The 57671-nt window shown below is 32.8% G+C and carries 48 protein-coding genes (1 of these 48 running past the window's edge); 23 read left to right on the top strand and 25 right to left on the bottom strand.

Features of this window, described 5'->3' with window-relative positions; genetic code table 11:
- Window positions 1-47, top strand: partial view of a PPK2 family polyphosphate kinase gene (locus AAGV33_RS12245; RefSeq protein ID WP_373392312.1) — the final stretch only. The gene continues 832 nt to the left of window position 1, outside the view; the window shows 47 of its 879 coding nt (coding positions 833-879); its start codon lies off the left edge, out of view; its stop codon occupies window positions 45-47.
- 80 nt (window positions 48-127) lie between these two features.
- Here AAGV33_RS12245 and AAGV33_RS12240 read toward each other — a convergent pair whose 3' ends face one another.
- Window positions 128-670: a hypothetical protein gene (locus AAGV33_RS12240; RefSeq protein WP_373392311.1), complete on the bottom strand. Its 543-nt coding sequence runs from the start codon at window positions 668-670 to the stop codon at window positions 128-130.
- Between the two features lie 360 nt (window positions 671-1030).
- On the opposite strand from AAGV33_RS12240, the gene AAGV33_RS12235 reads away from it, so the two are divergent.
- From AAGV33_RS12235 to AAGV33_RS12220, 4 genes are all read left to right on the top strand, one after another.
- Window positions 1031-2467, top strand: a complete 1437-nt coding sequence (locus tag AAGV33_RS12235) for a PhoX family protein (protein WP_373392310.1) — start codon at window positions 1031-1033, stop codon at window positions 2465-2467.
- A gap of 96 nt (window positions 2468-2563) precedes the next feature.
- The gene (locus AAGV33_RS12230; protein WP_373392309.1) at window positions 2564-4324 is read left to right on the top strand and encodes a cytochrome-c peroxidase; all 1761 of its coding nucleotides are present in this window, start codon (window positions 2564-2566) and stop codon (window positions 4322-4324) included.
- A gap of 117 nt (window positions 4325-4441) precedes the next feature.
- Complete coding sequence (locus AAGV33_RS12225) at window positions 4442-5818, top strand: MATE family efflux transporter (protein ID WP_373392308.1); 1377 nt, start codon at window positions 4442-4444, stop codon at window positions 5816-5818.
- Window positions 5819-5888: 70 nt separating this feature from the next.
- Entirely contained in the window at window positions 5889-6119 is a 231-nt protein-coding gene (locus AAGV33_RS12220; RefSeq protein ID WP_373392307.1) for a hypothetical protein, read from the top strand.
- Here the strand turns inward: AAGV33_RS12220 and meaB are convergent.
- On the bottom strand, window positions 6116-7195 hold the full coding sequence (meaB, locus tag AAGV33_RS12215; RefSeq protein WP_373392306.1) for a methylmalonyl Co-A mutase-associated GTPase MeaB: 1080 nt from the start codon (window positions 7193-7195) through the stop codon (window positions 6116-6118). The genes AAGV33_RS12220 and meaB overlap by 4 nt on opposite strands.
- 238 nt (window positions 7196-7433) lie before the next feature.
- Between meaB and AAGV33_RS12210 the strand changes: the two genes are divergently transcribed.
- The 3 genes from AAGV33_RS12210 (at window position 7434) to AAGV33_RS12200 (ending at window position 9617) form a co-directional block, all read left to right on the top strand.
- Complete coding sequence (locus AAGV33_RS12210; protein ID WP_373392305.1) at window positions 7434-8345, top strand: AEC family transporter; 912 nt, start codon at window positions 7434-7436, stop codon at window positions 8343-8345.
- 122 nt (window positions 8346-8467) lie between these two features.
- Window positions 8468-8833, top strand: coding sequence for a DUF1304 domain-containing protein (locus AAGV33_RS12205; RefSeq protein ID WP_373392336.1), 366 nt, complete (start codon window positions 8468-8470; stop codon window positions 8831-8833).
- A gap of 145 nt (window positions 8834-8978) precedes the next feature.
- Window positions 8979-9617 (top strand): peroxiredoxin, encoded by a 639-nt coding sequence (locus AAGV33_RS12200; RefSeq protein ID WP_373392304.1) that lies wholly within the window; start codon window positions 8979-8981, stop codon window positions 9615-9617.
- A gap of 73 nt (window positions 9618-9690) precedes the next feature.
- Here AAGV33_RS12200 and AAGV33_RS12195 read toward each other — a convergent pair whose 3' ends face one another.
- The 7 genes from AAGV33_RS12195 to AAGV33_RS12165 all read right to left on the bottom strand — a co-directional run bounded on the left by AAGV33_RS12195 (window position 9691) and on the right by AAGV33_RS12165 (window position 16924).
- Complete coding sequence (locus AAGV33_RS12195; protein ID WP_373392303.1) at window positions 9691-10134, bottom strand: response regulator; 444 nt, start codon at window positions 10132-10134, stop codon at window positions 9691-9693.
- Window positions 10135-10213: 79 nt separating this feature from the next.
- On the bottom strand, window positions 10214-10798 hold the full coding sequence (locus AAGV33_RS12190) for a helix-turn-helix domain-containing protein (protein ID WP_373392302.1): 585 nt from the start codon (window positions 10796-10798) through the stop codon (window positions 10214-10216).
- A 165-nt stretch (window positions 10799-10963) separates the two neighbouring features.
- Window positions 10964-11545, bottom strand: coding sequence for a GDP-mannose pyrophosphatase NudK (nudK, locus tag AAGV33_RS12185; RefSeq protein ID WP_373392301.1), 582 nt, complete (start codon window positions 11543-11545; stop codon window positions 10964-10966).
- 117 nt (window positions 11546-11662) lie between these two features.
- Window positions 11663-12934 (bottom strand): adenylosuccinate synthase, encoded by a 1272-nt coding sequence (locus tag AAGV33_RS12180; RefSeq protein WP_373392300.1) that lies wholly within the window; start codon window positions 12932-12934, stop codon window positions 11663-11665.
- 71 nt (window positions 12935-13005) lie between these two features.
- Complete coding sequence (locus tag AAGV33_RS12175; RefSeq protein ID WP_373392299.1) at window positions 13006-13491, bottom strand: Fur family transcriptional regulator; 486 nt, start codon at window positions 13489-13491, stop codon at window positions 13006-13008.
- Between the two features lie 277 nt (window positions 13492-13768).
- On the bottom strand, window positions 13769-15988 hold the full coding sequence (locus tag AAGV33_RS12170; RefSeq protein ID WP_373392298.1) for a RelA/SpoT family protein: 2220 nt from the start codon (window positions 15986-15988) through the stop codon (window positions 13769-13771).
- A 150-nt stretch (window positions 15989-16138) separates the two neighbouring features.
- The gene (locus AAGV33_RS12165; protein WP_373392297.1) at window positions 16139-16924 is read right to left on the bottom strand and encodes a TrmH family RNA methyltransferase; all 786 of its coding nucleotides are present in this window, start codon (window positions 16922-16924) and stop codon (window positions 16139-16141) included.
- Between the two features lie 169 nt (window positions 16925-17093).
- On the opposite strand from AAGV33_RS12165, the gene AAGV33_RS12160 reads away from it, so the two are divergent.
- Window positions 17094-17699, top strand: coding sequence for a trimeric intracellular cation channel family protein (locus tag AAGV33_RS12160; protein ID WP_373392296.1), 606 nt, complete (start codon window positions 17094-17096; stop codon window positions 17697-17699).
- Window positions 17700-17706: 7 nt separating this feature from the next.
- Here the strand turns inward: AAGV33_RS12160 and AAGV33_RS12155 are convergent, their stop codons facing one another.
- Window positions 17707-18390, bottom strand: coding sequence for a cell division ATP-binding protein FtsE (locus AAGV33_RS12155; RefSeq protein WP_373392295.1), 684 nt, complete (start codon window positions 18388-18390; stop codon window positions 17707-17709).
- Window positions 18391-18556: 166 nt separating this feature from the next.
- Between AAGV33_RS12155 and AAGV33_RS12150 the strand changes: the two genes are divergently transcribed.
- Entirely contained in the window at window positions 18557-21568 is a 3012-nt protein-coding gene (locus tag AAGV33_RS12150; RefSeq protein ID WP_373392294.1) for a tetratricopeptide repeat protein, read from the top strand.
- Window positions 21569-21668: 100 nt separating this feature from the next.
- A complete protein-coding gene (locus AAGV33_RS12145) occupies window positions 21669-23429 on the top strand; it encodes a TonB-dependent receptor (RefSeq protein WP_373392293.1) in 1761 nt (586 codons plus the stop codon).
- Window positions 23430-23606: 177 nt separating this feature from the next.
- On the opposite strand, the gene AAGV33_RS12140 is transcribed toward AAGV33_RS12145, so the two are convergent.
- Window positions 23607-24152 carry a DUF2911 domain-containing protein gene (locus tag AAGV33_RS12140; protein ID WP_373392292.1) on the bottom strand — a complete coding sequence of 182 codons (546 nt, stop codon included), beginning with the start codon at window positions 24150-24152 and terminating at the stop codon, window positions 23607-23609.
- Between the two features lie 187 nt (window positions 24153-24339).
- Between AAGV33_RS12140 and AAGV33_RS12135 the strand changes: the two genes are divergently transcribed.
- The 10 genes from AAGV33_RS12135 (at window position 24340) to AAGV33_RS12090 (ending at window position 38979) form a co-directional block, all read left to right on the top strand.
- Window positions 24340-24789, top strand: coding sequence for a hypothetical protein (locus AAGV33_RS12135; RefSeq protein ID WP_373392291.1), 450 nt, complete (start codon window positions 24340-24342; stop codon window positions 24787-24789).
- A gap of 181 nt (window positions 24790-24970) precedes the next feature.
- Window positions 24971-25240 (top strand): Asp-tRNA(Asn)/Glu-tRNA(Gln) amidotransferase subunit GatC, encoded by a 270-nt coding sequence (locus AAGV33_RS12130; protein WP_373392290.1) that lies wholly within the window; start codon window positions 24971-24973, stop codon window positions 25238-25240.
- A 1-nt stretch (window position 25241) separates the two neighbouring features.
- Complete coding sequence (locus AAGV33_RS12125; RefSeq protein WP_373392289.1) at window positions 25242-26639, top strand: amidase; 1398 nt, start codon at window positions 25242-25244, stop codon at window positions 26637-26639.
- Window positions 26639-29968 (top strand): bifunctional amidotransferase subunit GatB/aspartate--tRNA ligase AspS, encoded by a 3330-nt coding sequence (gene gatB/aspS / locus AAGV33_RS12120; protein ID WP_373392288.1) that lies wholly within the window; start codon window positions 26639-26641, stop codon window positions 29966-29968. The genes AAGV33_RS12125 and gatB/aspS overlap by 1 nt, the downstream gene beginning before the upstream one ends.
- A gap of 206 nt (window positions 29969-30174) precedes the next feature.
- Window positions 30175-30471 (top strand): type II toxin-antitoxin system HigB family toxin, encoded by a 297-nt coding sequence (locus tag AAGV33_RS12115; protein ID WP_373392287.1) that lies wholly within the window; start codon window positions 30175-30177, stop codon window positions 30469-30471.
- Window positions 30472-30482: 11 nt separating this feature from the next.
- Window positions 30483-30851, top strand: coding sequence for a helix-turn-helix domain-containing protein (locus AAGV33_RS12110; protein ID WP_373392286.1), 369 nt, complete (start codon window positions 30483-30485; stop codon window positions 30849-30851).
- 302 nt (window positions 30852-31153) lie between these two features.
- Window positions 31154-33097: a DNA topoisomerase (ATP-hydrolyzing) subunit B gene (gene gyrB / locus AAGV33_RS12105; RefSeq protein WP_373392285.1), complete on the top strand. Its 1944-nt coding sequence runs from the start codon at window positions 31154-31156 to the stop codon at window positions 33095-33097.
- 88 nt (window positions 33098-33185) lie between these two features.
- Window positions 33186-34121, top strand: coding sequence for a malate dehydrogenase (mdh, locus tag AAGV33_RS12100; RefSeq protein WP_373392284.1), 936 nt, complete (start codon window positions 33186-33188; stop codon window positions 34119-34121).
- Window positions 34122-34344: 223 nt separating this feature from the next.
- On the top strand, window positions 34345-37317 hold the full coding sequence (secDF, locus tag AAGV33_RS12095) for a protein translocase subunit SecDF (protein ID WP_373392283.1): 2973 nt from the start codon (window positions 34345-34347) through the stop codon (window positions 37315-37317).
- 183 nt (window positions 37318-37500) lie between these two features.
- A complete protein-coding gene (locus tag AAGV33_RS12090; RefSeq protein ID WP_373392282.1) occupies window positions 37501-38979 on the top strand; it encodes a T9SS type B sorting domain-containing protein in 1479 nt (492 codons plus the stop codon).
- A gap of 41 nt (window positions 38980-39020) precedes the next feature.
- Here the strand turns inward: AAGV33_RS12090 and AAGV33_RS12085 are convergent, their stop codons facing one another.
- The 10 genes from AAGV33_RS12085 to AAGV33_RS12040 all read right to left on the bottom strand — a co-directional run bounded on the left by AAGV33_RS12085 (window position 39021) and on the right by AAGV33_RS12040 (window position 52609).
- Window positions 39021-40115: a sensor histidine kinase gene (locus AAGV33_RS12085; protein WP_373392281.1), complete on the bottom strand. Its 1095-nt coding sequence runs from the start codon at window positions 40113-40115 to the stop codon at window positions 39021-39023.
- Entirely contained in the window at window positions 40102-40665 is a 564-nt protein-coding gene (locus AAGV33_RS12080; RefSeq protein WP_373392280.1) for a chemotaxis protein CheB, read from the bottom strand. Before AAGV33_RS12080 ends, AAGV33_RS12085 begins: the two co-directional genes overlap by 14 nt.
- On the bottom strand, window positions 40662-41474 hold the full coding sequence (locus AAGV33_RS12075; protein WP_373392279.1) for a CheR family methyltransferase: 813 nt from the start codon (window positions 41472-41474) through the stop codon (window positions 40662-40664). Before AAGV33_RS12075 ends, AAGV33_RS12080 begins: the two co-directional genes overlap by 4 nt.
- Window positions 41471-45544 (bottom strand): response regulator, encoded by a 4074-nt coding sequence (locus AAGV33_RS12070; protein WP_373392278.1) that lies wholly within the window; start codon window positions 45542-45544, stop codon window positions 41471-41473. Before AAGV33_RS12070 ends, AAGV33_RS12075 begins: the two co-directional genes overlap by 4 nt.
- Window positions 45545-45756: 212 nt before the next feature.
- Window positions 45757-46467 carry a DUF4369 domain-containing protein gene (locus tag AAGV33_RS12065; protein WP_373392277.1) on the bottom strand — a complete coding sequence of 237 codons (711 nt, stop codon included), beginning with the start codon at window positions 46465-46467 and terminating at the stop codon, window positions 45757-45759.
- A gap of 42 nt (window positions 46468-46509) precedes the next feature.
- Complete coding sequence (locus AAGV33_RS12060; RefSeq protein ID WP_373392276.1) at window positions 46510-48363, bottom strand: M61 family metallopeptidase; 1854 nt, start codon at window positions 48361-48363, stop codon at window positions 46510-46512.
- A gap of 91 nt (window positions 48364-48454) precedes the next feature.
- A complete protein-coding gene (locus AAGV33_RS12055) occupies window positions 48455-48733 on the bottom strand; it encodes a DUF2805 domain-containing protein (RefSeq protein ID WP_373392275.1) in 279 nt (92 codons plus the stop codon).
- Between the two features lie 217 nt (window positions 48734-48950).
- Window positions 48951-49841: an EamA family transporter gene (locus AAGV33_RS12050; RefSeq protein WP_373392274.1), complete on the bottom strand. Its 891-nt coding sequence runs from the start codon at window positions 49839-49841 to the stop codon at window positions 48951-48953.
- A 172-nt stretch (window positions 49842-50013) separates the two neighbouring features.
- Window positions 50014-51180 carry a DUF1501 domain-containing protein gene (locus AAGV33_RS12045; protein ID WP_373392273.1) on the bottom strand — a complete coding sequence of 389 codons (1167 nt, stop codon included), beginning with the start codon at window positions 51178-51180 and terminating at the stop codon, window positions 50014-50016.
- Window positions 51181-51205: 25 nt separating this feature from the next.
- Window positions 51206-52609 carry a DUF1800 domain-containing protein gene (locus AAGV33_RS12040; RefSeq protein ID WP_373392272.1) on the bottom strand — a complete coding sequence of 468 codons (1404 nt, stop codon included), beginning with the start codon at window positions 52607-52609 and terminating at the stop codon, window positions 51206-51208.
- A 199-nt stretch (window positions 52610-52808) separates the two neighbouring features.
- Here AAGV33_RS12040 and AAGV33_RS12035 point away from each other — a divergent pair, with 199 nt between their 5' ends.
- Window positions 52809-53258 carry a hypothetical protein gene (locus AAGV33_RS12035; protein ID WP_373392271.1) on the top strand — a complete coding sequence of 150 codons (450 nt, stop codon included), beginning with the start codon at window positions 52809-52811 and terminating at the stop codon, window positions 53256-53258.
- Window positions 53259-53487: 229 nt separating this feature from the next.
- Window positions 53488-54765, top strand: coding sequence for an esterase-like activity of phytase family protein (locus tag AAGV33_RS12030; protein WP_373392270.1), 1278 nt, complete (start codon window positions 53488-53490; stop codon window positions 54763-54765).
- A gap of 76 nt (window positions 54766-54841) precedes the next feature.
- Here AAGV33_RS12030 and AAGV33_RS12025 read toward each other — a convergent pair whose 3' ends face one another.
- Genes AAGV33_RS12025 through AAGV33_RS12010 form a run of 4 tightly spaced genes read right to left on the bottom strand, consistent with a single transcriptional unit; the run spans window position 54842 to window position 57194 of the window.
- On the bottom strand, window positions 54842-55552 hold the full coding sequence (locus AAGV33_RS12025) for a DUF3784 domain-containing protein (RefSeq protein WP_373392269.1): 711 nt from the start codon (window positions 55550-55552) through the stop codon (window positions 54842-54844).
- Window positions 55553-55591: 39 nt separating this feature from the next.
- Window positions 55592-56149 (bottom strand): DUF4256 domain-containing protein, encoded by a 558-nt coding sequence (locus AAGV33_RS12020; protein WP_373392268.1) that lies wholly within the window; start codon window positions 56147-56149, stop codon window positions 55592-55594.
- Window positions 56150-56179: 30 nt separating this feature from the next.
- A complete protein-coding gene (locus AAGV33_RS12015) occupies window positions 56180-56596 on the bottom strand; it encodes a hypothetical protein (protein WP_373392267.1) in 417 nt (138 codons plus the stop codon).
- 28 nt (window positions 56597-56624) lie between these two features.
- Window positions 56625-57194: a YdeI/OmpD-associated family protein gene (locus AAGV33_RS12010; protein WP_373392266.1), complete on the bottom strand. Its 570-nt coding sequence runs from the start codon at window positions 57192-57194 to the stop codon at window positions 56625-56627.
- Between the last annotated feature and the right edge of the window lie 477 nt (window positions 57195-57671).

The raw sequence follows: 57671 nt of genomic DNA, 5'->3' as shown, positions 1-57671 counted from the left end.
TCAAAATGAATTTTGCAATGTACAAAGAGCAATTGACAAAAGAATAAAAAAATAGCTGACTACTTTTTAAAGCGGTCAGCTATTTTTTTAAATAAAATTTATTAAATTTTAAATAGGCATTTTGGCTTTACAATTTAAAACCATAAGCCAGTCTAAGTGCTACCTGACCAAAACCTTTTCCTGCACTTCCATCACTATTTACAGTTGGGAAATCAGAATAGTGTTCATAACGGGCTGAAATATCAATGTATTTCGTTGCATATCCAATTCCTGGAGCTAATAACAAAGAAGTATCGTTGTAATTATTAGTTACAGCAAATGCAGCACCAGCTTCTCCAGTTAAATAAAATTGGTCATTCCACACAAAAGCTTTTACACCTGCTTTTACTGGAATGAAACCTAAATCGTCACCATCATTTTCGCTTACAAAAATGTTATTGAAACCTGTAGTTAAGGTTATCGAATATCTTTTTGTTAAATCATATTGCAAACGAGCATCAGCACCTAAGGCTAATTTGTATGGATCTTCGGTGGCATAACCAGCGTTTAAACCAAATCCAAGTCGGAAACCTTGATCGTATTTTGCAGTTTCCTGAGCTTTTGCTCCATTAAAAGTAAATAATGCCAGTGCAAATAGAAAGGCAGCGGTAATTTTCTTTGTAGTTTTCATAATTTGAGGGTTTTAAATAATTAAATTTTTATTATCGTTTGTTCAATCACATTCATAAAAGGTTGTACTAGTGCTAAAAAACGTTAATTGTTTTTAAATGTTGTGGTAATTATTGCTTTTTTATATTAAAACAGTATGAATCATTGACTGTCAATGCACTGCAAAGTCTTGTTTTTTATAAAGTAATGTAGAAACTAATGTGTGTTAATCTAAAAGCAATGTTTTGATAAAATAGGAGTCTCGTTTTTTGGTTTTTAATTTAAAAAGTAGAATTATTCTTTAAGTTTTGGTAATATTTACTTCATGCTATTTTAAAATTACCAAGCTTTCTTTGCTTTGAAAAAATAAAAAAGAAACCAAATGAAAAAAATTATTTTAGGGCTGCTTTTAAGTACAGCTTTTTTCTCGTGTGATAACGATAAAAACGGATCGGATGTGGTTTTAGCAGATCAATCTGTTACACCAGTATTATTAAAGAAAAAAGAAGGTTTTGAAAAATTAGAGTTATTTTCTTTAATAACCTCTGATGATGTGTTGCCTCAGACTCCAAATTTCGTTTTCGGAGGTTCGGCTGATGGAAGCGGATTATTGAAAAATACTGATGGGACTTTTACTTTTTTAGTAAATCACGAAGACAATTTTGCGGTTTCAAGAATTACATTAGACAAAACCTTTAAACCAGTTGCTGGAGAATATTTGTTGAATTCAAATGGTGGAGTTTGGAGATTGTGTAGTGCAACAATGGCAACTCCAGAAATTCACGGTTTTGGGCCCTTGTATTTAACTTCTGGAGAGTCAGGAGAGGAGTCTCGTACACATGGTTTAAATCCTTACGGAGATGTAGAATCAAACAATGTTTCAAAAGAATTACCAGGTTTAGGACGTATGAGCGCTGAGAATGCTTTACCATTAAAAGCTTCGGCTTTTCCTGGGAAAACAGTTATTATCCTTGGTGATGACGATTCTGGAACTAATGGAGGACAAGTGTTTATATATGTTTCTAATACAGTTGGGGATCTTGCAAATGGTTCTTTGTATATGATGAAAAGAAACAACGACAATCAAAGAGAAACTGATATGGTTGTGGGTAAAAACTATCCAGTTTCATTTGTAAAAGTGGAAAACCATACTACTTTAACTGGTGCTCAAATCAATGCTTCAGTGAACACTTTAAAAGGACTTAAATTTGGTAGAGTAGAGGATTTGGATTATAGAAAAGGAGAAAAAGCAGCTGATAGAGAAATCTATTTTAATGTAACTGGACAAAATAGATCAGGTGCTAATGCTGATGCTTCCAGAACAAAATATGGTAGAGTGTATCAATTAGATTTAGACGAAAATAATCCATTGTCAGGAAATTTAAAAGTGATTTTAGATGGAGATGACCGTAACGGAATTGCTAAAACTTTCCAGAATCCAGATAACATTTGTGTAACTAAGAACTATGTATATATTCAAGAAGATTCCAATGGTTATGGAGACGAAACACATGATGCATACATTTATCAATACGATATTGTTAATAAAACAATGAAAGTAGTATTGGAATTAGACCATCGTCGTACTGAAACAGATGCTGCTAAATACAATGTAGGAGGAAGTTCAAGATTTGGAAGCTGGGAATATGGTGCATTAATTGATGTTTCTGAAGAATTAGGAATTGATGACACTTTCTTGTTGTGCATTCAACCTCACACTTGGAATGGTGATAAATACAAAGGAGTTGATGGAGGAACAGGTCGTCCAGATGAAAAACAAGCAAGTCAAATTGTATTAATCAAAGGATTAGCGAGATAATAAATTTTTTTAAAATAATTCTAAAAGTCCACGATTTCACATTTTGAAATCGTGGCTTTTGTTTTCCAATTCTGGTCAAAAACATAATTTAAACTCATGAAAAAAATATTCTTTTTTTTACTACTATTGTTGGTGGTTTCCTGTCAAGAAGTTCCAAAAAAAGCACAAGTGAAACAATTTTTTCAAGCCGATATAACCACTTTAATACAATCGGTAGACGATTTAGAGACTTTAATTCAATCGGATGCTGATTATAAAAAACTTCAAGAGCAATTTTTAGCAGCGCATCTGAATTATAAAAAAATAGAAGTTTTTAGCGAATATTATTTTCCGGAAGTTGCTAAGGCGATTAACGGTCCCGCTATTTCAGAATTTGAAGAAAACGATCAAATGACTTTGCCACCACAAGGTTTTCAGGTAATTGAAGAGTTTTTGTTTCCAGTTTATCATGCGAAAACAAAAGCCGAATTATTGAAAGAAATAGGAATTCTTTCGGCTAATTTAAAACGGTTGAATCGAATAGCTGAGACAAATGAATTCACGGATGCTCATGTTTTTGATGCCTTGCGATTGGAAGTTTTTAGAATCATTACTTTAGGAATAACTGGTTTTGATTCGCCAGTTGCTCAAAAATCCATTCCAGAAGCGGTAGGGGCATTAGAAGGTGTGAAAAAATATTATAAACTTTATACCACAAACGATACGGATGCGGCTTTGAAAATCATCGATCAAGCCATTGTTTATTTAAAAGCAAATCCTGATTTTAATACTTTTGATCGTGCTGCTTTTATTGTAAATTATGCCAATCCGTTGAGTAGAAAATTATATCAAAATCAAAAAGATTTGAAAATTCCGTTTTTTGATGAAATGCGTGGATTGAAAACTAATGCGCCAACTTTATTCGATAAAGAAGTTTTTGACGAAGAAGCTTTTTCAGCTTTTCCAGATTACAAAACGACTGAAGAAAAAGCAGCTTTAGGAAAATTACTTTTTAATGATCCAGTTTTATCAGGAGATAACAGTCGCTCTTGTGCGTCTTGCCACCATTCTGATAAAGCTTTTACGGATGGTTTAGAAAAAGCAGTTTCCTTTGATGGAAAGTCTTTTGTAAAAAGAAATACGCCAACATTGACTAATATTGCTTTTCAACGTGTGTTTTTCGCTGATTCGAGAGTAAATTATTTAGAAGATCAGGCGGTAGCAGTGATTACAAATGCTGATGAGATGCACGGTTCATTAGAAGATGCAGCTGAGAAAATAAAAAAAGACAAAAAATATATTCAAAAGTTTGAAAAAGCCTTTCCAAAAAAAGGAATTACTGCTTTTGAAATCAAAAATGCTTTGGCTTCTTATATTCGAACATTAAGCAAATTTGATTCTAAATTTGATGATTATATGCGTAATGAAGTTGCTTTTACTACCGATGAAAAAGCAGGATTTAATCTTTTTGCTGGTAAAGCCAAATGTGCAACTTGCCATTTTATTCCGTTGACTAATGGAACTGTACCGCCTAATTTTATGAAATCAGAAAGTGAAGTTTTGGGAGTTCCGGATGCTAATGGAAAATTAGATGCTGATTTAGGAAAATACAATTTGACCCAAGCCATGATTCATCAATTTTCGTTTAAAACACCAACTATTAGAAATGCAGTTTTAACAGCACCTTATATGCACAATGGTGTTTTTAAAACTCTGGAGGAAGTAGTCGATTTCTATAACGAAGGAGGAGGAAATGGATTAGGATTTTCATTAGAAAATCAAACTTTACCAGAAGATAAATTAAACTTGACTGATTTAGAGAAAAAACAATTGGTTGATTTTATGAAAACCCTGACCGATAAAAAATATTTGAAATAAGTAGTTTTTTACCTCACCCTAACCCTCTCCAAAGGAGAGGGAACTGAAAATATTATCGGATACAAACCTTGATATCGATTTGCTTCTACTTACCTTTGTCGCCTTAAAAAAAATAAAGTGACTTTAGCTACTTATACCAAAGAGTTCTCCTATAATTTACGATTGGCCTATCCTATTATTTTAGGAATGCTAGGGCATACTATTGTAGGAATTGTAGACAATGTGATGGTGGGGAAATTAGGCCCTACTGAATTAGCAGCAGTTTCTTTGGCTAACAGTTTTGTATTTGTTGCCATGTCATTAGGAATTGGTTTTTCGACTGCTATAACACCTTTGGCGGCAGAAGCTGATGGCGGACAAAACATTGAAAAGGGCAGAAGCGTTTTTCATCATGGTTTGTATTTGTGTACTTTTTTAGGCTTTTTCCTGTTTGTATTGGTCTTTTTTGCGAAACAGCTTATTGCATTTATGGGACAACCCGAAAATGTGGTCGAATTGTCTAAACCCTATCTGGATATTGTGGCATTTTCATTAGTGCCATTGATTATTTTTCAGGGTTACAAGCAATTTGCTGATGGGATGAGCGAAACTAAATATTCCATGTGGGCTACTATTTTAGGAAATGTGGTTAATGTGGTTTTGAATTATATTTTCATTTACGGAATTTGGATTTTTCCTGAACTGGGAATTGTTGGTGCCGCCATTGGAACCATCGTTTCTCGTTTTATAATGTTAGCTTACATGCATTATAAGATGAAAAAAAATGCTAAGTTTCATCCTTTTTTTGATGGATTTTCACTAAAAAAAATACAACGAGAAATTAATCTAAAAATCATTCGATTAGGTGCTCCTTCTTCGATGCAAATGTTTTTTGAAGTGGCATTGTTTACTGGAGCGGTTTGGCTTTCAGGTCGATTAGGGATTGCCAATCAGGCGGCTAACCAAATTGCATTGAGTCTGGCTTCGTTTACCTTTATGTTCGCCATGGGATTAAGCGTAGCAGCCACCATTAGAGTGGGAAATCAAAAAGGTCTAGGCGATTATAAAAAAATGAAAATTGTTGCTTTTTCTATCTTTTTGTTAGCCGTTTTATTAGAAGTTTTCTTTGCCTTGTTCTTTGTGATGTTTCATAAACAAATGCCAGCCTTGTTTGTAGATATGAACAACACAGCCGATTTAGTAGCCAATACCGAAGTAATTACCATTGCAGCTCAATTGCTATTAGTTGCGGCGGTTTTCCAAATTTCTGATGGAATTCAGGTGGTAGTTTTAGGAGCATTACGTGGTTTGCAAGATGCTAAAATCCCCATGTATATTACTTTTGTAGCCTATTGGGTTGTGGGATTTCCAGTGTCTATCTATCTGGGTTTTTACACCAATTTAAAAGCCGTTGGAATTTGGATTGGACTTTTGGCAGGACTAACAACAGCAGCTTTATTTTTGTATATTCGCTTCATTAGATTAACAAAACAGTTGATTTTAGAAAAACATTAAAAATAAGATAGTTGTACTTTTTTCGAATAAAAATCAGGCAACTAAAAAAATAATTAAATTAATTTATAGAATGGAATTACCTAAATTTTTACTTGGCGACAACACCGATTTTCCTGATGATATTTTTATCATTCACTTAGATTATCCAAGATTTATCATTAATCTAAAAGATGATGAGGTGGAATTTATGGAAGAAGCCGAAGATCTTGATGAAGCCGAATTAAATGCCGAAATGGAAGGTTTAATTGAAGAAGCCAATGCTTTTTATGATAGAGAAATGAAACGTTACGAAGACGATTAAGTTTTTGATTTAAAATAAGTTTCCAATAATAATTGAGCGGCTGCAAACGGTGAATATTCATTGTTTTGTACCGCTTTTTTAGTTTTTTCTAATATATCTTGAATTTCAGTATTCGAATAAAAATGGTGCTTTAATTGGTCGTTTATGGTTTCTAATAACCAAAATTCATTTTGTTCCGCTCTTTTGGAGTCGAATGAGCCATTGTTTTTTGTTTGTTCTATGTATTTTGAAATCATTTGCTCTATTTCAATAATTCCTTCATTTGTTTTTGCACTACAAGTTGTAGCAATTGGAATCCATGCTGATTTTTTTGAAGGAAAAAGATGCAATGCACGACCCAATTCAGTTTTTGCTAATGCTGTTTTTTGAATATTATCTCCGTCTGATTTGTTAATTACAATTGCATCTGCCATTTCCATAATCCCTCTTTTAATGCCTTGTAATTCATCACCAGCTCCAGTAATTTGTAATAACAAAAAGAAATCAACCATGCTGTGAACGGCAGTTTCACTTTGTCCCACGCCCACAGTTTCGATGATAATAGTATCAAATCCAGCTGCTTCACAAAGCGTTATAGTTTCTCTTGTTTTGCGAGCCACGCCGCCCAGTGTTTCTCCTGATGCCGAAGGACGCACATAAACATGGGGGGCTTTCACTAATTCTTCCATCCGTGTTTTGTCTCCCAGAATACTTCCATGTGAAATAGAACTGCTAGGGTCAATGGTTAACACAGCTATTTTTTTGCCTTGGTTGCTTAGATGTTTTCCTAAAGCTTCAATAAACGTACTTTTTCCTACTCCGGGAACTCCTGTAATTCCTATTCGAATGGATTGATTGGCATGTGGCAAGCAGGCATTGATAATTTCATTGGCTTTCAAAAAATGATTGGGATTACTACTTTCAATTAAAGTAATGGCTCTACTCAACGCATTAATTTCTCCAGCTAGAATACCCGAAATAAGTTCCTCGGTGCTGGGTTGCGCCATTCGGGCTTGCTGGATTTTTTTCAAGACGGTTTTATTGAAAATTTCAGGACTGTCTTGGTTTTCGGCTGAGTTGGGCTTATCTTTTTTCAAAATACAGAATGCTTTTTGTAAAAATAATACATTCGGAGCAAACTTAGTGCTTGTTTTTTACCGTAAAGATTCGCAAAGTTACACTAAGTTTTTTTAAGTTAATCAGTGAAAATATTTTTAATCTGTGGCTAAAATTTAACCACAAATATTCTCAACGTTTTTTAACTACTGTATTTGTCTTGTGATATTATTGATATGTTTATGATACTAGTAAATTAGTAAATATCTTTGCAGTATTATGATCAATATTATTCTAATTTTTGTCTATTTGCTTGTAGGTGTTGCACTGCAACGCATTAAATGGTTTCCTTCTGATAGCTATAAGCTAATAAATAAGTTTGTTGTTTACTTCTGTCTTCCGGCCTTGGCATTGTATTATATACCAAAAGTTCGTTGGGATAATGAATTACTGTATCTAATTGGTGTTACTTGGATTGGATTTGCCATAGCATTCTTTTTATTTCGTTTTTTAGGGAAAAAATACGGTTGGTCTAAAAAATTAGTAGGTTGTTTGATTATAACTGCGGGTCTGGGAAATACATCGTTTTTAGGTTATCCTATCGTTAATGCGTTGTACGGCTCCGAAGGATTAAAAATGGCCATCTTGGTCGATCAGCCGGGAACATTTGTGGTACTTTCTACTATTGCGGTAGTTGTAGCAACATTATATTCTAAAGAAGCAACAAGCGGTGCTAAAATTGCCCAAAAAGTCTTGTTGTTTCCTCCTTTTATTTGTTTTTTAGTGGCATGTATGGCTAATATATTGGATTTGGATTTTCATGATTACTTGCAATTGGCATTTCAAAAATTAGGGAGCTTGCTAACTCCATTAGCGATGATTTCTGTGGGTTTACAATTGCATTTTGATAGCCGAAGCAAGCATTGGAAATTTCTTTGGATTGGATTAGCTTATAAATTACTTATAACTCCCGCAATTATTTTTTTATTTTATGTAATCATCTTGAAGCAAAATTCCTTAATGATTCAAGTTGCTATTATCGAAGCCGCCATGGCACCTATGATTATGGCGAGTATTTTAGCTACTTCTCACGGTTTAAAACCCAGATTGAGTAGCATGATGATTGGTTTTGGGATTCCTATTTCTTTTATCACTCTGGCTTTTTGGTATTTTGTTTTGCAGTATATTTAAAGAAAATCTTTTTAAAATTTGTAAATAATAATAAATATATTTGGTAAACATTATACTTGTTTACAAATATATATACAGTATTAGTGTGCGATTTTAATATAAATACTAATCACTAAATGATCATGGTAATAGTAAGTAAAATTTTAATTGCTTTAGTGGCAATAGAACATTTGTATATTTTATATATTGAAATGTTTGCTTGGGAAACAAAAGGAAAAGCAACCTTCAAAACATTATCAGCAGATTTATTTAAACCCACCAAAGGCTTAGCAGCTAATCAAGGGTTGTACAATGGTTTTTTAGCAGCTGGTTTGTTGTGGTCTTTGTGTATTGAAAATAAAGAATGGTCTAATAATATTGCGGTTTTCTTTTTAATTTGCGTAATTGTTGCGGGGCTTTTTGGAGCTATGACGGCAAGCAGAAGTATATTTTTTAAACAGGCATTGCCTGCAATAATAGCACTACTATTTCTGATTTTAAGTAGATGAAAGCTTTTTAATCAAACTTTGTTATAAAATTATAACTATCTATTTAGAAATAAACGATTCTCTCTTTAACAAATTTTTATTCTTATTAAAAATGCCTGTCGATCTTTTTTGATTAACTTTATTCGGAATTAAAAATAGATATACAATGGCAACTATACGTTTAGGAGACATCGCTCCAGATTTTAAAGCAGAAACAACACAAGGAACAGTACAATTTCACGAATGGTTAGGCGATTCATGGGGTGTTTTATTTTCACATCCTTCTGATTTCACTCCAGTTTGTACTACAGAATTAGGAACTGTAGCCAATTATTTTCCTGAATTCCAAAAAAGAAATACTAAGGTTATTGCACTGAGTGTAGATGGATTAGAATCGCATTTAAAATGGATTAAAGACATCGAGGAAACGCAAGATGTAACTTTACAATATCCAATTATTGCTGATGAGAACAAAGAAGTAGCTGATTTGTATGATATGATTCATCCAAATGCGAATGATACTTTTACGGTTCGTTCCGTATTTATTATTGGGGCTGACAAAAAAGTAAAATTAATTTTAACTTATCCAGCTTCAACAGGAAGAAATTTTGACGAATTGTTACGTGTAATTGATAGTTTACAGTTAACGGCTAATTATAGCGTGGCTACACCAGCAAACTGGAAAGATGGTGATGATGTGGTAATTTCGCCAGCAATAAAAGATGAAGATATTCCAGCGAAGTTCCCAAAAGGATTCAATCGCATTAAATATTACTTAAGAATGACTCCGCAGCCTAATAAATAAGGTGTGTTGTTATCATAAAAAAGGGAATTCAATATCTTGAATTCCCTTTTTTATGATATTTGCTTACTCTTGTTTACTTTATCAAGAGAAAGTTATTTATATCAACCTTGTGATTGTTCCAGTTGATATTTACTACATTTTGAATCATTTTCATTAAATCACTAAAAGTATGAGGTTTAATGGCGTAATAATTAGCTCCAAGATTGAGACTTAAATCAATATCCGACTTGTTAGAACTTGTAGAATATATAATTACTGGAAATTGATTGATAGTAGGTTCGCTACGTATCTCTTGTAAAAATTGAAACCCAGATTTTTTAGGCATGTTCAAATCTAAAAAGACAACCCCGTTTTGAGGTTTACTTTCTTTAATGTTATTGAGAAGGTTTTCTCCGTTTTTATGAATATGAAGTTTTACTAATTCGTTAGAACTATCAGTAACACTTTCTACAGCATCATTAAAAAACATAAGATCATCATCATCATCATCAGCATAAAAGATACTTATTTTACTCATATTGTTTGAAATTTAGTATGTAAATGTATCTTTAAAAATCCAATAAAAATTCACTTTTTTAACCTTAAATTTGTAAATTTTATTGCTTTTTTTCCTCTAAATCTTCATTAAGCTCCTGGATTGCTTTTCTTCTTTTCTCTTTTAAGTTTTTAAAATGAGTAGGACTAAAGCCTGTTACTTTTTTAAATTGTGTTGAAAAAGCAGAAAGACTACTGAAATGGAGTTTAGTAGCAATTTCGGAAAAATTATATTCTTCAAATAAAATCATCTCCTTTGCTTTCTCCATTTTGAGCAAGTTGGTATAATTAATTATAGTGCTCGAAGTTACTTCAGAAAAAGCATTCGATAAGTAATTGTAATCTAAGTCTATTTTTGATGTCAAATAGTCTGATATGTTCATTTTCTCAGCTTTATCGGCATTGACATATTCTTGACAATAATTTTTAATCTTTTCAATTAAAATGGCTCCTTTGCTCTCAATAAGTTCAAGTCCAACTTTTTTGATAATAGAATTTAGTTTTTCTTTTTTATTAAGGTCTATTTCTTCTTTTATAACAGCCTCTCCAAGTTCTATTTTTACGGGGTTTAAGTCTAGCTCTTCCAAAGCTTCTTTAACTACTACTTTGCAGCTTTCGCATGCCATGTTTTTAATATAAATCTTCATTTAGATAATTTTTAAACAAACTGCTTTTTCAAATTTTTCGCTGTAAATGTATAACTTTTTCAGAATAAAAAAATGAGCTATTTTGTCTAAAATTTTGAAAATAAGCTATTTTGATTCGTTGTAGTTTTAATCTAATGATTTGCAGATGTATATAAAATTATCCGTTTAAAATCCTAAATTAATTTTAGCATATTGTAACAACATAATAGTTTTAGCATCTTTTAGTTCGCCTGTTTCAATCATGGTGTAAGCTTGGTCAAATGACATTTCAATCACTTCAATATTTTCCTGTTCGTGTTCTAATCCGCCACCTTCGCTCACTTTCATAGAAGCATCATATTCGCCCACAAATAGATAGAGTATTTCGGTAATTGCTCCCGGCGACATATAGGTCTCCATAATTTTTTTAACCTTAGAAACTCTATAACCCGTTTCTTCTTCTGTTTCCCTGATGATGCATTGTTCAGGTTCGTCCTGATCTAATAATCCAGCACAAACTTCTACCATCATTCCGCTTTTGTTCCCATTTAGGTAGGTTGGAATACGAAACTGACGTGTTAAAATAACGGTTTTATTAGTCTTATTATAAAGTAAAATTGCAGCACCATTTCCACGATCATAAACCTCTCTTTGTTGTGTAATTACGCTATTGTCAGGTTTTTGATAATCGAAAGTTACTTTGTTTAAAATGTACCAGTTATCTGAAAGTAATTCTGTTTTTTGGATTGTTATTTTTGGGTTGTTCATTTGTTATTTATTTTACCTGAAATTCGAAAATTAAAGATGTAGAAGCAAAAAATAATTTGCGGTTTTTTGTATTTAGAGATATAAAAAAACGCCCTGAAAGATCAGAGCGTTAAATTATTATTTAAGAATTGTTTGCTTTCTGTCTGGACCAACAGAAACAATTTTGATAGGCACTTCCAATTCTTTTTCAATGAATTCGATGTACTCTTTTAATTCAACTGGTAATTCCTCATAAGTAGTCATTCCTGTTAAATCTTGTTTCCATCCTTTGAACTCTTTGTAAATTGGAGCAACATTTTCTTCTTCTACATTGTATGGGAAGTGAGCAATATTTTTTCCTTTATAGTTGTATTCCGTACATATTTTCAAGGTATCAAAACCAGAGAGTACGTCACCTTTCATCATCATTAATTGTGTTACTCCGTTTACCTGAACAGCATATTTCAAGGCTACCAAGTCTAACCATCCACAACGTCTTGCTCTTCCTGTAACCGAACCAAATTCGTTACCTACTTTAGCCATAGCAGCACCTACTTCGTCAAAAAGCTCAGTAGGGAAAGGACCACTACCTACACGAGTAGTATAAGCTTTGAAAATACCGTATACTTCTTTGATTCTGTTAGGAGCAATTCCTAAACCTGTACAAGCTCCGGCAGCTGTAGTATTAGAAGAAGTTACAAAAGGATAAGTTCCAAAATCAACATCTAATAATGAACCTTGAGCTCCTTCGCATAAAATAGATTTACCTGCTTTTTGTGCTTGGTACATGTATTCTTCACTATCGATAAAATCTAATTTTTTAATTTCTTCGATAGATTCAAAAAATTCAGTTTCTAATTCTTCTAGGTTGTATTGTAATTCCACTCCGTAGAATGCAATCATAGCTTCATGTTTGTCAGCAAGAGCGCGGTATCTTTCTTTAAAATCTTCTAATTCAATATCTCCTACACGTAAACCGTTTCTACCTGTTTTATCCATGTAAGTTGGTCCAATACCTTTAAGTGTAGAACCAATTTTAGCTTTCCCTTTAGAAGCTTCAGAAGCAGCGTCTAATAAACGGTGCGTAGGTAAAATTAAGTGTGCTTTTCTAGAAATAATTAATTTCTTTTTGATATCAATGTTGAATTTTGCCAATCCTTCAATTTCTTTTTGAAATACAACAGGATCAATTACAACACCGTTTCCAATAACATTTACCGCTGATTTATGGAAAATTCCAGAAGGAATGGTTCTAAGTACATGTTTTATTCCGTCAAATTCTAAAGTATGTCCTGCATTTGGACCTCCCTGAAAACGCGCAATAATATCATAATTTGAGGTAAGAACGTCAACAATTTTTCCTTTTCCTTCATCTCCCCATTGTAATCCTAGTAATAAATCTACGGTCATTTTAATTTATTTATTTTCGTTAATTCGTTTTGGAGGTAAATTAGTACCGCCTTTTTTAAAACTAAATGTTTTTATTGATTTTCTTCTTCTTGTTCGCTAGTTTTTGGACTTTTTTTAGTTCCATAGAAATACAACGAATGATTAGTAATATCTAAATTAAAAATCTCTTCGATTGTTTTTTTAATGGTTTGTATTCTTGGGTCACAAAACTCAATCACTTCGCCAGTATCAGTCATAATAATATGATCGTGCTGCTTGTCGAAATAGGATTTTTCATAGTGTGCTTGGTTTTGCCCAAATTGGTGCTTGCGAACCAAACCGCAGTCTAATAATAATTCTATCGTATTGTATAATGTAGCTCTACTAACACGGTAGTTCTTATTTTTCATTTTGATATACAGGTTTTCTATATCAAAATGTTCTTCACTTTCATAGATTTCCTGAAGAATAGAGTAACGTTCAGGCGTTTTTCTATGTCCGTTATTTTCAAGATACATTGTAAAAACATTTTTTACAATTTCTTGGTTTTTGTTGTTATTTGTGGAAATGAGTGTCATATTTGGCAAAGATAAATTTTTATTTTAATAGTTTTCAAGTTTAAGTACTTATAAGAGAATTATTTTGTTTTTTTTAACCAAAAATACATTTAAGCCTAAAAAAAGAATTAAAAATTAATTGAATTAGCGAAATTCTTAGAGCCTGTTTAAAACTCATCAAAATTAATTTCCCCAAACCCTAAAGGGTGTAATTTTGATGAATTTTCAAGAAATTTTTCACCCTTTAGGGATGGGGAAAAGAAAATTTCTTTTTTTTCTTATAAATTTAAACAGGCTCTTAGTTTTTGTAAACTCGGGTTACTCTGTCAATTCCGTCAATTTTTTTGATGTTATCAATCAGTTTTTTCAAAATAGTTATGTTTTGTACTACTACTGTTAGCTGTCCTTTAAAAAGTCCTGCATCACCACTCAAAGAAATGCTTTGAATGTTTACGTTCATATTGTTCGAAATTACTTTTGTTAATTCATTAGTAAGACCAATGGTATCCATTCCAGTAATATTCAAAATAGCTTTAAATTCTTGTTGCGAAGAATCAATCCATTTGGCTGGCATAATTCTATAAGCATAATTAGACTGTAGCGAAATAGCATTTGGACAGTCTTTTTTATGCACTTTTATTCCTTCATTAATAGTTACAAATCCAAAAACCTGGTCGCCTGGAATTGGGTTGCAGCAAGCAGAAAGTTTATAATCTAATTTGTCTTGTTCTTTTCCAAAAACAAGCATGTCATAATTGTTGTTTAATACCTGCTTGTGAATATCAGTATCAGCAGTATTACCTGAACGCTTGATTTTGTTTTTGAAAAAATTAATTAAAGTGTTGCTTTTTTGTGCAGCAAAATCTTTTAATTGTTGGTTGTCAATAGTTCCAAGTCCCACTCTGTAAAATAAATCCAAACTGGTTTTAAGATGGAAAAAGTTAACTAATTCATTAGTCACCGCTTCGTTTAGGGTAACCTTAAGGTGTTTTAATTTACGGGTTAGTACTTCTTTTCCATCCTCAGCAATTTTCTTCGTGTTTTCGTTAAGAACGTTTCTAATTTTATTTTTTGCTCTGGATGTGGTTACATAATCCAACCAGTTTGCCGTAGGTTTTTGATTGGGAGATGTAATAATATCGACCTGATCTCCACTTTTTAATTCATAGTTTAAAGGAACTAATTTTCCATTGACTCTGGTTCCGCGGGTTTTTATTCCAATTTCGGAATGAATACTAAACGCGAAATCAAGAGAAGTAGCGCCTTTAGGTAATGATTTGATGTCTCCTTTAGGTGTAAAAACGTAGATTTCTTTGGAGTACAAATTCATTTTGAAATCTTCTACAAAGTCGATAGCGTTGGTTTCCTGATTTTCTAAGGCTTCTCTCAGTAAGTTAAGCCAAACGTCCAGACCACCTTCTTCGGTAGCACCATTTTTGTATTTGTAATGGGCAGCATATCCTTTTTCGGCAATTTCATCCATACGTTCACTTCGTACCTGAATTTCCACCCAGCGACCTTTTGGTCCCATTACCGTAATGTGGAGTGCTTCATATCCTGTAGATTTAGGAGACGAAATCCAATCTCTTAAACGGCTTGGACTCGGTCTGTAATGATCTGTAACGATAGAATATATTTTCCAGGCAACAAATTTCTCATCGTGAGGAGCTGATTTGTAGATAATTCGAAGGGCAAATTTGTCGTAAACTTCATCAAAAGTTACGTTTTGTGTTTTCATCTTTCGATGAATAGAATAAATGGATTTTGGACGTCCCTTTATAATATAGTCAATTCCTTCAGCATTTAATGACGATTTTAAAACATCTGAAATGTCTTTAATGTAAGCGTCTTGCTGTTCTTTGGTTTCTTTTATTTTGCTGACAATATCATTGTAAATGGCAGGTTCAGTATATTTTAAACCTAAATCTTCCAGTTTGGTTTTAATATTATATAATCCTAATCGATGTGCCAGTGGGGCATAAATATACAAGGTTTCAGAAGCGATTTTGACTTGTTTATGATCCACCATCGATTCCATGGTTTGCATATTGTGCAATCTGTCGGCAATTTTTATCAAAATTACACGTACATCATCATACAAAGTCAATAACATCTTTCGGAAGTTTTCGGCTTGCATAGACACATTCATGTCTTTTTGTACAATAGATATTTTGGTTAAACCTTCTACAAGTTGGGCTACTTTTGGATTAAACATACGTTCAATATCTTTAACTGTAGTCGGAGTGTCTTCTACCACATCATGTAGTAAGGCTGCGGCAATAGAAGTCGCACCAAGACCAATCTCGGAAGCAACAATTTTAGCTACTGCAATAGGATGAAAAATATAAGCCTCGCCTGATTTTCGTCTTTGATCTTTATGTGCTTCTACGGCAACATCAAAGGCTTTTCGGATTAGTTTTTTGTCTTCTGTTGTTAAAGTTTGGTAACTAATGCGAAGCAATTCTTTGTATTCCTGAGCAATTGCTTTATTCTCTTTTTCAATATCTATTTCTGTCATACTTACAGGGTTCATTTTCTAAAAATAGCGATAAGTTAGCATATATGCAAGAGTTTGAATTTTTGATTTTAAATTTAGTTTTTGAGTCACTAATCTTTAGATTTTAGTTGTAAATCTGCAATCTAAATTCTGTATTCTAAGATATAAAATCTAAAAACCTCTTTGTCTTTTAGCTTCGAATATTAATATAGCTGCGGCAACTGAAACATTCATGCTGTCGATTTCACCTTGCATTGGGATAATGATATTTTGTGTAGCGGCATCGCGCCATTCCTGAGTCAATCCTGTAGCTTCGGTTCCAACAATTAGTGCCGTTGGTTGTGTAAAATCCTGTGTATGGTAACTTGTTGAGTTTTGCAAAGTCGCACAGTAAAAATTGATGTTTTTCTCTTTTAAAAAAGAAATAATTTCAGCGGTAGTGGCAGTTGCAATTTGGTTAGTAAACAAACAACCTACGCTGGAACGAACAATATTTGGGTTGTACAAATCGCTTTTTGGGTTAGCGATAATTACAGCATCCAGATTAGCAGCATCGGCAGTTCGTAAAAGAGCGCCAATATTTCCTGGTTTTTCAGGAGCTTCGGCAACTAAAATTAATGGCGTTGCTGAAAGTTTTAAATCAGAAAGTTGTAATGATTTTGATTTGGCTACAGCCAATACGCCTTCGGTGGTTTCGCGATAGCTTAATTTTTGAAATACATCTTTATTGATTTCGATTAATTCCGCATTCGGAGCTAGTTTTTTAGCCTCAATTTCGTTACAAATTTCAGGGTAAAAAAGTATAGTTTCAATTTCGTATTTTCCTTTTACGGCTAATGAAATTTCGCGCACTCCTTCAATTAAAAAAGTACCTGTTTGTTTCCTGTTTTTGGCTTTTTCTTGTAATAACACTAAAGATTTTATGAATGGATTTTGAATGGATGTAATTTGTTTCAAGAGCTACGAAATTTAGGATTAAATACAGGGCAAAGATACACAGACAATAATTGTTTTGTAAAATTGCTATTAAAATTTTCTCTAATTGAGTAGAATAATATGGTTTTGATTATTTAAATGTTTTGTTTTGCTTTAATTTGCTTGAAATCCCTAATTAAATAATAAAAGTATGTTTAGTGTATTAGAAATTGTGGGTACAATGGCTTTTTCTATGTCGGGAGTTTTGACTGCTATGGAGAAAAAGTTAGATCCTTTTGGCGTTTTTATTATTGCCTTTGTAACCGCGGTGGGAGGAGGGACTTTGCGGGATGTTTTGATTGGAAAGACTCCAGTGGGTTGGATGATGGATTTAGAATATGTTTATATGATCATCATTGGTTTTGTCTTGGCAGTTGTTTTTCGAAAGAAATTCGATAAATTAAGAACTTCTTTGTTTCTTTTTGATACCATTGGTCTTGGTGTTTACACCTTGACAGGATTGCGAAAAGGGATTGAAATTGGTTTACATCCTATTATTTGTATCGCTTTGGGGACGATAACGGCTTGTTTTGGTGGTGTTATTCGTGATATTTTGTGTAACGAAATTCCTGTAATCTTCCGTAAAGAAATTTATGCCACCATTTGTATTCTTGGTGGAATATTGTTTTTTATGCTCAAATCCTTTCAGCTTAATGACGAGATAATTTACATCACAACAGTATCAATTGTAATTAGTATCCGATTGATGGCGGTAAAGTACAAATGGCATTTACCTGCTTTGGAGAGCGATAAATAGTTGTGGATTAAACGGTTCTTTGTACTACTTCAAAAATTTTAGCATCCTCACATTTTAAAGTTTTCGAAGGGAATTTCATCAACAAAGCATAGTCATGTGTTGCCATGATGATGGTTTTTCCGTTAGCATTAATTTTTTTCAAAACATCCAAAACTTCTACACTTGTTTGTGGGTCTAGGTTTCCTGTAGGTTCATCAGCAAGAATAAGTTCAGGGTCGTTCAATAATGCTCTTGCAATAGCTACACGCTGTTGTTCTCCACCAGAAATTTGGTGCGGCATTTTTTGAGCGTAGTTTTTCATTCCTACTTTGTCTAAAACTTCTTCTATTTTTCGTTCCATTTCATTTTGGTCAGACCAACCTGTAGCTCTAAGAACAAAAAGCATGTTGTCTTGAATGGAACGATCTGGGAGTAGTTTGAAATCCTGAAAAACAATTCCAATTTTTCGTCTTAAAAACGGAATGTCATTTTCTTTAAGTGTGTCTAAATCAAAATCTACAATATGTCCTGTACCTTCGGTCAATGGCAAATCGGCATAAAGCGTTTTCATAAAACTACTTTTTCCAGAACCTGTTTTTCCAATAAGGTATAGAAACTCTCCTCGGTTGACTTCCAGATTCACATTCGATAAGATTACTTTATCTTCCTGATAGATGGTTGCGTTTTTTAATGACAGTACAGCTTGAGACATAATTAGCGTTTGTTTATGGTGTAAAAGTAATTATCAATTATGAAATAGCAATGTCAATTCAAGGTTTTTTGTGCTTTGTTAAAATATTTGTTCATAATAAAACGAAACAGTGTCACGTTATAAAGTCTATAATATGATATATTTGAATATTAAAAAAATAAATAAAATGCGCAAACTTTCTTGGCTCTTCTTTTTGTTGGTTTTTGTTAAAACCAATACGCTTACAGCACAGAAATCAACAATATATACTAGTAATTTAAAAGATTATAATAGAGCAGTTTCATTGTTCAAGGACAATCAATATGCGTCGGCTCAATTTATTTTCGAAAAAGTAAAAGCAGCAACGAAAGATGAGGAAATCAAATCGGATTGTGCTTATTATGAGGCTAGTTGCGCTGTTCGATTAGGTCACGCTAACGCCGATGTGTTGATGGAATCGTTCTTAGAACAATACCCAACAAGTTCTAAAAGCAATCAGGCTTATGTTGAAGTAGCCCATCATTATTTCAATCAGAAAAATTATTCGGAAGCGTTGAACTGGTTTGAAAAAGTAGATGAAAGCCAATTAAGTGCAGCTGATAAAGACCGATTTAATTTCCAAAAAGGCTATAGTTTTTTTAGTTCCAAAAACAAAAAAGAAGCAACGACTTATTTTAATAAAGTATTAAAATCAGAAGTTTATGGGCCTCAAGCCAAATATTATTTAGGTTTTATGGCTTATGAAGGCGATAATTATCAGGAAGCCAATAAATATTTTGATGCTGTTTCTGGTGATGAAAAATACGCAGAGAAATTGTCGTACTACCAAGCTGACATGAATTTTAAATCAGGAAATTTTGAAAAAGCAATCGAGCTAGGGCAAAAAGCGATGGCAAAATCTACTCCTGCTGAAAAATCAGAATTGAATAAAATTATTGGCGAAAGCTATTTTAATTTAAAGCAATACAACGAAGCCATTCCGTATTTAGTAGCTTACAAAGGCAAAGCCGGAAGATGGAATAATACGGATTATTACCAATTGGGTTATGCGTATTACAAACAAAATAATTTTGAAAATGCCATTGCTCAATTCAATAAAATTGTGGGAGGAAAAGACGGGGTTGCTCAAAATGCGTATTATCATTTAGGTGAAAGCTACCTTAAATTAGATAAAAAACCGCAGGCATTGAATGCGTTTAAAAATGCTTCCGAAATGTCATTTGATCCAGCAATTCAAGAAGATGCTTATTTGAATTATGCGAAATTAAGTTATGAATTAGGGAATTCTTATCAAAGTGTACCTTCGGTTTTGTTAGGGTTTATCAATAAATATCCAAATAGTTCCAGCCGTTCGGTTGTTGAAAAATTATTGATTGATTCTTATATTTCTTCTAAAAATTACAAAGAAGCTTTAGTTTTATTGGAAAAAAATAAAAGTCCGGAAAACAAATCAGCTTACCAAAAAGTGACTTTTTACAGTGGTTTAGAATCGTACACTAATAGAAAGTATCAGGAAGCTTTAGCAATGTTTCAAAAATCTTTAGAGAATACAGTTGATGCTGAATTTACAGCAAGAGCCACTTTCTGGAAAGGAGAAACAGAATATGTTTTGAATGATTACAATAAATCATTGTTGAGTTTCAAACAGTTTGTTGGAATGTCGGCTGCGGCTGCAACACCTGAATATAAAAACAGCAATTACAATATTGCTTATGCTTATTTTAAGCTGAAAGAATATGACGCAGCAGGTGATGCTTTCCAGAAATTTATAGACAAAGTAAAAGAGGATAAAACGAGAGTGACTGATGCTTATTTGCGTTTAGCTGATTGTCGTTTTGTAACTTCTAAATATTGGCCAGCAATGGAAGCTTACAATAAGGTAATCGAATTGAAGAGTGTAGATGCAGATTATGCTTATTATCAAAAAGCACTTTGTTATGGTTTTGTTTCCAGAAATGATAAGAAAATTGAAGAATTGAATGCTTTTGTGCAAGCTTATCCTAAATCAAATCATCGTGATGATGCTTTGTTCGAATTAGCTAATACTTATGTAGCTACTGATAAACAAGATTCAGCCTTAAAAACTTATGATCGATTGATAAACGAATATAAAAACAGTGCGTTTACTGCAAGAGCTATTTTGCGTCAGGGATTGGTTTATTATAATTCAGACAGAAGTTCAGATGCTTTAGTAAAATTCAAAAAAGTAGCTGCCGAATACCCTAAAACTCCTGAAGCATTAGAGGCAGTTGCTACGGCAAGATTGATTTATGTTGATAGCGGAAAAGTCAGTGAATATGCTAGCTGGGTTAGAACATTAGATTTTGTTGCAGTTACGGATGCTGATTTGGATAACGACACTTACGAATCGGCAATGAAACAATTTGAACAAAATAATAATTCTCAGGCTATTTCTGGTTTTAGAGCTTATATTTCCAGTTTTCCAAACGGAATTCACTCTTTGAAAGCTAATTTTAATTTGGCGCAAGCCTATTATGCCGAAGGTCAAAAAGACAAAGCCTTGCCTAATTATGAATATGTAGTCAATCAACCTAGAAATGAATTTACGGAACAATCTTTAACAAGATTAGGACAAATTTTATTAGATAATGGTTCAAAAGACAAAGCGATTCCAGTTTTACTTCGTTTAGAAAATGAAGCCGATTTGTTTCAGAATAAAGTTTTTGCACAATCAAATTTGATGAAATGTTATTATGAAAATAAAGATTATTCGAATGCAGTAGTTTATGCTGATAAGGTGTTGAATAATCCAAAAATAGACGATAATGTAAAAAGTGATGCTCAAATTATCATCGGGCGTTCGGCTATGCAAACAGGAGATGAGGCTAAAGCCAAAGCAGCTTACGTAAAAGTATTGTTGATTGCAAAAGGAGAATTGGCAGCAGAAGCTTTGTATTATGATGCTTATTTTAAAAATAAGGAAGCCAAGTTTGAAGCGTCGAATATTGTGGTTCAAAAGTTAGCTAAAAATTATGCAGCATACCGTTTGTATGGCGCCAAAGGATTGGTTTTAATGGCTAAAAACTTTTACGGATTAAAAGATAGTTTTCAGGCGACCTACATTTTAGAAAGTGTTATTCAAAATTTCTCTGATTTTCCAGATGTAGTTTCAGAAGCTCAAACGGAATTGAGTGCTATTAAATCAGAAGAAGCAAAAACCAATTCATCAATTAAGTAAAGAACAAAGAAGCAAGGGTAGAAAAGTAAAAACAAAGAATCAAGACATTATCTTTTTTCTAACTTCTTTTCTCGATTTTCTCCAAACAAAAATATATAACATGAAGTTTCATTTTTCAAAAAAAATAATCGTATTCCTTTTTCTAATGGTTTTCCAATTTTCTTTTGCTCAAAAGAAAGAAAGTAACATCGGATCAGAAGAGGTAAATATTGTAAAACCGTATACGCCAACCATTTCTGATGCTTCAAAAATTCAGGAATCTCCAGTTCTTGATGACGACGGAAATGCTAAAAAAGAAACTATCAATTATTCTATTTTCTCTTTTCCTGTAGCTTCTACTTTTGCTCCTGCTAAAGGAAAAGCAGAGGGTGTTGATAAGGAAGCGCAAGAGAAATTCTATAATAACTACGCTACTTTAGGATATGGAAATTATGGAAATTTAAATGCTGAATTATTTGTCAATAAGGAATTAGGAAGCAATGATTATGTAGGTGGAATGTTTAGGCATTTTTCTTCTAGTGGAGGAGTGAATGATGTACCGTTGGATAGTTGGTTTTACGACACGGCTTTAGATGCTACTTATGGAGCACATTATGATACAATGTCGTGGAATATTGATTTAGGTTACCAAAATCAAGTTTATAATTGGTTTGGTTTGCCAACTGATTTTGGAAGTACATTAAGTGCGTCAGATAGAAATTCATTGATTGCAGGTATTGATGCTAAACATGCTTACAATGGAATTTCATTAGGAGGAAAAATGCGTTTTAATGAAGGTGCTTTTAAAGAAGCGGCAATGAAATTTAGTCATTTTTCTGATAGTTATGGTTCTTCTGAAAATAGATTTTACGTTAAACCATCTTTGCAATTTGATGTTGCAAATCAATTTGTAAAAACAGATTTTACTGTGGATTATGTAGGCGGTAGTTTTGATAAAAATTATACAAATACTAATACCGAAGCTGTAAAATACGGTTTTACTAATTTGGGAATTTCGCCAAGTTTCGTTATCCAGGAAAATGGTTGGAATGTAAAATTGGGAGCTTCATTGTTTTACAGTATCGATAGAGAAGGAAGTGATAATCAGTTTTTAATTTATCCAAATATCAATGTTTCTTATCCAGTGGTAGACGATTTAATGATTTTTTACGCTGGAGCCGAAGGAACTTTAGAGCAAAACTCGTATATGGATTTTGTAAAAGACAATCCGTTTTTGTCTCCTACACTCACTATTATGCCTACGGACAGACAGTATGATGTTTTTGCGGGATTGAAGGGGAAATTAGCTTCTAGTGTAAGTTATAATCTTCGTGGTTCTTATAACAATGAGAGAAACAAAGCTTTATTTAGAAGTAATGATTACACGGAAAATACGGCAAATGAAAATTACGCTTTTGGAAACTCATTTCAAGTGGTTTATGATGATGTACGAACCTTTAGTTTTTCAGGAGATTTGAAAGCTGATTTTTCTGAAAATGTAAGTTTTGCTATTGGTGGAACTTTTAATAGTTACAATAACAGTAATGAACAAGAAGCCTGGAATTTACCTGCTGTAGAAGTTAATTCGTCTATTGATTTTAATATTACACCAAAATGGTTTGCTGGAGCAAAAGTGTTTTATGTGGGAGAGCGTAAAGATTCACAGTTAAATAGCGATTTAGCTCCTGTGGCAAATTTTGCTCCAATAAAATTAGGAAGCTATTTTGATTTGAATTCACATCTAGGTTACAAATACAATTCACAGCTAACAGGATTTATTAAGCTGAATAATATGACTGGAAAATCCTATCAAAAATGGATGAATTATCCGGTTCAGGGTTTTCAGGTGTTAGTAGGAGCTAATTTTAAATTTGATTTTTAAGTTTTTTAGTTAACCACAAAGAGCACTAAGATTTCCGCTAAGTCCACAAAGTTTTAATCCTTTGTTTTTACTTTCGAAATCTTAGTGCTCTTTTTTTTGTTAAAGGTTTTTACAGATTGTTTTAAAAAAACTTTGTGTTCTCTGTGAAAACTTTGTGTCCTTTGTGGTAAAAAAATATTATTCTGTAAAAGGAATCGCAATACGAGTTTTATCCCATCCAATGTTTAGCACCATACCTTTATCAGCTGGTGTAAAAACCATTGAAAGCGCTTCAAGAGATTCTTCGCCTTGTGTAACAGGAACGTTTAATCTGGCAACATCGTTTTCAGCTTTATAATTGTAAGCGCCCCAAACGTTGATGCTTCTGTTGATAATAACGGTATAATTGTCTTTTTCAGGAATGGTGTATAGTGAATAAGTTCCAGCTTGGATTTTAGTTTTACCTAATTTTACACTTCTGTAAAAAGTAATTTCAGTAGCTTCATTAGCGCCAGTTCTCCATACTTTTCCAGCAGGAGCTAGTTCGCTTAAAGGACGTCCTTTAAGTTGCGGACGGCTGTAAACCACTTTTGCTGCTTTAACCGGAATTTTATAGTCGGCAGGAAAAAAGGCTTGGTCTAATGGACTTTTGTCTAAACCAGAAAATTTTTGAGCTTTTGCGTCGGTAGCTAATAACAACAGAAAACCAAAAGCAATTGCGGAAATGAATTTTAATTTTTTCATAATAATTTTTAAAAGAATAAGATTAGTAATGATTCTTTTACGAAGTTAAAGAAAAATAGTTGTTTATGACTTAAGAATTTCAAATACCCATAAAATAGTGCGAGATTGAGAGAATAAAGTAGATTTACTTTTTTACACTTCAAAAAAACAACATCTTTGTAATCTAAGAAACGAGTACTTCAATAAAATGACTTTTAAACAAAAAATACATCAGTATTATTCCCGATTAGTAGAAGATCGGATCGATGCTTTCCGGGATATGATTTCGGCTCTAACCGAAGATTCTAAAAATGATGCGAAAGGTTCAGCTGGCGATAAACACGAAACGGCTTTGTCGATGATGCATTTAGAACAGGAAAAATTCAATACGAAACTTAGAGAAGTTTTAGAGCAAAAAGCAGTTTTAGACAAAATTGATGCTTCGGTCATTGCAAAAACTATCGTTTTAGGAAGTTTGGTAAAAGCCAATGGAATTTATTTGTATCTGTCTTTGGCTTTGCCAAAAATAACTATCGATGGCGTAAATGTAATTGCTTTATCGCCGCAATCGCCGTTGGGAAGTAAGTTAATGGGGAATTCGGTTGGTTTTACTTTCGAAATTAATGGAACGAAATATTTGATTGAGAGTGTTGAATAAATGCTGTTTCTGTAAAACTAATATTTTAAAAATAATACTTTATCTAAAAACCAAAGTCTGTCTTTTTGAGATGGACTTTGGTTTTTATACAATCGAAATCATTTAAAAAAATGGGATTCCCTAAAAAAAACTTTCGTAAATTCGCGACCTTAAAAGTTTGACTTTAAAACGAATTAAAATTATGAGTAAAATAATGACAGTCGACATCTTGTCGAGTATTAAAGGAGCACAGCCTTCAGAGAGCGTGAACAAATTATTTGATGTAATTAAGAATGCACATCCATCAAATAATAGTACTGCAAATACTGTCAATCATAATTGTGTGTCTGTAAGTGATTTAAGAGAAGATGTTGTGGTAGAGAGTTCGGCTATGGAAAAACAACTCATTTTAGAGAATTTCCCGAACAAAAAAAATGGTTTTTTAGTTGTTGCTAAAGTTATAGAAGGATAAAATGGATTCTAAAATAAAAGAAATACACCAACAATTGGTGTCAAAACAAATTACTTGTACGGCTTTAGTGCAAGAGAAATTAGACTTGCTGAAACAAAATACATATAACTCTGTAAATGCTATATTGGATACTTTGGCTTTGGAATTAGCGGCTAAAGTCGATGCTAAAATTGCAAACGGAGAAACAATCGGTTTGCTGGAAGGTATTCCTTTTGGAATTAAAGATGTATATATGTTGCAGGGAACTTACACAACTGCAAGTTCTGATTTGTTGAAAAATTATAAATCACCTTATACAGCTACTGCTATTCAAAAATTATTGGATGCAGGAGCTATTCCGTTGGTAAAAGAAAATTGTGACAGTTTTGGTCACGGATCTTCTAGTGAAAATACCATTTTTGGCGCTGTAAAAAACGCTATCGATCCTGCATTAGTTGCTGGAGGTTCCAGTGGTGGATCTGCGGTTAATGTTGCTAAAGATTACACTGTTTTTTCTATTGGTGGAGATACTGGAGGTTCGATTCGTCAGCCTGCTGGATATAATCATATTTATGGTTTCAAACCCACTTACGGAAGAATTTCAAGATTTGGATTAATGGCTTATGCATCTTCTACAGATTGTGTTGGCCCATTAGCAAAATCAATTGAAGATATCCGAATTGTACTGAATGTAATGAGTGGTAAAGATCCAAAAGATCAAACTTCAATTCCTTCATCAGAAATTAGTGAAGAGGAAATAAGAACTTCATCAGTAAAAACAATTGGTTATTTTAAAAATTTTATCGAAAGCGATGCTATTGATGCACAGGTAAAAGGGGACTTTTTAGCAAGTATCGAAAAAATAAAAGCCAAAGGAATTGAAGTAAAAGAATTGGATTTCTTTGAATCAGATGTTTTAGTTTCAACTTACTATACATTGGCAATGGCTGAAACAGCTTCGAATTTATCTCGTTTGGACGGAACCAATTATGGAAACCGTATTGAAGCGGAGAATCTAATTGAGACTTATGCTGTGACACGTTCTGAAAATTTTTCAGAAGAAACAAAACGCAGGATTGTAGGTGGAAACCAAGTGTTGTCTCAAGGTTTTTCAGATGAAATCTATTTAAAAGGATTGGCTGTAAGAGATCAGATTTCGGAGAATTTTAGTAAAGATTTTGAAGAAGTAGATGTTATTTTATCACCAGTTACACCAAGTACGCCACCTAAAATTGGAGACAGTTTAAAAGATCCGCATGCGATGTATTTATCAGATGCTTATACGGTTGGTTTTAGTTTAGGACAATTACCAACTTTAACTGTGCCACAAGGAACAAGTACTGGATTGCAAATTACTGCAGCAAAAAATAATGATGAGTTAGTAATGCAATTTGCTAATTTCTTAAAAGATACAATATAATGGAATTGGAACAATTAACGGCGGCTTTAAAAGCCCACGATTTAGAATTGGTAATTGGACTGGAAACTCACGTTCGATTGAATACCAAAACCAAGTTGTTTTGTTCTTGTCCAAATCAAGAAATAGAAACACCTAATGAGAATATATGTTCTGTTTGTACAGGACAAATGGGCGTTTTGCCTGCTTTGAACAGAGAAGCAATCACTAAAGCGATTTATTTTGGTAAAGCGGTGAATTCTACATTTAGTAACGAAGTGATTTCCTGGGATAGAAAGCATTACGAATATCCTGATAATCCAAAAAACATTCAGATAACGCAATTTCATAATCCAATAATTCCTGACGGACAGGTTTCTTGTTACCGAAATGACGGTTCTCAATTTACCGTGAATTTAACTCAGGTTCATATTGAAGAAGATGCGGCAAAATTGGTTCACGAAAAGAAAATTTCGTTAGTCGATTTTAACAAAGCAGGTGTTCCTTTGATTGAAATTGTTACAGAACCTTGTGTTCGTAATATTGAAGATGCTTCTACTTATGCGCAATACATTCAGCGTATTGTTCAAAATTTAGGAATCTCTGAAGCGAATTTGGAAAAAGGAGAATTCAAATCGGATGTTTCGGTTTCTTTACGCAAAATAAATTCAGAGGTTTTAAATCCAAGAACGGAAATCAAAAACTTGAACTCGTTTAAGTTTATGATCGAAGCTTTGAAAGAGGAAGTAGAGAAGCAATTCAATTATTTTATCGAAAATAAAGCGTTTAGACCTGATCAAACGACTGTGTTGTGGGATGCTGATTTAAAGCAAACCAAAACTATGCGTAAAAAAGAATTTGAAGCGGACTACCGTTTCATTTCGGAGCCAGATTTACCTTTTGTAAATATCAAAGCGGAGATTGAAGCCATTACAGTAGATACAAGTGCTTTGCCTTATGCGGTGGAATCTATTTTAATTAATGGAGGCGTTTTGCCACAGGATGCTAAATTTTTTACGGCAGATGCGTTGCGTTCTAGAACATTCGTTACTTTAAATAACGAAATTAAAGATCCTTCGTTTGTTGCTAAAACTTTGGCGAATAATATTAAGGCTGAAGATTATGATAAGATTCATAATATTGAGCATTTAATAACCATTTTTGTGTTGTTTAAAGCAGAGAAAATTACAGCTGTTTTAGTTCAAAATGCGATTGCAGGTTATTTAAAAGATCAAAATTTTGATTACAATAAATATTTTGCTGATAACACTATTTCGGAAGATAAAATCCAGGAAGTTATTGTTAAAGTAATCTCAGAAAATGAAGCAGTTGCCAATGATATTAAAGCGGGTGACCAAGGAAAAGCGGGTATTTTAGTTGGTAAAGTTTTAGGTGTTATTGGAAAAGGAGCGAACGGAAAAGTAATTCGTCACATTATATTAGACAAATTAGGTGCTGACGCTGTTTTAGAAAACGCAACATCACAAGAAAAAACTGCTGCAGCAACAGTTGCAGAAAATAAAGAAAGTCAGGATGAAGCACTTCCTGAAATTCCGATTATTATAAAAGACATTTATAGAACGCATAAAATTTCACAATTATCAGAAGCAAATGTCAACGAAGAAGTGATGTTATCCGGCTGGGTTGCCAGTGTTCGTGACCACGGAGAATTGATGTTTATTGATTTGCGTGATTCGAGTTATGAGATTTTCCAAATCCGTATTAGTAGAGAATCATTTCCTAATATCGATGAGTTAGTGAAATTGAAACCAGAATCGGTAATTTCGGTAAAAGGTATTGTTGTTGGGCGTAATGAAGATGATTACAATGCAGGTTTACGTACAGGTAAAATAGAATTAGAAACTTCAGTTTTAGAAATTTTAAATTTATCGAAAACATTGCCTTTCGAAATTAAAAGAGCGGCTAAAACTAATGAAGCAATTCGTTTTCAATACAAGTTTTTGGATCACAGAAATGAAGAAGTAAGACGAGCTATTGTAAACCGTCATAAAGTAATTAAGTTAATTCGTGACATCTTAGATGAAGAAGAATTCTTAGAAATTGAAACACCAATTTTAAGTGCAGGAACGGATGAGGGAGCACGTGAATTTATTGTTCCTACACGTAAACAAGCGGGTTTATTTTACACCCTGCCACAAGCGCCACAACAGTTTAAGCAAATGTTGATGGTGAGTGGTTATGAGAAATATTTCCAGGTAGCGCGTTGTTTTAGAGATGAGGATTCTCGTGGGGATCGTCAGCCAGAATTTACGCAGTTGGATATGGAAATGGCGTATGCCAGTATGCAGCAAATTATAGATTTGAATACCAAAATATTTAATGAAGTAGTTAAGAAAGTATACGGTAACAAATGGATTTTACGTCCGTTTGAAGTGATTACTTATAAAGATGCAATGGATTTCTACGGTTGTGACCGACCTGATTTACGTTACGGATTGAAAATGCAAGACATTACCGAAATTGTAAAAGAGACTACTTTTCAGGTGTTTTCTAAACCAATTGAAGAAGGTGGAATTGTAAAATGTATCAAGGTTTCGGCTCAGGAGCAAGGAAACAAACGTATGTCTAAAGGGCAAATCGAAACCTTAACAGCTGTTGCGCAACAACACGGCTTAGGTGGCTTGGCTTATATTATTGTAAATGAAGAAGATTTGCAATCGCCTATTATTAAGTTTTTAGGTGAAGAAATTGCAGCAGGAATTATAAAAGCGACTGATGCGCAGGTTGGAGATATTGTATTCTTCTCAGCTGCAGATTACGCTACGGCAAATAAGGCTTTGGATGCGGTTCGTCAGGAATTGGGCCGAATGCTGAACTTGATTAATCCAAAAGAATTACGTCCAGCTTGGGTGGTTGATTTTCCAATGTTTGAAAAAACAGATGAAGGAAGATGGACATTTACACATAATCCGTTCTCGATGCCAGCTATTTATGATTTGAAAAAACACATGGATGGTAATGAGGAAGAAATAGGTTCTATCATCGCGCAACAGTACGACATCATTCTGAATGGATACGAAATTGGTGGAGGTTCAGTTCGTGCGCATAAATCTGAAATCTTAGAAGCAACTTATAGAAATATGGGTTACAATAAAGAAGAAATGATTAAGAGTGTAGGAACGATGTATAAAGCTTTCCAATATGGTGCGCCACCACACGGAGGAATTGCTTGGGGAATTGACCGTTTAATGATGATTTTAGAGAAAAAAGCATCGATTAGAGAAGTAATGGCTTTCCCAAAAACAGGAACCAGTGAAGATTTATTATTTGGAGCACCATCTCTTTTATCGGACAAAAAGGTTGAAGAGATGAATGTTCGAATAATTAAGTAGCAATATCAAAAATCAATAGCAATTACAATTGCAAATTGAAGAATAAATAATTTCAAGTTTCCAAAACAGCATGTTAAATGTTTGTTTTGGAAATTTGTGTTTTATAGCTTTTTTTAAATTGCTATTGCAATTGAACTTTATGATTCAAAATAATTGGTTCGTTTATTGTGAACTTTTTTTATCTTTGTGCTATATTTGTAATAAATATGAAAAGAATCATTGCTAAAAAGACTTTGAAAGATTTTTGGGAAAAACACGCCGATGCTGAACAGTATTTGAAAACTTGGTATGAAACGGCAAAGAACTCTGATTGGAGTTCTCCAAATGACATCAAACAGACTTTTGTTAATGCAAGTGTTTTGAAGGATAGTCGGATTGTTTTTAATATAAAAGGGAATTCGTATCGACTGATTGTGAAATTCAATTATGAAAGACAATGGGCATTTATTCGCTTTATTGGAACTCATGCTGAATATGATAAAATAAATGCTGACACAATTTAAAATTTAGAATTATGCAAATAGCACCTATTAAAAATAAAAATGATTACGAAAAAGCACTTGAACGACTTGAAGTAATATTTGATGCTGCTCCCAATTCTATTGAGGGAGATGAAGCGGATATTTTGTCAATGTTAATTGATAATTATGAAAATCAACATTTCCCTATCAATGCTCCAGACCCAATTGAGGCGATAAAAATCAGAATGGAAGAAATGAATATCAAGCAGAAAGATTTGGTTGGAATTATTGGTGGGAAAAGTAGTGTTTCTGAAATTTTAAACAAGAAAAAACGATTAACTGTCGATATGATTAGAGAATTGGAAAGAGTTTTGAATATTTCCGCATCTGTATTAGTTAATAATTACCAATTGAGTAAGTAAGAAATTTAATTTCAATAACAGTATTTAATTGCAATTGGCATTGCCATTGCAAGTTGAAAAATAATAAATTTCCAAAACAGCATTTTAAATGTTTGTTTTGGAAATTTGTTTTTATGGCTTTTTTTTCATCGCTATTGATTTTTGAAATTGTCATTGAGATTGATTTTTGTAATTACAAATATTATCGAAATTGACATTTTTTGTTGATAACTTAAGTGCTTAAAAGGTTATTTTTAACGGTATATAGTTTCGGTTTTTATATATTTGCTTGTTAGTCAAAAAATACATTTAGAATTAAATATATGAGCGAAGAAATCAATAAAGGAAATTATTCAGCAGATAGTATTCAGGCATTAGAAGGAATGGAGCACGTAAGAATGCGTCCTTCCATGTACATTGGAGATGTTGGAGTTCGTGGACTTCATCATTTAGTTTATGAGGTTGTTGATAACTCCATTGATGAGGCCATGGGAGGTCATTGTGATACTATTGGTGTTGCAATCAATGAAGATGGTTCTATTACAGTAGAAGATAATGGTCGTGGTATTCCTGTTGGGATTCACAAAAAAGAAGGCGTTTCGGCATTAGAGGTTGTAATGACTAAAATTGGTGCTGGAGGTAAATTCGATAAAGATTCTTATAAGGTTTCTGGAGGTTTGCACGGTGTAGGTGTTTCTTGTGTGAATGCTTTGTCAAATCACTTAACTGCGACAGTTCACAGTAGTGATGGAAAAGTATATCAACAAGAGTATGAAAAAGGAAAAGCACTTTATCCTGTAAAACAAATTGGAGATACTACTAAGAGAGGGACTATTGTAACTTTTTATCCAGATCCAACGATTTTTACACAGACTACAGAGTATTCATATGATACGCTTTCGGCTCGTATGCGTGAGTTGTCTTTCTTAAACAAAGGAATTACAATAACTTTTACAGATAAAAGAGAAATAGATAAAGACGGAAATTTTCTTTCGGAAGTTTTTCATTCTACTGAAGGTTTAAAAGAATACATTCGTTATTTAGATGGAAATCGTGAGCCAATTATTAGGCACGTAATTTCGATGGATCACGAAAAAGGAGAAATTCCAGTTGAGGTAGCTTTGATTTACAATACCAGTTATTCTGAGAATATTTTTTCTTATGTAAATAATATCAATACTCACGAAGGAGGAACGCATTTACAAGGTTTTAGAACTGGTTTGACTCGTTCTCTTAAGAAATATGCGGATGCTTCGGGAATGTTGGATAAATTAAAATTCGATATTTCCGGAGATGATTTCCGTGAAGGTTTAACAGCGATTATTTCCGTAAAAGTTGCTGAACCACAGTTTGAAGGACAAACTAAAACCAAGCTTGGAAACAGAGAGGTAGTTTCTCCTGTAAGTCAGGCGGTAAGTGAAATGGTAGAGAATTATTTGGAAGAAAATCCAAATGATGCTAAAATCATTGTTCAAAAAGTAATCCTTGCAGCTCAGGCACGTCATGCAGCTAAAAAAGCGCGTGAAATGGTGCAGCGTAAAACCGTAATGGGTGGCGGTGGATTGCCAGGAAAATTGTCTGATTGTTCGGAACAAGATCCAGCAAAATGTGAGGTTTATCTTGTCGAGGGAGATTCGGCTGGTGGAACGGCAAAGCAAGGTCGTGATAGAAACTTTCAAGCTATTTTGCCATTGCGTGGTAAGATTTTGAACGTGGAAAAAGCAATGCACCACAAGGTTTTTGAAAACGAAGAGATTCGAAATATATTTACGGCACTTGGTGTAACTATTGGAACAGAGGAAGATAGTAAAGCATTGAATATTTCGAAATTGCGTTACCATAAAGTAATTATTATGTGTGATGCCGATGTCGATGGTAGTCACATTTCTACTTTGATTTTGACATTCTTCTTCCGTTTTATGAAAGAATTAATCGAAGAAGGACACGTTTATATCGCTGCTCCGCCTTTGTATTTGGTTAAAAAAGGGAACAAGAAAGAATATGCCTGGAATGACGTGCAACGTGATCAGGCAAATGAAAGAATGGGTGGAAGTGCCGGAATTCAACGTTATAAAGGTCTTGGAGAGATGAATGCAGAGCAATTGTGGGAAACTACAATGGATCCTAGTTTTAGAACTTTACGTCAGGTAACGATTGATAGTTTGGCAGAAGCTGATAGAGTTTTTTCTATGTTAATGGGTGACGAAGTACCTCCAAGAAGAGAATTTATCGAGAAAAATGCAGTTTATGCTAATATTGATGCATAAAAAATAGTTTATTCGGTGGTTAATTTGAGCAATAAATTGTAGATTAGCAGGAGTTAACCAATTTTATAACCCGAATAAACATTAAAATATGAAAGTTACTATTGTAGGAGCAGGAAATGTTGGAGCAACCTGTGCAGACGTTATTTCTTATAGAGGAATAGCTAGTGAAGTAGTTTTGTTAGATATTAAAGAAGGTTTTGCCGAAGGTAAAGCATTAGATATTATGCAATGTGCTACTAATACTGGTTTTAATACTAAAGTGTCTGGAGTTACCAATGATTATTCAAAAACAGCCAACAGTCAAGTGGTGGTTGTGACTTCTGGAATTCCTAGAAAACCAGGAATGACACGTGAAGAGTTGATTGGGATTAATGCAGGAATCGTTAAATCGGTTGTAGAAAATGTTTTGAAATATTCTCCTGAAGCAATCATTTTGATGGTTTCAAACCCAATGGATACAATGACTTATTTAGCATTGAAATCATTGGGTATTCCAAAGAATAAATTAATAGGTATGGGAGGAGCTTTAGATAGTTCTCGTTTTAGAACCTATTTGTCATTGGCTTTGGATAAACCTGCAAATGATATTTCAGCAATGGTAATTGGTGGTCATGGTGATACCACGATGATTCCGTTAACACGTTTGGCTTCTTATAATGGTATTCCTGTTAGTCAGTTTTTATCTGAGGATGTTTTACAAAAAGTAGCTGCTGATACTATGGTTGGTGGAGCTACACTAACTGGTCTTTTAGGGACTTCTGCCTGGTATGCACCTGGAGCTTCAGTGGCTTATATTGTAGATAGTATTTTAAACGATCAAAAGAAAATGATTGCTTGTTCGGTTTATCTGGAAGGAGAATACGGTCAGAATGATATTTGTATTGGTGTACCTTGTATCATAGGTAAAGACGGAGTAGAAGAGATTTTAGAAATAGAGTTAGACGACAAAGAAAAAGCTTTGTTTGCTAAGAGTGCTGAGGCAGTTAGAGTCATGAATGATGCCTTAAAGACTATTTTAGGGTAACTTTTTTCACATATAAATTGGAGACTGCAATTTTTGCAGTCTTTTTTTTGAGATTAATTAATAAATAAATTGGTTAATCTTAACCAGAATTATATATTTGCTCGGTTTAAAAAATATTTGGCTTGATCTGTTTTTCTATTTTTTAGATTAATGATGGCTAATTTCTTGTTTATAAGGATTTAACATAAAATAATAAATTTAAAATAATTAATTTTTAGTAATAATGCAGAATAAAGGACTTATTAAATTTTTTGCAATTCTATTTGCATTGGTAAGTATTTACCAACTTTCTTTCACTTTTGTGGCAAACAACGTCAAAAGTGATGCTAAAGTTTTTGCAGGAGATAATCCTGATAAAGAGTTAAAATATTTAGACTCTATTAGTAAAGAAAAGATCTTGGATCTTGGATTTACTGATTTTACTTATGATGAAGTAAAAAACAAACAAATCAATAAAGGTCTTGACTTAGAAGGGGGAATTAACGTAATTCTTCAAATTTCTATTAAAGACGTTTTAAAAGGTTTGTCAAACAACTCTAAAAACCCAGTTTTTAATAAGTCTTTAGCTGATGCTTCTGCAAACTTAGAAGGGAATAAAACCTATCTTAATAAGTTTTTTGATGCTTTTGAGGCGAATTCAAAAGGAACTGTAAAATTAGCTTCTCCAGATATTTTTGCAAACAGATCTTTGCAAGGTGAAGGTGGTGTTAATTTCCAAATGTCAGATGCTGATGTTCAAAAAGTAATCAAAAGAAAAGTTGATGAGTCTATTGAAAGTGCTTACAAAGTAATTAGAGAACGTATCGACAAATTTGGTGTTACTCAGCCTAACATTCAAAAATTAGGAGAAACTGGAAGAATTCTTGTAGAACTTCCTGGCGCTAAAGATGTAGATAGAATTAAGAAATTATTAGGAGGTAAAGCGCAACTTGAATTTTGGGAAACATACAAAATTGAAGAAGTAGGTAACTATTTAATGGCTGCTAACGAAGCATTAAAGAAAACAGAAGTTAATAAAACAGAAGCTAAGCCAGTTGTAAAGGATTCATTGAGTGCTTTATTGACAGATACTAAAGATTCTGCTGCTACTGCAAAAGGAAATAATCCTTTGTTAGATAAAATGGTTGGTCAAGGAGGTGGACCTGTTTTAGGTCTTTTCTCTCCAAAAGATACAGCTACAATCAATGGTTATTTCAAAAGACAAGATATCAAGATTTTATTACCAGCTGAATTGCGTTATGTTAAATTTGTTTGGGGTAAACCATCAAAAATAACTGATGACAAGCAAAAGGAAATTGAAGTAGTTGAATTATATGCTTTAAGAGGAAATAGAGATAATACTCCTGATATGTTAGGAAGTGTTGTTACTGATGCAAAAGATACTTTTGACCAATTAGGAAAGCCTTCTGTTTCTATGCAAATGAGTGGTCAAGGAGCAAAAGTATGGGAAGAATTAACAGGAAGAGCTTATACTCAAAAAACAAATATTGCTATTGTTTTAGATAATGTAGTTTATTCAGCTCCAGGTGTTTCTAGTGGTCCTATTTCTGGTGGAAGATCAGAAATTTCAGGTGCATTTGATATAACTGAAACTAAAGATTTAGCAAACGTATTGAATGCAGGTAAATTACCAGCTTCTGCTGATATTGTTCAATCGACTGTTGTTGGACCATCATTGGGTCAGGCTTCAATTGATGCAGGGATGACTTCTTCTATCGTTGGATTCTTTTTAGTGTGTTTATGGATGATATTCTATTATGGTAAAGCAGGTTGGTATGCTAACTTAGCCTTATTATTAAACTTACTTTTCTTATTCGGAATTATGGCAAGTTTTGGTTTTGTATTAACATTGCCAGGTATTGCAGGTATCGTATTAACATTAGGTACAGCGGTAGATGCAAATATTATTATTTTCGAAAGAGCAAAAGAAGAATTGCGTGACGGTAAATCACTTTCAGAAGCTGTGACTTCATCTTATGGATGGCACGGTGCAATGCGTTCTATTATTGACGCTAACGTAACTCACGTTTTAACTGGAGCAATTTTGTTTATTTTTGGAACAGGACCAATTAAAGGTTTTGCTTTAACTTTACTTATTGGTATTGCTACTTCATTGTTTACATCAATTTTTATAGCTAGAATTTTTATTGATAAAAATATTTTAGGAAAAGCTGATTTGTCTTTCTGTACAAACATTACTAAAAATTGGTTTACTAATTTTAACTACGATTTTATTAAAATAAAGAAATTCACTTATATGTTTTCTACAATTGTAGTTATTGTGAGTTTTACTTCAATCTTCTTCGTTAACGGATTAGATGAGGGTGTGGATTTTGTTGGAGGAAGAACATTCCAGGTAAAATTTGAAAAACCAGTTGATGCTACTGTAATTTCTGAAGAATTATCGGTAGCTTTTGAAACTCCTGTTGAGGCAAAAGTTTTAGGAGATGACGATCAGTTGAAAATTACAACTAAATACAAAATTAAAGAAGACGGTATCGCTGTAGATAAAGAAGTAAACGAGAAATTGTACAACGCTTTGTCTAAATATTATCCAAATACTTCTTATGATAAATTTATCAATACTTTTGATGGTAAAAAAGTGGGAGTATTGCAATCTTCTAAAGTAGGAGCTTCAATCTCAGAAGATATTAAAACGAACTCTTATTGGGCAGTTTTGGGAGCGCTGGCAGCTATTTTCTTATACTTGATTGTTTCTTTCCGTAAATGGCAATATTCATTAGGAGCTGTTGCTGCAGTAGCGCATGACGTTATCTTTGTATTAGGAATTTACTCTTTATGTTATAAATTCATGCCTTTCCACATGGAAATGGATCAACACTTTATTGCTGCAATTCTTACCGTTATTGGTTATTCTATGAATGATACTGTAATTGTATTTGACAGGATTAGAGAGTTTATTTTAGGAAAACGTAAAGGAAGTTTTGAACAAATTGTAAATGCTTCTATTAATACTACTTTATCAAGAACTTTAAATACTTCATTCACGATGGTTATCGTGTTATTGACGATGTTCCTTTTTGGAGGAGAATCAATTAGAGGATTTATCTTTGCCATGCTTGTAGGTATTGTAGTTGGAACTTATTCTTCATTGTTTATTGCTACACCAGTATTGGTTGACACAATTTCTAGAGAAGAAAAAACAGCTATTGAAAAATCACACGAAGAAGCATAATTTAGCTTTTATCTATATTACTAAGACCCAACTTTTGTTGGGTCTTTTTTTTAGAATTAATTCGTTAATTTTTAGAAATTGCTTTATATTTCGCAATAGATTTCAAATAAACTTGGTTTTTTTAATACATTTACTTCATAATAAGATTTCCTCCGAATCTCAATCTATTTTAATATTAAAGCAATGAAAAGAAGTTTACTTTTATTTGTCTTTGTTTGTTTTCTTGATGTATTAGTTGGTTCTAGTATTTATGCTCAGACTCCTCAACCCACTCCAAATCCTCAATACCGATATTATTGTCTGAATGAAACAGCCCTTCCTTTATCAGCAACACCATCTGGAGGAGGAACTTTGAGATGGTATACTACAGCTACTGGAGGAGGATTTACAACCACTGCACCAGTACCGCCAACTAATGTAGCGGCAAGTGATACTCCACTTATTTATTATGTAACGCAAGTAATAGGAAGTTTAGAAAGTACACCTAGAACTCCGATATATGTATATGTAGATCAAAAATTAAATTTATACTGTCAAACAAGGACAACAAATTCGATTACATTTGATTTTGCTAATACAGGGCAAACTAGCTTCACATACAGTTATACAGTTGATGGTGGAACACCTCAAACAGGCACTCATACTGCTCCAACTAATTTCACTGTTTCAGGTTTGAATGAGGGACAGACAGTTGTTTATACACTTACAGCCGTAGGTGCAAAAGCTTGTGTAACTCCTGAAAGTACGAGCTGTACAACAATATGTTCGAGTTTATCCACTCCTGCTTTCACTCAAATAGCTCCTATTTGTACGGGAGATACCGCTCCAGTATTGCCATCGAGTTCAATAGAAGGAATTGAAGGAACTTGGTCTCCTGCTGTAGTGAGTAACACCTCTAGTGGAACTTATGTTTTTACACCAAATGCAAATGAATGTGCCGATACTCAAAGTATGACTATAGCGGTAAATCCAGCTAGTCCGGGATTCAGCGATTTCAGTATTTGTTCTGGTAATAGTGTTCCAAATTTAGACACAACCTCTCCAACAGGAGTGACTGGAACCTGGAATCCTGCTACGATTGACAATGTCAATACGGATTCTTACACCTTTACACCAGATGCCGGACAGTGTACCGCTTCACAAATCATAAATGTTACAGTAATACCTTCTGACAGATTAACTGATTTTAACTGGGAAGTAACCACTGCTTTTGCAGAAAATCAAAAAATTACGGTTTCGGCAATTGCTCCAGCTGATGATTATTTATATCAATTAGATGAAGGACCGTTTCAATCCAGTCCTGTTTTTGAAAATGTTGCTTCGGGTACGCATTCCATCACTGTAGTGGATCAGGGAGGATGTAGTATGCCTATCACTAAAAATGATATTGTGGTAATAAATTACCCAAAGTTTTTTACACCTAATAATGATGGTTTTAATGATTATTGGAATATAAAAGAACTAAGTTCTCAACCTAGTGCTTACATTCGGATATTTGATCGTTATGGTAAGTTTTTAAAACAAATAAGTCCTAACGGTGATGGTTGGAATGGTTCATATAACGGATATTTCCTGCCAGCTGATGATTACTGGTTTGTGGTTCATTATATAGAAAATGAAACGGTCAAAGAATTCAAATCTCATTTTGCATTAAAAAGATAATAAAAAAGGAATTGCTTATTTTGAGCAATTCCTTTTTTGATTTAAGATATTTTCAAGTTGGAAATGATAAATTCAGATCTGTTTTTAGATTCGGTATTTAGATATACTTTGACTTCGTTTCTTTCGGCTAATTTTCGAACTAAATTCAATCCCATTCCAGTTCCCGAATCTCCTCTTGAAGATTGTCCAAGGGTATAGAACATTTGGAATATTTTCTCTTCTTGATTTTCAGGAATTCCTGGGCCATTGTCTCTTATGGCAATTTCTTGAAGTTCCTGATTGAAAGCAATGGTTATTTCGGTTATTTCTTTGTCATTGTATTTAATAGCGTTCGAAAGTAAATTTTGAATAATTTGTTTGAATGCTACCGGTTGAAAATCAATATTGTGATTTAGATTTTCCTTTATAATTTTGATATTACTATTCGGATTTATCAATTTTATCACTGCATTGACTTCACTAAAAATATTGATGGATTCTTTTCCTTGGTTGTTTTCTACATTTTTAGAGTAATGTAATAAATCGTCAATTAATTTAGACATGGACTTAGCCGAAGTTTTTACCATATCAAACATTTCGGTTGCTTCTTCGTTAACTTCCAATAAATGTTCCTCTTCGATAAATTCAATCAAAGATGTAATATTGTTTAGTGGTGATTTTAAATCGTGTGCAATAATATTAGCAAATTGCTCTAATTCACCATTTTTAGCAACTAATTTTTCATTTAACTTTTGTAATTCCTGATCATAATCCCATATTTTTAAAAAGGAATCTACTTTTTTACGGGTAATTTCGGTTATCAAAGGTTTGAACAAAAAATCAATTGCACCTAAATCGTATGCTTTGTTGATATATTTAGCTTCGTCACTAATGGCCGTCACAAAAATAGTTGGAATATTGGCAGTATTAGGATGTTGTTTTGTGATTTCGACAAATTCATAGCCATCCATTTCAGGCATTTGGACATCGACCAAAATAAGCGAAACTTTTTCTTTAAGTAATACTTGTAATCCTTCATTTCCAGAATTACAGGTAATTATTTCTCTATCTGGTTTTTCTAACATGCTTTTTAAAGCAATTAGGTTTGCTGGTTTATCATCAATTAATAATAGTATATGTTTTTTAGCTATATTCATTATTCAAAGTATTTGTAATAGATGTAGTTTTTAGTTCTTTATGTTTGTTATAGATTGTTTTAGCTGCTTTTGGCATCATCGAAAATTCAGCTTCATTACAATCCTGAATTATTGTAACGCCACTATTTTCGGCTATTATTTTTAAGCCAGTTGCCCCATCATGATTGGATCCTGACAATAAAATTCCGCAGCATTTTTCCTTTAATGTTATTGAAAAAGATTCGAAAGCAACATCAATAGAAGGACGGCTATAGTTGATGAGTTCTGATGCGTCTAAAGAAAAACACAAATTGTCCTCTAATAATAAATGATAATCGGCTGGTGCAGTGTAGAGAAAGCCTTTTTTCATTTCTTCTTTGTCTTCGATTTCTTTGACCATATAATGGGTATTTTGCTGCAAAATAGCCTCAAATGAAGAAGCGGCATTTTTTAACCGATGTAAAATAATAACAATAGGAATATCGATATTCTTGTCTAATTGATTTAAAATAGACAGAATAGGATTAAAAGCTCCTGCTGAGCCACCTATTAAGATTACTTCGGGTTTCATTTTATTTTTTGATAAATTTTTTCTTCGCGATCAATTTCTTTAAAATTTTTGTAGATTGAACTAAATCGTAAGGATTCTTTTTTCCCAATAGCTAAAAAACCATGGATAGGCAAGCTCTCATAAAAAAGTTCTAAGGCTTTATTTTGCAAATTTGAATTGAAATAAATCAATACATTTCGACATAAGATGAGTTGGCATTCTTTAAAAACGCTATCGGAAACCAAATTGTGATTGGAAAATAATATATTTCTTTTCAATTCAGAATGAATCATTGAATGTCTTTCGTCAGAAACAAAATAATTATTTAAGGTTTCTTTTCCTCCGCATTCAAAATAATTTTTAGTATAATCTTTAAAATTAGTATTGTCATAAATGCCTTTTCTAGATCGTTCTATGGCATTACTACTAATGTCGGTTGCATAAATTCTAGTCTTTGGGAAAAGTTTGTTTTCCTTTAAAAGGATGTTTAAAGAATAGGTTTCTTCTCCAAAAGAACAGCCAGCACTCCAAATATTAATTTTAGGATAACTTTCTAAATACGGAAAAACTTTTTCCTGCAAGGATTTAAAAAAACTAGGATCTCTAAAAAACTCACTTACATTTACGACAATTTCATTGATGAAATTTTGAAAAATAGTAGGATTGTTAACGAGTTCAAATTTTAAATCAAAGGCATTTTTCATCTGGTTGATGTCCATAAAACGGTGGATTCTTCTAAGCATAGATGCTTTAGAATAATCGCAAAAATCGTAATCAAATTGTTTTTTTATCGTAAAAAGCAATTCGTCCAGTTCGTTTAGTGTTATCATTTGTAAATCCAAATACTGATTAATGAAATAAGTTTTTGAATATCAATAGGTTTCGACTGATAATCAGAAGCACCTGCTTTTAATATTTCGTCGCGATCGCCTTTCATTGCCTTGGCAGTCAAAGCAATAATAGGGAGGTTTTTCCATTTTGGGTTCTCTCTGATTTTTTTGGTAGCTTCAAATCCGTCCATTTCTGGCATCATAATATCCATCAAAACAATGTCAAAACTAGGTTGTTCCTCCAGTGCAGTTATGGCTTCTAAACCATTAAAAGCTGTGGTTATCAAAGCACCTTTGCTAGTTAAAGCGGCTGATAAGGCATAAATATTTCGAATGTCGTCATCAACAATCAGAATGTTTTTGTCTTTTAAAATTTCACCCCCGGCTAAATTAGGAGCTGTTTTATAATTGCTATTCTCAGCAGTTTCTATCTTGTTTAAAAATAGCAGAATTTCGTCTTTTAATCTTTCGGTTACATTTTCTGTTTTTATAACAATACTATCTACATTTTTTTCAAGCTCTAATTGTTCAATTTCCGATAAGGTTTTTCCGGTATTGATAATGATCTTGATATTCTTGTTTTTAGATATATTTTTTAATTCAGAAATGGCTTTAATGTTATTAGAATCGGGCAATCCTAAATCGATTATGGCACAATCAATATCTACATTCGATAATATATTTTCAGCTTCTAATCTGGAATAAGCCTGAAGACAAATGGTGTTTTTGTCATTGGCGTGCAACAATTGTTTGATCGAATAATTTAATTTTTCATCATCCTCAAGAATCAGTACTTTTTTGTAAACTTTGTTGATTTCTTCATCAATAGACTGGAAAGCATTTTTTAGTTTTTCGGGCGTAATGGGTTTTACTAAGAAATCAAATGCCCCCATTTCTTTAGCTAATTTTTCTCTTTTCATTCCTGACATTACGTGAACCGGAATGTGTTTTAATTCTGGATCTTCTTTTAGCCATTTTAAAACAGTCCAACCATCAATTCCAGGTAATTTCATGTCTAGAATTATGGCTTTAGGATTGTATTTTTTAGCATATTGAAAACCAGTTTCGCCCTGATGTGCAATAATTGCTTTAAAACCATTATTGTGTGCCACCTGAAGTAATACTTCGGCAAAAGAAGAATCATCTTCAATAATTAAAATGGTTTTATCATCAATATTGGCTTTATGTCGGTCATCATTAATGTTTGCTGAGAGGTCTACAAATTCTTCGTTAGTTTTCGGGTATTCTGATTCTATTTTTTCTTCTTTTACAGCTTCTGGAGTTGCAGTAAGAACTTCAGCAGTTTCAGAATTAGAAATATTGGTATTGCCTTTGTATTTTGTAGGGATTAGAACACCAAAGGTACTTCCGTTATTCAACTTGCTCTCAAAAAATACTTCTCCGTCCAGTAAATCAGCTAATTGCTTAGAAATGTATAAACCTAAACCTGTTCCACCATATTTTCTGTTGGTAGAACTATCCGCTTGCTGGAAACTTTGAAATAATTTTTTCTTGTTTTCTTCTGAAATTCCAATTCCGTTATCTTTGATTTCGATAGCTAAAATTTCAGTATTATGGAGTGAAGCTAATTTTGGATTACTGAATTCCCAGTTTTCTTTTGGCGCAGCAAAATGCATCGCAACCGTTCCTCCATTTGGAGTAAATTTTAACGCATTAGACAAAAAGTTTTTCAGAATTTGTTCAATTTTGCCTACATCAGTATAAATTTCTCTAGGACAATCATCGGTAATTGTAGTTTTGAATTCGATGTTCTTTTTATTCATCTGAGCTCTAAAAAGCCCATCCATATCCGAGAATATTCGTTCCGAAATAGTGTTTTCAGGATAGATTTCGACTTTTCCAGCTTCAATTTTTGAAATATCTAAAATGTCTGTAATCAAATTCAATAAGTCTTTTCCAGAAGTATTGATGACCGATAAATTTTCTAATTGCGCATTAGTTAAATTCCCTGAAGTATTGTCCCTTAAAATATCAGAAAGAATTAAAATGCTGTTTAAAGGCGTTCTTAATTCATGCGACATATTAGCTAAAAATTCGGATTTGTATTTGCTAGCTTTTGTAATTTCTTCCGATTTTATATTCAGTTCTTCCTGAGCAATGATAAGATCATTATTCTTCTTTTCAATTTCGAAATTTTTAATTTCAAGTTCGCGGCTTTTTTCTTCCAGATAAGCATTGGTTTGCTCTAATTCGGCAGCTTGATTTTTCAGTTCTTCTTCTGATTGTTGGAGCAGTAGAGAATGTTTGTTGAGTTCTTCATTGTTTTGTCTCAACTCTTCTTCCTGAACTTGTAAAATATTGTTTTTGCGATTAATTTCTTCGCTAGAAATTCTTAATTCTTCGTTTCTAATAAATACGGCAATAGCACTTCCTAGAGAGTCTTTTAAACTGTTTAATAATTTTTGATCGGTAATACTAAAGTTTTCCAAAGAGCCAATTTCGATTACACCAATAACTGAATTTTTGTATGAAATAGGCGTAATTAAAACATTGTAAATAGGTGATTTTCCTAATGAAGAAGCAAGGAACGAATATTCATTAGTTAAATTGTTAAAACATTTTTGTTCGTTGTATTTGGCAACATCGCCCACTAATCCTTCGCCAAAAGCAATTGTTTGTGGACTGTTGTTGTCATCAGCATAACTGCCAATTTTGATTAGATTATTGTTTTTTTCAATGTAATCAGTGATGTAAAAAGTTGCCTGGCAGGCATTGGTTTGATGCGTTAAAATCTTACTGATATTTGCACCAAGGGCATGTATGTTTTTAGAATTAATTACAGCATTGTTTATTTCGATAGTGTTTTTTTCTAGTATATGGTTTTCGTTAGCGTCATCATTAAAACGCTTTAATTCTACAGACATAGTGTTTAACGACTGGTTCAAAGTATCTCCTTCGCTTCGGATGGTAATGGTTTCCCCAAAATTTCCAGAACTAATTTGTGCTGCTAAATCAATTTGTTCTTTAATGGCAGCAGTTAGTTTTTTTATGGATTCTCTAATAGAATCTAATTCGATATTGCCTTTAAGTTTATGTTCAAATTCGGTGTAACCAATAGCAATTTCACCAATTTTTGTCGCAATTGTATTTAATGAATCTGAGGTATTTACAATCAATTTGTAAAAAGAAATGACAGTTGCAATTAATAAAAGAAGAAGTAAGCTTAACGAAATAATTGTACTAGCGATAGTACTGTCTTTTTCCTGTTTTGCTGATTTAATAATTTGATTTAGTTTTTTGTTTTTTAAATCATTGAGTTTGTTGTTTATTTGAGTGGATTGAGTCCACCACACTTCGGGACTTATTTTAAAAGTATTGTTAAGTATAGATTCAGAAGTGGTTAAAAAGGATTGAAATTCAGCCGATTTTTTAAATTGGATAATTTCATTATTGATAGTATGATTATTATTGTTCTCTAATTTAAAATCAGCATTGTTGTTTATGTTTTTTGCATTTTCATAATGACCATACAAATCATTGTGAATGTCATTAGATACTAATTTATTAAAAGTAACTCCTCTTATTAAGTTGGCAGCTGTTTTAGAGTCAATATAAGACTTAAAATTGTTGGCTAGTTTAGCTAGATTTGCATTGTCACATTCTGTGATTTCTTTTTCAATCAGGTTGTTTAAAATGTTGTTTATAGCGGTGTAATCGTTGAATGTTTTTAATGATGAAATAGTTGTATTGTCAGCGTTTAAATGAATTTGATTTAATATTTCTCTAGCTTCATTTACATTTTTGATTATAACAGTGTCAGTGGTTTTTAATTTTGAAAACCAATCTACTGTTTGAGCCATTTTTAATTTCAACTCTATTTTTTTGCTAGCATTATATTTAGAATATTCATGTAGTATTCTTTCTTCGCTAATACGCATTATTATTTCAGAAAATTGACCAATTTGATCTATGTTTTGCGTGCTGTTTTCTATCCTGGTATATCTTTGATAGGTTTTTTTAACGTCAGTAATTGTAAAATACAATAATCCTAAAATAGGTATTAAAAGAATTAGGATTAATTGTTTTTTGAAGGATAATTTTTTCCACATAATTGACTAGTAGGTTAGATAGCTAATTTATTTAATTTTTTGGGATGATTTTAATTTTTAGCATAAAATGTTGGGGATTTTTTATACTATTAACGGTTCTGCTTTTTTATTGAATTTTTTTTAAAGAATAATATCATTAGACAGAAAAACAAAAAAGCATTTCAAATAATTACTGAAATGCTTTTGCTTTTTGATTATTTGTGACTAAAAAATTAATTCTCTTTTTTTAGTGTAGTAATGTATTCGGTTAATTTTTTACCATATAATGATTGCGCTATTTTTGGAGTCATTGCATTTTGGATGGTATCTAAATATTTGATATTAATATCATATACTTCGGCCAGGGCAATGTAGGGAGCAATTTCGTAATCTTTATTATTCATTGCAAAATTTACTGCAAAAAGGTATTTTCGTTTCAAATTTAAATCCTGCATTTTATTCAAGCTGTCAATAGCTATTTGGTCTTTTCGTTTGATTGCTTTGAATTTTTGTTCAATCAAAGTTAGGTTTTCATCCTTGTATCTTGAAGTTGTTTTTTTGTATTCTTCGTACAAATCATGATTTTTTGAACCTGTAATTTTTGCGTCAGAAAGAAATGCATCTAAATTTGTTTCAATATTAATTTTTCCTGGTTCAGCAAAAAACATAATATTATTATCTAATGAATTGCTCACGCCTCTGTCTAAAAAAAGATAAAGCATTTCTGGAGATTTTAAATCAATATCACTTTCAAAATGAGAATTCCCGTCAATTTTGATGGTGTCGATGGCAATTAGGTTAGTATCCACCACTTTTTGAATGTACAAAGTACCTTCTTTTAATCCTTTTACATTTCCGGTAATGTGTAAATTTCCTTTGGTTTCTTTTTTGTTACAAGCAGCAATTAATAATACTGCGATGCATACAAGAATTGATTTTTTCATTGATTAGTTAGTGTTATTTGTGCGAATTATATTTTTTAAAAATTACCCTTTAAGCCAAGCTTCTTTTAATTGTTTTTTAGAATCATCAGTAACTTCAATATGAGTTTTGTCTTGATAAGGTAATTTTACAGTTCCGTTTAATAATTCTTCTTTACCTGAACGTTTGATTTTAACTGTAATTGCATCGTTTTCTTTCCATTTACTACTTTCATTAATCATGTCGTAAATGTTTTCATAAGAATAAGCAATGTTGTTGATTTCTAAAATAATATCTCCACCTTTTAATCCAAGATTATTAAAGAATTCATTCAGTTCAATATTTGGAAGAACACTAATTTCATTATTGTTTGGATTTACCGTGATGTAAGGTGTTTTGCCTTTTATAAAAACGGCTGTGGGAACTTGTTTAGTTGATTTTGTCAAGCCTACTTTGGCTAAAAATAAATCATAAGGAATAGGAGTAGGGCCAGCCACGTATGTTTTTAAGAAATCGCCCACTTCAGGATAAGTCAATTCGGTAATTTTATTAAAAAGTTCGTTGTCGTTAAACGGTTTTGAAACTCCATATTCATTAGATAATTTTTGCATTAAATCAAGAATTCCTCTTTCGCTATTGCTTTTTTCTCTAATGATAATATCGATACACATTCCTATTAAAGCTCCTTTTTGGTATACATTTAAGTATTGGTCTTTATAAGGTTGCTTCAATACATTTGCACTCATTTCAGTAAAAGGCATAGTATCGTTTAACGCATTAGCTTCCTCAATTTTCTCCGCTATTCTGTCGTAAAAATCTTGTTCTGGAATTAAGTCTTGGTTGATTTGGAAAAGATTAGCAAAGTATTCAGTTACCCCTTCATACATCCACAAATGTTCTGACATTTTAGGTGCATTGTAATCGAAATACTGAATTTCTTTAGAATGAATTGTCAATGGAGTTACAATATGAAAAAACTCATGTGAAACCACATCCATCATTGATTTTACTAATTCGTCTTTTTCCATGATTTCAGGCAAAACTACAGTGGTTGCCGTAGGATGTTCCAATGCACCAAAACCACGAGCATCATCTTCTTTCATGCTTGATAAATACAGCAAAACAGTATATTTTTTAGTAGCATCAATTTTTCCTAAAAAGTTTTTTTGTGCCGTCATCATAGTTTTCATTTCAGGAGTAATACTTTCGGCAGTATATTTTCCTGTAGGCGAATAAACACTAATTTGGATGTCCATACCATCTACATTAAATGTAGTATTGTTAGGTTTTGAATACATGATAGGATTCTCTACTAATTCGGCATAACGTGAAGTAACAAATAGGTCTGTTGTAGTGCTGCTGTCTTGATCTGTCATCGAAGTGCTTCCCAATAAATTTTCGGGGTGGCTTACGGTCACGTGGTATGGTGTAGACATAAAATTGTCAAAATACCCAATAAAACAGTGCGTGTTTATCACGAAGTTTTCGCCTGCAATGATATTCGAACCTGCTGGAGAAAAGATATCGTCTTTACCAAAACCAGTTCCTTTTTCGGTATCAAAAGTATCATTAACTAAATAGGTAATTTTGCTTAATGCTGGAGCTTTTGTAATAGTCCAGGAATTTTCGTCTAGTTTTTTTACCTCTAATAGGTTTCCTTTTTTATCGTAAGCTTTTAAATCTTCTATGTATCTTCCGTAGTTGTCTTCAGAATACGTTCCGGGAACCGTTTTCGGAATCCGATAAACAATTTCGTTAGTAGTAACACGTGGCGCATTTACAGTAACTAGAACCTGATCGTTTTTAACTTCACTGAGATTGATGGTTGCTTGAACTACTTCTTTAGTTGATGTCGAGTTGATTGTTTTACAGCTCCAAAGCATGGAGGTCAATACAAATGCAAATACTATTCTTTTCATTGTCTGTCGTTTTTGTGTAATTGTTTTGTCTGAAATAGAAACAGACAAAAAGAAATAAAAAAACACTCATGATTAAGAGTGCTTTAAAAAATTAGTCTAATTTATTTTTGATATAATACTTTCCATCTAAATCATCGTCAAAATCATCAATTTTAAGTGGTTTAGGTTTTGGTTTCGTTGCGGTAGCTTTCTTTTTCCACATTTCATATTTTTCCAGAGGCATCTTTTTCTTCATAATTTCCAGAACTTCTTTTTCAGCCAATCCAAACTCTTTTTTTATAATTTCAAAAGGATTTTTTTCCTCTAAGGCCAATGTAACAAGTTTTTCAGTTTGTTCCCAGTTCAGTTCTTTACGGTTACTCTTTTTCATCAGGTGAAAATTAATTCTAAATAGTTTTTTTTAAATTAAAAAATGAAATTGTATTAAGTGTCAATATTAGTAAAAAAAATAATTACTTCATCCAAAAATATGTTTTTTTTGCATCAAATTTTGTTTTTGCTAAAATCCTATTTAGCTATAGCTTAGCGTCGTTTTTATAAACATTGAATGTTTTTTTATAATTGCTTTTTGTAGATAGATAAAGAAACTATTTTTTCAAGCGAATATTCATTAAAACAATGGCAGCAATTATTAAAAAAATACCAAACCATTGTAAGCCATTTACTTTTTCGGATAATAAAAAATAAGCCATAGCTACCGAAACTGGAAGTTCTAATGCTGAAACGATACTTCCTAAACCAATTCCAGTAAGTGGAAAACCTGTATTTAATAATAAAGGTGGAATTATGGTGCCGAATAACGCCAAAATAATTCCCCATTTCATGAAAATGCTAACATTAAAAGGAGTTACTTGTGTAATAAATCCAAATGCAATAACAATTAATGTTCCTCCAATAAGCATAAAAAAGCTACGTTTTATGGAAGAAATTTCGGAAGCAATTCTGTTGGCGCTAAACATAGTAGTAGTAAATGCAGCTGCAGCTAATATTCCCCAGAAGAAACCACGCCAATCTAAAGTCAGGTTGCTGCTCAATAAATTAGTTGCCAGAACAGTTCCTATCAACGTAATTACGACTGAGATGATTTTTTGTAATGAAGGTTTTGTTTTGTCTAAGAGCATTTCGAGTAAAACACCCATCCAAACGGTTTGCATCAATAAAACAATACCAATAGAAACAGGAACGTATCTTACTGATAAATAATAGAAAACACTGGTAAAACCCATTGAAGTTCCAGCAGCAATAAGTTGAAAAATCTGTTTTTTCGAAATTTTTATCTCCGTATCATTTTTTTTGAATAGTAGAATGATATTAAGAATTAAAACACCTAGAAGTCCTAATAAAAATTGAGAGCCACTCACTTCGGCAGTGGTATATCCTTCCTGGTAGGCCATTTTGACAAATGAAGCTAACATGCCGTAGCTGCTCGCTCCTAATCCTACTAGTAATACGCCTTTTAAAGTTTTATTCTGAATCATGTTGCATTTTTTGAACTTGCAAAAGTACGGCTAAGCATGGATTAGATTAAAAAATTCACATAGATATAACTTATATATTTATAGTTAAAGTTTTTTTTAATGGCAATGTGTTTACAATCAGGTTCTTTAAAATAATTGACTATCTCTTATTTTGAAACGAATTTTACCAGAATTAAAACAATCCTTGCAAATGAGGACTTTTTATTCCAATTTTTGTGTAATCAAATGCCATTTTTTCTTTCAATAAACTGGCATAAACGGATCTAAAATCGATTTGGTATTTTAAATCGCCTTGTGATAAATCAGAAAGATTGGGATTATTACCAATCACTTTTCCTCGGTTTTGTCCACCAATAACAAACATTGGAGCAGCAGTTCCGTGATCGGTTCCATTGCCGTTGTCTTTGACTCTTCGTCCAAATTCTGAAAAAACAACTATGGTTACATTTTCAAGCAAATTGGCTTTTTTCAAATCCTGGTAAAAACTATAAATTGCACCATCTAGTTCTTTGAATTTGTTGTTTTGAATCACTAATTGATTGTCATGAGTATCATAACCTCCCTGCGAAGTGTAATAGATTTTCGAATTCAAGTTACCTTTGATCAATCGGCCAATCCATTCCAGATTTTTACCCAATGCACTTTTAGGATAACTAATTTCAGTAGTCGATTTGGTCAGTGCTTTTTGAATTTCTTCTGATCCTTCTAAAACGGAATTGGCTACTTTTCGAACAAAATCCAACGAAGAATTCTCAGATAACACGCCTGTTTCTTCTTTGATGTTTTTTATTTTAAATCGGTTGGGATCTTTTACGGTAATAGAATTGGGGCTGTCTCCTTTTAAAGAAAGATTGTCTATAGAATCGATATTGATTCCCGCCGTTGGAGTATGGGTTACACATTGCAAATCAAGATAACGACCCAGCCAGCCTTCATTCACATATTTATTAGAATCAGAGGCGGTTTGCCAAATTTCCTGACTTCTAAAATGCGAACGATTCGGTTCAGGATAACCCACATTTTGAATTACTGATAAATCTCCATTTTGTTGCATTTGAGCAAATCCTTTCAAGGCAGGATAAAATCCCATGCCTTTGGTTTTCGAAATAACATCATCTTTTGTAATGGCAATTTTTGGACGTAAATCATAATACAATGGATCATCAAAAGGGATGAAGGTGTTTAAACCATCGTTTCCACCATTCAATTGTATAAAAACGAGGCATTGTTCTCCTATAATCAGGTTTTTTTGAGAACCATAAGAAAACAAAAAATTAGGAAGCAACAAGGTTCCACCTGTTAATGTTCCTGTAAGCGATAGAAAATTTCTTCTGTTCATGGTTGATTGATTTAGTTGCTTACTTTTAAATTAATTGAAATTCAGGTTCTTTTATTATGGCATTAAAAAGTCTTAAAACCGCTTGATCTGCGTTTTGAGCCTGAGCATCAAAATCGTATTTTAAGATGGTTTCAAAATCTTTTTGGGCGTCACTGTCTACTTGAAACAGCAATCTATCGGATAAATCACTAATGATTTGTTTGTTCGTTCCTTTATTCCAATCTAAATTGATGGTTGTTTTTCTAGCTCCTGGACGATTACTATTTGGATTTTCATCCATCATCATGTTTGCGGCTGCTTTTTGATTGAAATTTTCTCTTCCGCTACAATATAAATCAGCTAAGTTGTTGCGTTGCAAATAAATTTGAGAGGTCAACCAGGATTTTCCGCCTTCCCATCCTTTTACATTGGGTTGGTTGAATAAATCCATGCCTTGGCTTTTTAGAAAAGCAACCATGGGTCTGTTGGTTCTTGGGGTAATGTGTAATTCCGAAAGCAGTTGTAAATTGTATTCCAAAGGATTTTTAATTTTTGAACCTCCCGTATTTATATCAAATTCTTCGGTAAAAATTTTCTCTAACAAGGGCTTGATTTCAAAGTCTTTTTTTCTAAAATAATCCCCATAATAAGTCACCAATTCTGGACTCGGATTATCGTAAATAAACCATTGCAATATTTTTTTAGTAAAAAGGTACGGACTGTTTTTTTGTTTGAAAATGATATCTACAATTTCATCAGATTTAAAATGTCCTTTTTGTCCTAAGTAGGTAATTTCAGAATCGTCTGTGAGTTTGTCTCTGTAAACACCGCCATTATCTCCCACGCCCAATCCGGCTAATGCTTTGGCACCATTTTTTATATCTTCTTCGCTGTAATTCCTAATCCCGAGCGTGAAAAGTTCTAGTAATTCTCTGCTCAAATTTTCATTGATTTTGCCTTTTCGATTATCCACATTGTCTAGATAGCGCAACATGGCATTGCTTTTTACCATGGCTTTGGTCAATTCTCTAAAATTACCAAAAGCATTTTTTCGAAGCTGTTGATTGTGTTCGAAAATCCAATAATTTATCTTAACCTTTTGGTAAGTGGATACAAAATGATTGTGCAGGAATAAGGTCATTTTTTCACGCAGCGGATAGCTTTCGGTCATCATTTTATTAATCCACCAGGATTTCATTTCTATTGAAATAAGTCCTTCTTGTTTTTGAAATTCTCGTTTTTGATCTTGGTTTAAAGCACGGCTTTTTTGTCGTAATTCCCGAAAATCGGCTAATGTTTTTGGGCTGTCTTTTAAAAAATCGGGAATACTATTGTCAAAATTAGTTTTGAATGAAGCGTCCAGAAATTTGTCCATTCCCATTTTTTCGATTGCTGATGCCTGCTTATTTGAAAAGCCTAAACGAAGGGACCAAAGTGAATTAGAATTCATAATGTATGGGATTTAGGGTTTTTCTGGTTTGTTTTCTAGGTTGTTACTAATTAAGATATTAAAGAAAGGAAAAGGTTTAATGAGTTATTTTTTTATTCAATTATAACGCAAAATTTAATTTTTTTCTGGGTGGGGTAAATCAATTTATAGTTGTCTTACTATTAGCATAATAATATAACGCTAACTAAAAATAAAAATTATGAAAACGATTAAAACCATATTAGCACTATTTTTTTTAGGAACGATAGGAACAGTACAGGCACAAGAAAATAATGTACAGGCTGAAACTAAAATTACATATTACCAACAAAGAGGTGCAGAAGATGCTGAATTTGAGATGGAATTTACTGCTAAAACAAAGGCAGAGGAAAAAGCTTTCTGGAAAGAACAAAAAGAGTACGAAAAAGAGTTGAAGAAAAAGAACAGAAAAGGGTATCGTGCTTATATGGCTAGAAAGAAAGAGGCTTACACAGAACATTATTATCATTGTAACGAGCATTGTCATCATAACAATTCCTTTTATAATCATGCGGCATTTTATTATTATCAATATGACCGACCTAATTATCAAAGAGTTCCAACCAGAACTTCAGTAAATACACAAATAGGAGTAGGTGTTCCTGCTCCTAGTGTAAGATTAGGTCTTTAAATATATTGAAGATTACTAAAATCCGTCTCTTTCTATAAAAAATGAGACGGATTTTTTTATTTTTTTAGCAAAGGATAAACAGATTTAAAATTTGATGGGTATGATAGTGAAATCTAAAATTTATATAAGTAAAATTGTTGTTGTAAGATTATAATTTGTTAACTCATCCTTAACGAACGTACCATTTTTCGGTAGTTATTTTGTGGTTCAAAATAATAAATTAACACCTATGAAAATTTTAAATTTTACTTTATGCTTGCTTTCAGCAGCTGTTGTTTCTTCTTGTGATGACAATGATGATAAAAACAAGTTTACACTTCCTGTTGTTACTAATACAGGTATTGCTTTGCCATATACTGTATTGGGTACAGGCAATAATGTAGAAATTCGCAATGGCGGTTTTGGTTCGGCTGCTTGTGCTCATCCAACAAATGAAGGAGAGTTTTATGCTCTGACTGACAGAGGACCAAATACAGATGCTACAGGAGGAAAATATTTCCCATCGCCTAATTACACGCCACGCATCGGTCATTTTAGATTAAATAATGATGGAACGGTAGAAAAGTTAGCAGAGATACTGTTTAAAACACCATCTGGAACTCCAATCAGTGGAAGACCAAATCCTGCAGGTTTTGGTTCAACAGGAGAAATAGCTTATGATTTAACAGGTGCTGTGTTGTCTACTGATGAATATGGCTTGGATTCTGAAGGTTTAGTAGCAATGAAAGATGGTACTTTTTGGGTATCTGACGAATACGGTCCACACATTGTACATTATAGTAGTACAGGAGTGCAATTAGAAAGAATTAGCCCAGTGGGAATTAATACTGGAACTCGTAAATTGCCAGCAGTTTTTGCTAAAAGATGGGCAAACAGAGGAATGGAAGGTTTAGCAATAATTCCGGATGAAAAAACTTTAGTAGGGATTATGCAATCTCGTTTGTATAACCCGTCTAACGCTGGAGCTATAAATAAAACCTTAACTCGTATCGTTACTTTTGATATTGCAACAGGAAAAACCAAACAATATTTATACAAACAAGAAATTGATAACAATTCCAATTCAGAGATTACTGCTTTGAGTGCTACTCAATTTTTAATTATAGAAAGAGATGGTAATTTTAGTGCGGACGGAGCAGTGATGAAACACATTTACAAAATTGATATTAGCGAAGCTACCGATGTTTCAGGAACTGATTTTAATGCTGAAAATGGTCTTTTAGTGAATGGAAAAGCATTAGAAGCTAATACTTGGGAAGATTTGGCAGCAGCCAATATTAAGCCCGTTGCAAAAACGCTTGCAGTAGATGTCTTTAAATATTTAGGGAATTATCCACATGATAAATTAGAAGGAATTTGGTTAATAAACTCAAATACAATTGGTATTATTAATGACGATGATTTCGGAGTTTGGAGTGATGCTACAAATAAAATTAAAGCCAAAACACTTTCGCCAACCAAAGGGACAGAAAGAGATGGTAACCGATTGTATATTTTAAAATTCTAATAGAAAATTCAATATCTATTGTATTTATAAAAAAGCAGGTATTCTAAATTACGGAATAGCTGCTTTTATTTTGGGATTATTTTGCGGGGATGGTTTTAATTTCCTCAAACAATTTTTCGTTTGATTCTTCTTTTGCAGCATAATAAATTTTCTTACCATCCGACTTGGTTATCAGGATATAAGGTTTGTTTTCGGCATTTAAAATTAGTTTTACTACTTCGCCTTTATCAGTTTTGTAATAGCCTTTTTTAATAGTTCCAGCAGAAAATCCATTAGTTCTTTTAATAATTTTTGGTTTTTCTTGGACTAATTGAATGCTTTTGATTGTTTCAAAAGGTACAATTTCGCCATAATTTCCTTGAAATTCAATTGAATCGGAATTTAAAATGAGTTTAGTTTCTTTATAATCACGAATAAACATAACAACTATAAAGATCAAAACTATTGCTAGAATGTAAGCTCCAATTTTATTTTTTTTGGTCCTGAAATATTTAGCACTCGTGGTAATAAAATAGGTATAAGCTAAAATAGGGTAGACTGCAATAAAAATACTTGTAACGTTTTCATCAATAAAATAAGTCACAAGCATTCCAATAGCGAAAAACGAAAAGCCTAAAAAAACATGAAACTTTCTAAAATAAGTAATATATGTTTTTAGATCTACTTTCTTTTTCTCTTCGTCATTCATCGTGTTGTATCCCGCAAGCAAGTATTTGGAATTATTCTCCGTTACAATAAATCCGATGGCAATAAAAAGTAAGCTCATTCCAATTAAAGTGTACATCATGTTTTTTTGAGTTTATCAATTAATAAAATTTTAAATTATCTAAATTTTTAAAGCGCCACGAAATCCTCGGGCAGCATAATACGATTCAGCGCCGTTATGGTATATAAATACATTCCCGTAACGGAAATCACCAAAAAGAGCGCCACCTAATTTTCTAATTTCGGCAGGCGTTTCAATCCAACTCGATGTTTTTGTATCGAATTTTCCTGATTTTTGTAATTCTCTATATTGTTCTTCTGATAAAAGAGTAATTCCCATAGCGGTAGCCAAATCCATCACACTATTTTTAGGTTTGTTTTCTTTTCTGGAATCCAATGCCTGACGATCGTAACAAAGACTTCTGCGTTCTTTTGGGCTTTCTGCGGAGCAATCATAAAAAGTATATTCGTCTGTATTTTTATCATAATGGACAACATCTGGTTCGCCGCCTGTTCTTTCCATTTCATTGAGTGACCACAGTTTTTCAGGATTCGCTTCCAGCTTAGCTAAAATTTTATTCCACTCCATTGCTTCATGACGATTCTTGTTTTTTTCAAAACGCTCTTTCAGTATTTTTAAAATTTCTTCGGATTCTGATGATGACAATTTCTTTTTCATGGTTGTAATTTTTTATTATCTGTAAATAAATTATCGCTTTCTTCTAAATTTCGACTTATTAGGATTCATATTAATTCCTTCTATGATTTCGATGTCATTTTTAATCAGTAAATCCCGAATATCTTTCTCCTGATAGTGAAATTGTAAACTCAAATCTTTGATAGTGATACCTTTTAAAAAGGTATTGATGATTGTTTTTATATCTTCTTCTTTAATAAAATAGTTGTCTTCAATTTTTTGATTCAAAGCTATTTCTTCTCTAAAATCAATTAAAGTACTAATTATTCCATCTAAGTTATTTGGATTAATTAAGATTGAGCTTTTTTTATCATTTCCAATGTTTTGGATGATTTTAATATATTCAATACCCGATTCTTGTTTATAGATTTGAATAAAATAATTACTCTTTTCAAATTGTAATTTTTTTGATCTAACTAATTCATCCATATCAATTATTTTAATTAGAATTTATTGTTTATCCTCTCATTTTACAATTTCGTTCGCACAAATCAATAATCTGAGTAATTCTAGCCAGTCTTGTTTCTTGACGTTTGGCTTGGTTCAACCAATATAAATAATTTTTTTTATAAGATTTGCTGAAGTTTTCATAATTAGAAAAAGCAACTGGATTTTGAGCAAAAGCCTGTTGTAAATCTTCTGGAATTTCTAATTTTTCCACTGCATCTAAACTCTCCCAAGAACCATTTTTCTTAGCCGTTTCAATTTTTTTCAAACCGCTTTCGTGCATTAAATTGGCAGCAATTAAATCTTCGATATACCCTTTGTTTATTTTACTCCAAATACTTTTGTCTTTTCTATGCGTAAAAAGCTGTTGTCTGCGGTGTTCATCCACTTTTCTAACTGTAGAATCAATCCAGCCGTAACAAATAGCCACTTTTACCGCTTCTTCCCAACGCATACTTTCTGCTTCGTGTGTTACTCTATAAAAAATCAAATGGACCGCCTTGTAACTGCTATGGTTTTCATGTAGCCAGGCTCTCCATTCGGAAGCATTTTTAAAATATAATGTTGGTTTTTCGTGCATAGTGTTTTGTAACTTTTGGTTGTCCTCTGCAATTTACTCAAAGGTTTTTATAAAATACTCAAGACCTTTTGCAACTTCTCAGTTGTTATTTTGAACTTCGCAGTCGTCTTCTGCAACTTCGCAGTTGTTATTTGTAAGTTCGCAGTTGGCTTTTGCAACTTGGCAGTTGTTATTTTGAACTTCGCAGTCGTCTTCTGCAACTTTGCAGTTGTTATTTTGAACTTCGCAGTTGGCTTCTGCAACTTTGTAGTTGTCATTTTTAACTTTGCAGTTGGCTTCTGCAACTTTGCAGTTAGCTTTTGTAATTTTTGAGTTATCTTTTTTAGTTTTATTGAACGGTTAGTATACATGCCAGATTTACTTTTTTTAGTGAGTTTGCTTCGCTATCGCTCGCAATGACTTAAGCCGTCTAGTGTGTCATTGCGAGGAACGAAGCAATCTCATCCAGTAACTCGACAAAGTTGCTCATCGTTGTGA

The organism is Flavobacterium magnesitis, assembly GCF_041729735.1.
GTDB classification, from domain to species: domain Bacteria; phylum Bacteroidota; class Bacteroidia; order Flavobacteriales; family Flavobacteriaceae; genus Flavobacterium; species Flavobacterium magnesitis.
The sequence above is the reverse complement of the archived record's forward strand: the minus strand, read 5'-3'. Positions and strand labels throughout refer to the sequence as shown.

Coding starts and splice junctions, on each gene's coding strand:
- AAGV33_RS12240 (WP_373392311.1), bottom strand. CDS start 670: ATGAAAACTACAAAGAAAATTACCGCTGCCTTTCTATTTGCACTGGCA.
- AAGV33_RS12235 (WP_373392310.1), top strand. CDS start 1,031: ATGAAAAAAATTATTTTAGGGCTGCTTTTAAGTACAGCTTTTTTCTCG.
- AAGV33_RS12230 (WP_373392309.1), top strand. CDS start 2,564: ATGAAAAAAATATTCTTTTTTTTACTACTATTGTTGGTGGTTTCCTGT.
- AAGV33_RS12220 (WP_373392307.1), top strand. CDS start 5,889: ATGGAATTACCTAAATTTTTACTTGGCGACAACACCGATTTTCCTGAT.
- AAGV33_RS12210 (WP_373392305.1), top strand. CDS start 7,434: ATGATCAATATTATTCTAATTTTTGTCTATTTGCTTGTAGGTGTTGCA.
- AAGV33_RS12205 (WP_373392336.1), top strand. CDS start 8,468: ATGGTAATAGTAAGTAAAATTTTAATTGCTTTAGTGGCAATAGAACAT.
- AAGV33_RS12200 (WP_373392304.1), top strand. CDS start 8,979: ATGGCAACTATACGTTTAGGAGACATCGCTCCAGATTTTAAAGCAGAA.
- AAGV33_RS12195 (WP_373392303.1), bottom strand. CDS start 10,134: ATGAGTAAAATAAGTATCTTTTATGCTGATGATGATGATGATGATCTT.
- AAGV33_RS12190 (WP_373392302.1), bottom strand. CDS start 10,798: ATGAAGATTTATATTAAAAACATGGCATGCGAAAGCTGCAAAGTAGTA.
- nudK (WP_373392301.1), bottom strand. CDS start 11,545: ATGAACAACCCAAAAATAACAATCCAAAAAACAGAATTACTTTCAGAT.
- AAGV33_RS12180 (WP_373392300.1), bottom strand. CDS start 12,934: ATGACCGTAGATTTATTACTAGGATTACAATGGGGAGATGAAGGAAAA.
- AAGV33_RS12175 (WP_373392299.1), bottom strand. CDS start 13,491: ATGACACTCATTTCCACAAATAACAACAAAAACCAAGAAATTGTAAAA.
- AAGV33_RS12170 (WP_373392298.1), bottom strand. CDS start 15,988: ATGACAGAAATAGATATTGAAAAAGAGAATAAAGCAATTGCTCAGGAA.
- AAGV33_RS12160 (WP_373392296.1), top strand. CDS start 17,094: ATGTTTAGTGTATTAGAAATTGTGGGTACAATGGCTTTTTCTATGTCG.
- AAGV33_RS12155 (WP_373392295.1), bottom strand. CDS start 18,390: ATGTCTCAAGCTGTACTGTCATTAAAAAACGCAACCATCTATCAGGAA.
- AAGV33_RS12150 (WP_373392294.1), top strand. CDS start 18,557: ATGCGCAAACTTTCTTGGCTCTTCTTTTTGTTGGTTTTTGTTAAAACC.
- AAGV33_RS12145 (WP_373392293.1), top strand. CDS start 21,669: ATGAAGTTTCATTTTTCAAAAAAAATAATCGTATTCCTTTTTCTAATG.
- AAGV33_RS12140 (WP_373392292.1), bottom strand. CDS start 24,152: ATGAAAAAATTAAAATTCATTTCCGCAATTGCTTTTGGTTTTCTGTTG.
- AAGV33_RS12135 (WP_373392291.1), top strand. CDS start 24,340: ATGACTTTTAAACAAAAAATACATCAGTATTATTCCCGATTAGTAGAA.
- AAGV33_RS12130 (WP_373392290.1), top strand. CDS start 24,971: ATGAGTAAAATAATGACAGTCGACATCTTGTCGAGTATTAAAGGAGCA.
- AAGV33_RS12125 (WP_373392289.1), top strand. CDS start 25,242: ATGGATTCTAAAATAAAAGAAATACACCAACAATTGGTGTCAAAACAA.
- gatB/aspS (WP_373392288.1), top strand. CDS start 26,639: ATGGAATTGGAACAATTAACGGCGGCTTTAAAAGCCCACGATTTAGAA.
- AAGV33_RS12115 (WP_373392287.1), top strand. CDS start 30,175: ATGAAAAGAATCATTGCTAAAAAGACTTTGAAAGATTTTTGGGAAAAA.
- AAGV33_RS12110 (WP_373392286.1), top strand. CDS start 30,483: ATGCAAATAGCACCTATTAAAAATAAAAATGATTACGAAAAAGCACTT.
- gyrB (WP_373392285.1), top strand. CDS start 31,154: ATGAGCGAAGAAATCAATAAAGGAAATTATTCAGCAGATAGTATTCAG.
- mdh (WP_373392284.1), top strand. CDS start 33,186: ATGAAAGTTACTATTGTAGGAGCAGGAAATGTTGGAGCAACCTGTGCA.
- secDF (WP_373392283.1), top strand. CDS start 34,345: ATGCAGAATAAAGGACTTATTAAATTTTTTGCAATTCTATTTGCATTG.
- AAGV33_RS12090 (WP_373392282.1), top strand. CDS start 37,501: ATGAAAAGAAGTTTACTTTTATTTGTCTTTGTTTGTTTTCTTGATGTA.
- AAGV33_RS12085 (WP_373392281.1), bottom strand. CDS start 40,115: ATGAATATAGCTAAAAAACATATACTATTATTAATTGATGATAAACCA.
- AAGV33_RS12080 (WP_373392280.1), bottom strand. CDS start 40,665: ATGAAACCCGAAGTAATCTTAATAGGTGGCTCAGCAGGAGCTTTTAAT.
- AAGV33_RS12075 (WP_373392279.1), bottom strand. CDS start 41,474: ATGATAACACTAAACGAACTGGACGAATTGCTTTTTACGATAAAAAAA.
- AAGV33_RS12070 (WP_373392278.1), bottom strand. CDS start 45,544: ATGTGGAAAAAATTATCCTTCAAAAAACAATTAATCCTAATTCTTTTA.
- AAGV33_RS12065 (WP_373392277.1), bottom strand. CDS start 46,467: ATGAAAAAATCAATTCTTGTATGCATCGCAGTATTATTAATTGCTGCT.
- AAGV33_RS12060 (WP_373392276.1), bottom strand. CDS start 48,363: ATGAAAAGAATAGTATTTGCATTTGTATTGACCTCCATGCTTTGGAGC.
- AAGV33_RS12055 (WP_373392275.1), bottom strand. CDS start 48,733: ATGAAAAAGAGTAACCGTAAAGAACTGAACTGGGAACAAACTGAAAAA.
- AAGV33_RS12050 (WP_373392274.1), bottom strand. CDS start 49,841: ATGATTCAGAATAAAACTTTAAAAGGCGTATTACTAGTAGGATTAGGA.
- AAGV33_RS12045 (WP_373392273.1), bottom strand. CDS start 51,180: ATGAACAGAAGAAATTTTCTATCGCTTACAGGAACATTAACAGGTGGA.
- AAGV33_RS12040 (WP_373392272.1), bottom strand. CDS start 52,609: ATGAATTCTAATTCACTTTGGTCCCTTCGTTTAGGCTTTTCAAATAAG.
- AAGV33_RS12035 (WP_373392271.1), top strand. CDS start 52,809: ATGAAAACGATTAAAACCATATTAGCACTATTTTTTTTAGGAACGATA.
- AAGV33_RS12030 (WP_373392270.1), top strand. CDS start 53,488: ATGAAAATTTTAAATTTTACTTTATGCTTGCTTTCAGCAGCTGTTGTT.
- AAGV33_RS12025 (WP_373392269.1), bottom strand. CDS start 55,552: ATGATGTACACTTTAATTGGAATGAGCTTACTTTTTATTGCCATCGGA.
- AAGV33_RS12020 (WP_373392268.1), bottom strand. CDS start 56,149: ATGAAAAAGAAATTGTCATCATCAGAATCCGAAGAAATTTTAAAAATA.
- AAGV33_RS12015 (WP_373392267.1), bottom strand. CDS start 56,596: ATGGATGAATTAGTTAGATCAAAAAAATTACAATTTGAAAAGAGTAAT.
- AAGV33_RS12010 (WP_373392266.1), bottom strand. CDS start 57,194: ATGCACGAAAAACCAACATTATATTTTAAAAATGCTTCCGAATGGAGA.